This window comes from Gardnerella sp. c12Ub_1 (assembly GCF_055804375.1).
Window position 1 is genome coordinate 692,056 of record NZ_JANUZC010000001.1, and the last position, 57,671, is coordinate 749,726.

Sequence of the window (57,671 nt, forward strand, 5' to 3'; positions counted from 1 at the left end):
AATCTAGATTTTAACCGCCTTACACCTTTTGCAACAGCTCGAACCTTGCCATGCTTTTTAGTGAGCATAACAATAACTCGATCAGCTTCCCCAAGAGGAAAAGTCTTAAGAACAACAGCTTCATCGTTATATAACGGCATTAATCAATAACTCTTAGCTTATATAATCCCTAAATCTAAGTGAAAAATAGATTATTAATTATGATTTGGGTTTACAAATCCGCCAAAATTAGATTCGCCAGTATCGTCAAAATCATCTGAATCATTATTTGCTTCGCGAGAAGAATCTTCAACCGAAGTGTCAAAATGGTTCATAACAGGGAACGAAAGATCTGGAATATCTAAATTAAGACTTTGCGAAGGCTCGAACTTAGGCGAAGCAAGAAGTGAAAGATTCAAATCTCCAATGGATTTAGAATCATTTGCATTGTTCACATTCGCACTGTTAGCACTTACATTATTTGCATTTGCATTATTCGCGCTAACATTATTCGCAGCATTCGCGTTGTTTTCTGCAACTTTTTCTTTGCCAAAATCATTATTGTTAGCATCAGAATTATTGGAAGCAGCATTAGGAGCATAAGACGGAGGGAATGCTGGAGGCATAACAGTAGACGCTTGCGACATTTCGTCGTCTGTATCGTCACTAGCTTCAACACTCGCAGAGTGAGGAGTAAAAATCGCCTTCTGTGCATGATGCTCAACAGGAATAGATGGAGGAATTGCTGGAGGCATTAATGGAGAGGGAGCTGGAGATGCCTTAGGTTCAACAGCACTAGGCGCAACAACACTAGGTTCAACAACACTAGGCGCAGAAGATGTTTTAGAAACAACATTTTCTTGTAAATCATTATTAGACTTAGCAGAAACGCCAAAATTAGCAGAATCAACAGAATCACTAGGATCAAAGTCTGTATACTTGGCAACTCGATCATAAGACTCAAGTCTGCTTAATAAGCGAACGCAAGCATTTAGATAATAATCCACCTGACGCTCGTCATATCCCCGTTTTCCAGAACGTTGAGTAAACAGAACATTAGAAACAAACATTGCGTCAATTTTGTCTAAATCACTTAAACTGCTTCCCCAAACTGGATTATATCCAAGAAGAACAGCAATCTTATCTAGCGACTTATTTACAACATTGTCTACTTGTTTTTTATCGTAAGAAGGCTTACGCGATTGCGCGGAATCAAAGCGCATTTTATAATCGCGCTGGGAATGAGAAAGCAAAACTCTATATTCTTCGTCTGCTTGCGCCTTCCAAACAACCTTGCCGCGATTAGAAATCTCGTACTGCGTAGTCTTATCTACAACTGCACGCTCTAATCTAGAAAGAGCAGCATCTACTTGAGGAATAGCATATCCTTCATCTTCTAGATCGAAAGATACGTCTTGAATATCTTTTTGAGTAAGACTAATGTCGCTAGATTCATACAAAGAATGAGCACGCTCAAGAAAATCATTAACTTGCTCTACGCTGTAACCCTTCTTGCGCTTACCTACACGCTCAATACCTGAAGAATTACGCGCGGTATCAGGTTTACTCGCCATAAACAATAGACCTCCTGAACAGATTCGTATTCATTACACTTTACGCGATTGTTAAGACGCATAAACAAAACACACGCAAACACGCAAATGATATATGCGCAAAACACGCCTAAAACACAAATCAACGTTCTAGTACACACCATACTGTATCTTGTTTCAAGCGGGCGATTAGCTCAGCTGGCTAGAGCGCCACCTTTACACGGTGGATGTCGGGGGTTCGAGTCCCTCATCGCCCACTTTCCGCTTTACAAGTTCTTAAAGAATCTAGATTCTTCCCAGCCTTTATTTTTACTAACGCTTTGTATGCGTCATCCAATGTTTTTACGCTTACAACTTTTAAGCCTTGCGGAATATTCCCAACAACTTCATTGCAATTGCTGTTTGGCGATAAGAACCATTTAGCTCCGTCTCTTTTTGCAGATATCATCTTTAATCGAATACCGCCGATTGCCCCAACTTTCCCAGAGTTATCAATGGTTCCCGTTCCAGCGATTATTTTTCCACCAGTCAAATCTGTGTTTGTAAGCTTGTTCAAAATACCCAAAGCGTACATCATGCCTGCAGAAGGTCCACCAATATCGTCTATATGCAACTTAATTTTTACGTTTTTTACATTCACATTAAGATGCTTCTTCGCATAATCCAAAGCCGCCACTTGCGCAGAAGATTGCGAAGAAGTCATTTGCTTATTTGTTTCTTTTTTATAATCACTTGCGTTTTGATTTACTGGAACAAGAACTTCTCTAGGTAAAACTTGCTTTTTAGAATCAAACCAAGATGCAATCGCATATATATTTGGAATCTCGTAACCTGGTATTCCAGACGTATTTACTGTTACTAAAAGAAGCTTTCCACTTTTTGACGAAGATTTATAGTCAGTATTCTTAACAGCGCTATTTTTAACATTAATCACATATTTTCCAAAAGACTTTCCTAGAACATCTTGAGTTGGCCCAGGTTCTTCAACAACATACGCACTTGGTAGAAAAAGCGCGATAATCGACATAACTACAATAAATAACCCAACAAAATACCTAAATGACTTAGCGGAAAAATATTCAATAAGATCCCCAACAGTATTTTTAAGAGTAGCGAATATATTTCTATTGATTTTATTAAACACGTACGTAATCTTATTAGGCATCTTATTAGGCATAAAATTAATAGTATATGTAAATGTGCATAACCTACACTCTAAAAACCCTCACAAGATGCGGTTTTTGAAAAAATTTGAAAAAGTTATACACATTATTAATTTATTAGCAAAAATCACCATGTATCGAGTAGAATCTTTTATACGTGGTTAAAACTGTATAGTTAAAAACTATGTAAACAAACATAAAATATACGCAAATATATTTAACTTAGGTACAAACTTCATAAGGATTGAATATGAGCGAAGAAGAAATTCACCAATGGCTTGTTAGCTGCTTTGGCCCCGAAGAAGGAGAAAGAGCTTGGTCTAACTTTGAAAATCTTCCTTTTGAAGTTCGCGATGACATTCTTACAAGATGTTCAAACGGAGGCCTTCCATCTCCAGAAGAAGTTCATTCGTTAATGAGTGCCTTTGCCAATGGCGGCTTAAACACGCCTTTTGAGATGACGGAAACACTTAAAGAAGGTCCAATCAATAAAAGACTTGCTCAATTGCTTGCTTGCCAAAAAGCAACTGGAGATGGCGGTACAGTAAACGCACAAGTTGCAGATGCAACAAGAAGAGCGCTAAGTGAAGCAAACTTATGGCTAGACGCTAATTGCAATCTAAATCCAGTATCTGGAACCCCCGATGTTCTTTCAAGAGAAGACTGGGTTAATGGAACTATAGATTCGTGGATTAAGTTTGCAAACCCTGTTGCCAAATCGGTTAGTAACGCTTTTTCGGATGTTATTGCCGAAAAATTTGGAGAAGACCAAGACTTAGAAGTAGAAGGATTATACGACGGCGTTATGCCAATACCTATGCCAGATGGCGTAAAAAAGCCAGAACAAATGATGAGCCTTCTTGCTAACACGTCTTTTGCAATGCAATTAGGATATGCTGCTGGAAATTTATCTCACGAGATTCGCGGAAGCTTTGATCAAGGTATTTCACTTCTTAAAAACCCTGCAGGCGGTCTTGTTCCTTACAATTGCATAGATTACGCAAAAAAGTGGGGATTAGACATTAACGAAGTTATGAATTATCTAGCATTGCGAGAGCTTGCTCACGCACGATTGTTTGCATCTGCACCTTGGCTTATGCCTCGTTTTGAAGCACTAATAATAAAGTATGCAGCTGGAATTTCGATTGACTTAAGCGCTATGGAAGAACAGCTTAGAGATATTGAAGGAATGAGCCCAGAGTCTATTTCGGGAGCTGTTGACTTATGTAATATTGCTCGAAACGATACAGAAGGTCAAAAACAAGCATTAAAAGGATTAGAAACACTTCTTGCGCTTAGCGAAGGATGGGTTGATTGCGTTATTTGGCGTGCTGGAATGGCACACATTCCACACATTGAGCAGCTTAGAGAGATGACAAGGAGAGAACGCGCTGCAGGCGGCCCTTCCGAAATGACTTTCCAAGCTTTAACTGGATTAAAGTTGCGTCCTAGAGCAATGCGCGAAGCTGCTGCAATGTGGGATGCGATTACAAACGAAAAAGGCATTGAGGAACGCGATGCTATGTGGAACCACCCAGATCTTTTGCCAGAATTACCAGATTTTAGCGAAGATAAAGAAGATACTAAGGATAATAAAGATAAAGAAGATAATAAAGACGATACTAATAAAGTAAATAAAAATAACGAAAACAATAAAAACAACGAAAATAACGAAAACAACACTAATAGTCAAAACAATACGAATAGTCAAAATAGCGATAACACAACTAAAAAAGAATCTGAACAAACAGATAGCAATAATTTAGCAAACATTAATCTAGAAGAATTAAGCAAGAATATGCTTGATTTAGAAGATTTTAAGAACAGTGACGATTTAGAGCAAAAACTTAAAGACGTTAATTGGGACGACGAATTAAGTAAATTATTGGCATCTAGCGATAGCGAAAACAACGATCAAAACTCAAACCAAGATTCTAATGCGGACTCTGAAGAAGATTCTGACAAGGACTCTGACACAGATTTTGGAGCAGATTCTGACGAAGACTCTAATCAGCAAAAAAGCGACGAATAAAGTTACAAACTGATTCGCAACTGATTTATAAGTGACTTGTATTAGAACAATTGCATAAATACATTTATTATGAAGATGCATTTATTCTAAAAAGTGGCTTACAGACCTTTGCATTCCGTTGCCGTAGTCTTTGCAAATTGCATAAGATATGTGCAATGTTGCTTCCGCGCGCGTTATTGCAACATACATAAGCCTGCGCTCTTCTTCGTTTGCATCTTGAGTTCTATTAACGCTTCCAAATGGAAGTAGACCTTCGCTGCAGCCGATTAAAAACACGTGCTTAAATTCCAAGCCTTTAGATGCGTGAATCGTAGAAATCGTTACAGGAAGTAAAGATTTTTTGATTAAATCTACTTTTTCACGCTCACTGCCGCCATCTTTTGCAAAGTCAATGTCTTTTGCATCGCCACTTTCAACGTATTTTTTTGAATCACTCAAATCGCTAGCGTTTGAATCTTCAAAATTGTTTTCTAAAACATCAATTTGCAAGCCAGCGTCTTTTCTAACAGAAAAATGTATTCCTAAATCACCCAAAGTTTTGCAAAATATATTCTGTTGAGCATTAGTACGAGTTAGAATAGCAAAATCCGTAGGAAGCGCTTTTCCTGATTTAACAGCATTATAAATTCGTTGAGCAACATCAACAGCTTCGTCGTAATCCGTGTTGTAAACAGTTTTAGTAACGCGAGCGCCACCCTTATTTTTTGACATGAGTCTTAAATAATCACATCTAAAAGCAGACTTAGAAAGAACCCGATTAGCAAGTCCTACAATACGTTCCGTAGATCTGTAATCCGTATTTAGATTAATGTCTGCACAAAGCGGCGCAAACTCGTTAGGAAATTCAAGTAAATCGTAGCTGCTTGCTCCTGCAAAAGAATAAATCGTTTGCGCAGGATCTCCAACAACGCAAATATTTCGATTATTACCAAGCCAGCATTTAAGAAGTTCATGTTGAAGAGGAGAAACATCCTGATATTCGTCAACAGTAATCCAGCCGATTTTGCTACGTATTTTCTCACATGCTTTAGGAAAAGCGCGCAGAACATGGCATGCAAGAAGCAGCAAATCGTTAAAATCAATAAGATTCCTTGTGTTTTTTTCTAACTCGTAAGCTTTATATGCTTCAACAAATTGATTAACGTCTAGAGCTGCAGGAAGATCTCGACTAACGCAAGAATATGCGCGCGCGTAATCATCTGGCGCAATAAGACTAACTTTTGCCCAGTTGATTTCTGCAACAATATCTCTTATTTGCGCAGAAGTCATATCTGCAAAATCCGTGTAATGACTTAATGCTTGCTCAGTAACACTTTTTGGATCATCCATTATATTTGGAAAAGGAGCTTCGCAAACGTCATTCCAAACTCGTCTTAAATGCTGTAAAGCTGCAGAATGAAAAGTTGCAACAGTTGCATTATTTACGCCTAATTTTTTAAGGCGATTTTGCATTTCTTTAGCAGCTTTTACAGAAAAAGTAACAGCTAAAACGCGATTTTCGTCCCACTCTCCTTTTGCACACGCGTACGCGATTCTTCGTGTAATAGTGCGAGTCTTACCTGCTCCAGCGCATGCAGTAATGCGCACTGGACCTTGTAACGCCATTGCTGCTTTGCGTTGAGAATCATCTAAACCTTCTAGCAAAGACTGTGCGTAATCTTTACCATGATTTTTGTTAGATTCGCGCTTCTTGCTTTCTAAAGACTCTTGAGTAGAAATCATAATTCTATTGTTACAACAAATAAAGAAAAAATAAAAGCATAAAACGCTAATGTGGTTAAAGGCTATTTAGCTATATCTCGTTGCTTTGTATTAATGTTGAACTGTGACACAGATAAGCAGATTCAAGTTGGTAGCGCTGGCCTCATCGGTCATGCCAGAAGTACAATTCGCCGGAACGCGCCAAAGCGAGCAGGCAAACGCCACCGATGCCGCTGCTGGCATATCTCACGCTGTTATTCAAGACGTTTCGGGCAGACTTTACGACATTTTTGTTAGCTCTAACGCTAAAGGTCAAAAACGTTTGCACGATAGAGCGCGAGCAGCATGGGTATTGCAAAAAACTAAGGGTCTTGCAGCTCTTGGATTTGCTCACGAAGAAATGCTTAAGTTTGTTCCTGGGTCGCTTTCAAATAAGGCAAATCAAACTAATCATGCAAACCAAGCAAATCAACAAGATTCCACTAACAGTCAAAATCAAAACGAATTACATTTTGACTCAATAGGAGAAGCTGATTTTAACAATCCAACAGTGCTTATTTGTAATCATCTAAACGGAAATGCAAGAGAACTAAGCCTTCTTACAACAGATGATTGTGTAAACGCTGGAACTGCAATAGGCGCGATTCATAGACTAAGTCCGTCGTTTTTAACTAAAAGCGATTATCCTTCTTTTACTACTGGTCAAATTCGCACGCAATTAACGTCTTGGATTAAAAGATTGCGCCAAGCAGGCCATATTCCTACAGAAATAACAGATAATTGGTCTAGAGTTTTAGAAACTGATGGATTGTGGTCATTCGACACTTGCCCAGTTCACGGCGGATTCAAAGATGGTGATTTTCTATTTTCTGGGTCTACTATTACAGCTATAACCAATTGGCAAAGCATGCAAATCAACGATCCTGCTCGCGATTTAGCGTGGATTTTTGCAAAGCTTAACGAGCAGCATAGAAACGCTTTGCTAAGTGCATATGGAAGAATACTTGGGTCTAGATTAGACAGCATGATTATGCTTCGAGCAAATCTTTGGTTGCAAATGGAGCAAGTTGGAGACTTTATTCAAGCTTTGCAACGCGCAGATACAACTGGAATAATGAGATTTAAAGCGCAAGTGGAACGTCTTGCTCACGAGCTTACTCGCATAAATAATTCTAGAGCAGCAAGCGCAAATCAAAACAATAATAGCGCAAACCCAGCGTCTTCTCTTACTGTAGGAGATATTGTTAAAGACGATATTGTTAAAGATAATTCTATTAAAGATAATGCCGTTAAAGACGATACTATATCTTCGGACGCTACTAACGAAAAAACTGTTGTAACGCTCAAGCAAGAAGATCAAAAAGACTATAAAGATAATACATACGAACAAACTATAACTATAAACGACAACACTAACGCCACTGAAACTGCCACTAAAACCGCCACTATTGCAGACGGCTTGGAAACGCAAGTTATAAGCAGCGTTAACAAAACTAACGATGTGAATAACAATGCAACGAACGAAGTTAGCAACAGCAATAATGATTTCGTAGATAAAGCTGATGCAAATAGTAATGTAGAACGTATCGAAAGCGGCGAAGGTGTAGACAGTAACAATAGTGTTGAAAACGTCAATACAAATAGCAACGATGGTAATGGCAATAATAGTAATGGCAATAATGGCAATAAAAATGAAGATTTAGATAAGCCAGCAACTATTATTATTCCAATGCTAAAAGATGCAGAACTTGCTATTAAAGACGCAAAAAGCAAACTAGAAAGCACAAGAACAAGCGCAAATACAGGTGAAAGCACAAACGCCCAAAACTAATACATAAGCGCATAAAACACTAAATAACAATAATTAATCTAAACAATTAAGGAATAAAAATGAAGGTAACAATTGGCGTTAAGCACGTAAAAGACACTATTAGCTTTGAAAGCGATCAAAGCGAGCAAGATATACAAAACATTATTGAAAGCGCTATTAAAGACGAAAAGGCGATTAATCTTACAGATAAAAACAATCGAAAAATTTTTATTATGGCAGACTCTTTTGCATATGCGATTATAGGAGATACGCCAACTCACACCGTTGGTTTTAACGCGTTTTAACGCTACTAGAACACTGCTAGAACACTACTAGAACACTTAACACGTTTATAACGTTTTAACAGCGCAATTTTAATTCATCTAGTAATTTAGGATTTTAGAAACAACATTGCAACTTGTTGTTTCTTCTCCGATTTTATTTGGCTTGCCACTGCCATGCCAATCGGATCCACCAGTAACAAGCAAATTCAAGTCTTTTGCTAACTCCAATAGTCTTTGTCTTTGCGTTAAAGAGTTGCCACGATGATATACTTCTAAACCGTTAAGACCAACGCTTGCATAGTGTTCTATTTGAGAATCCGAAAGAATAACAAGATTCCTACTATAATCCGCAGGATGCGCAATAACGCTTACTCCCCCAGCGTGTTTAATAACTTTAATAACCTCATCAACGCTTGGAGATGGCGTTGGAATGCAGTATGGGCCATGTGGAGCAACAGGGCCTGCAAAAGCTTGTGACCTTGTTTCAAAAACGCCTGCAGCAACAAGAGCGTCTGCAATATGCGGACGGCCAATCGTAGTTAGCGCACCTTGCCCTGCTTGTGCAAGAACATCTTGCCAAGTAATCGGAAAATCATGAGACATAAGATCAACCATTTTGCGCGTGCGTTCCAATCTGCGTTTTCTTGTAGTTGCAAACATTTCATTAATGCACTCGTCGTTTGGATTGTAGTTATAAGCAAGCACGTGAACCGATATGTTTCCTTCTACAGCAGTTATCTCCGATCCAAAAATAACTGGAAAATCAGCGTTTTTAGCAGCTTCTTCAAAATCATGCCAGCCAGCAGTAGTGTCGTGATCGCTAATAGCTACTCCACTAAGTCCAAGATTTTTAGCTTCATCTACTAATTCTTTTGGAGATTTAGTGCCATCCGAATATAAAGTATGACAATGCAAATCCCACCCTAAATCTTGCGATTTAGAATCCAAACTAAAGTCGTTATTCGCACTACTACCTATTACAGTCATATAATTATCGTAAACTGTGGCATGTAACGGTTTTAAGTCTAAACAATATCTAAATACATTAGCGCTTTGAGGAGTGTTTATGGGTAACCACAATAATCGCATGAATTCTTGGCGACATTCTGCCGCTTGGGTTTACATGATTATGCTTATTTCATCCGCAATTGCACTTTTAACATCGCTAATACTTTCTTCCGAAACTTTAGCTCTTGCACGCGCACCGCATAAAGCGCTTGGATGCGACGTAAACACCGTTGTTTCGTGCTCTAAAGTGGCTCAATCTTGGCAAGCGGAATTCATAAGATTTGGCGAACTAAGCTTCCCTAATGCTTTCTTTGGAATTGCAGCAGAAAGCGTTTTCGTAACGCTTGCTGTAGTTGGAATAGCAAAAGTAAAACTTCCAAAATGGCTAGCAACTTTTAGCTGGATTGGTGGATTATGCGCACTCTTGTACGCTTATTGGCTGTTTACGCAATCTATGTTTGTTATACAAATTCTTTGCCCATGGTGCCTTGTTTTAATGTTTTGCACAACTTTGCAATTTATGTCACTTACACACGCAACATTTAGTGTGCAAGAGATTGGATCCAAAAATAAGATTTTAAGCGCTTACTACCGACTAAATTACGATTTAATCGTGGATTTGCTTTGGATTTTTGCTCTTGTATTGCTTATTTTAAGCAAATACGGCAATGCTATATTTTCATAAGTCGCAAGTAAAATCGCAAGTAAAATCGCATTAGATAAGACGCAATTTAAGCTACAATCAGAAATCACCATTAAGTAGCGATTGTGCTAGCTTAGCAATACGATTACTTGAATCGGAGTTAGTAAGCACAACGCTTCCACTATTTTCGCTTGGCGCAAGCAAATCCTTAGACTCTAAAACGCTTTTAAGATGGTGAATAGTGCCATCATTACCGTCTACAATATTCACGCAATCAGGCAAAAACTCACGGAAGTAGCTTTTATAAAACACAAAATGAGTGCATCCCAAAACAACTGAATCAATATTCGTTAAATCGTAAGAATCAAAATACTTGTGCAAAGCGCTCATAACAATATTTTTATTGCCTAAATCGCCATTTTCCACAATTTCTACCAAATCTGGGCAAGGTTTAGAAAAAATCTTGTGATTTTGCGTAAAACGATTCATAAGTTCTGCAAACTTGCGCTCTCTAAGCGTTAAAGGCGTAGCTGCAACGATTACGCACTGAGGCTTGCCGCCACCCAAATCGCAAGCAAGCTTAAGAGCAGGCTCCATGCCAATAATCGGCATATTGTAATGCGCGCGCAAATCTTTAACAGCAGCAGAAGTGGCAGTATTGCAAGCAATTACAACAGCTTTAACATTAAGACTTGCAAAATGCTCAACAATCTTAAAACTAAGATCTCGAACTTCTTGAGGAGTTTTTATGCCATAAGGCGCGTTTGCAGAGTCGCCAAAATAAACAATGCGCTCGTTAGGCATAGCTGCGCTAAGTTGACGAACTACAGAAATGCCACCAAGCCCTGAGTCAAACACACCAATTGGAGCGCATGAAGTCATAAAAACCTCCTAATAGACTCTTATTATGTTACTTTTTAGCACAAACATAAGCGTTACAAAACAGCATCAATAAGGCTTTGCGTGTAGGAATTCTTAGGGAAACGCAATACATCTTTAACGCTTCCCTGCTCAACAATTCTTCCGCCTTTTATAACGCTAACTTGGCTAGCAATACGGCTTACTAAAGCCAAATCATGCGTTATAAACAAGCACGAAAAGTTGTACTGCTTTTGCAAGCTACTTAGAAGATTTAAGATTTTTAGGCAATGGTTTGCATCTAACGCCGAAGTTGGCTCATCTGCAATAATCAAAGAAGGACGATTTATTAACGCTCGCGCAATGCCAACTCGCTGTTTTTGGCCGCCAGAAAGCTCGTGCGGGAACCTGTTTATTAAGCTTAATGGCAAATGCACTTGATTAAGAACAAACTCCACGCGCTTTTTGCGCTCTTCTTCGCTAAGACTTTTATTGGCAAGAAGAGGCTCGGCAATGCTCCAGCCTACTGTTTTTAAAGGATTTAACGCCGAGCCAGAATCTTGGAAAATGAATCCAATATTGCTTAAAATCTTGCGATTCGCGTGCTTTTTGCAATCGGAGTATAAATTAAGGCCCTCTATGCTTATGCTGCCAGATTCTGGCTTAAGCTGGCCAGAAATAAGCTTTGCAATCGTTGTTTTTCCAGCACCAGATTCGCCAACCAGCGCATGCGTCTTCCCCTTTAAAATATTAAGGTTCAAATCACTTATTGCGGATTTGGAAGAGTTGAAAATTTTAGAAGACTTAGCATATTTGGCAGAAACATTTTGAATGTTTACGCAAAAATCGCCAGCATCCGAGCTAGTTGATTCGCTAGCTAAATTATTAATATCAAAATCAACAATAGAGTCTAAAAGAGAGCGCGTATAGCTGTTTTTAGGATTAGAAAACACATCTTTAACTAGTCCACTTTCAACAATACTGCCACTGTTCATAACATAAACTGTGTTTGCAACAGCCTTAACAACGCTCATATTATGCGTAATAATCAAAACCGCAATATTATGCTTTTTAGCTAAATCGCGCAAAAGCTGCAAAATCTTACGCTGAGTTGTAACATCTAAAGCTGTTGTAGGCTCGTCTGCAATAAGCAAAGAAGGTAGATTAATAATTGCCATTGCAATCATTGCGCGCTGAAGCTGCCCGCCAGAAAGTTCGTGCGGATAAGACCTATAAACGCGATTTACATCCTTTAGGCCAACCTCGCTAAGGGAATCAAGGACTCGCGATTTTCTAGCGCGAGCGCTCATCTTGCCAAACTTTTCGGGATGATATTTTAACGCCTCTTCAATTTGCTTGCCAAGACGCATAACGGGATTAAATGCAGTAGATGGCTCTTGGAACACCATTGAAATAAGCCCCGAACGAATATAAGAATACGGAGCATTATTGCTTAGCAAATCCAAACTGTCATTAGCGCTTGTATTAATAACCGCTTTGCCAGAAACACTAAAATCGCCTGAAAGAAGACCCATTAACGCCAACGAAGTTAATGACTTTCCCGAACCAGATTCGCCAACCAGCGCGCTAATTTTGCCCGCATATAAGTTTAAATATACGTTATGCGTAATCTGATTTTTGCCAATCGCAATAGACAAGTTGTTAACACTAAGCACTGGGTTTTCGCGATTTTCCAACATTTTATTAAATCCTTTTCTAGTTTCTAAGCGAAACTCGCGCATAGTTTGGATAAGCCGGGAAAGACCCAACGAAGAAGTTTTCCACATTGCTTCCGTGAATATAAGTGTTCTTAGAGTAAATAAGCGGAACAATTGGAGAATCGCGCATAATCTCTTTATCAACCTGCTGCCAAAGCAAATCTGCACGCGACTTATCTATAACGCCAACAGCTTGGCGAATCAAGGAATCCACTTTTGGATTCGAGTAGCGAGATATATTCCAATTGCCACCGCCTATTTGCGAAGAATCAAAAAGCGGACCAATATTTGCATACGCAGAAGGAAAATCAGGCTGCCATTTAGACAAAGCTAAATCATAATCGCCAGAATCGCCAGTAATCATATCTGTAAAAATCTGCGAATCCACAGTTCGTATAGAAACATCAATTCCAACGCGCTTTAAGCTTGCTTGAATAGAAGATGCCACTTGCGCCTGATCTGGGCGAGCAATAAGACTAAACTTTAGTTTAGATTTACCCGATTCCTTTAATAATTGTTTAGCCTTTTCTACGTCCCCACGCGGATTTGCAGAATATAGATTATAGACTTTGCGCTCGCTTACGCCTGGAGTAATAAGCGTTGTTGCAAAACCGCCAGCAACCGCACCGCCCTTTGCTCGCTGATACGACTGCTTATCTACAGCGTACTGAATTGCCTTGCGAATCTTAACATCTTTAATACGTCGATTGTTCATGGCCAAGTATTCCAACGCTCCGTCACCGCTTGTAATTAAAAGATTGCTTGACTTGTAGCTTGCTTTAGCTTGCGCGCGTTGAGCTGGAGGCACAAAATCTGCAAGAATAGCATTGTCTGCACCAGAATTGCCTTGAATCATAGATTGTGCAGCAACAGAAGGATCAACGCCAAGCTTCCAAATTATCTTGTCTGGGTAATTAGCTCGAATTGAATCCGCGCTGGAATCCCAATTAGTGTTTCTAACCATAACAATTTGCTTGCCAACTTCGTTTTCAACAATTTTGTACGGTCCAGAAGCAACTGGGCTTTTGCCATAATCCTGCGCATTACCAGAATTTAGTGGAACGGGAGCGAATGCAGCCAAAGACGCAACCCAAGGCCAATTAGCAAAAGCAGCATTTAGCTTAAAAAAGATTGTTTGATTGTCTGGAGTTTCAATCGAATCCAAAGATTTACCACTAAACGGACCGGCATAGTCTTTAGCACCTTGTAAAAGCGCTTTGTGGTAACCAAATCCGCCTGTAAGCGAGTTTGCAAAAGAACGCTCAAGACCATATTTAATATCTTTAGACGTTATTGGGCTTCCATCCTGGTATTTAATCCCTTTTTTAAGAGTGTACTTCCAAGTTTTTCCGCCGTCTAAAGCAGTTCCTGTATCTGTTGCTAAATCGGCAACAACACTCGTTTTGCCACTTGGCGTTACTTTCCACGTTGTTAAAGCGCGGAAAACTAGGCTATTAGAGGTTATTGGTAAACCCTGACTTCTTGCAGGATCAAAATCCATTTTTGATTCGGAGCTTAGAATCGTAAGCGTTCCGCCCTTTTTTGGATTGCTATTAAGCACAGAAGCATTAGGGAGTCTTTTTTGTAGATTTTGACCACTTTGCACAGCAGATTCGCAAGCAGAAAATGCATAAACCAGCGAAAACACTAGAATTACGGAAATTGCTCTTAATGTATTTAGAGCAAAACCACGATTAACTTTTTTGATGATTTGATAATAATTTTGCATATTTTGTGCATTTTGCATGATTTTTCCTTAATTTTTTATAAAGTTATAAAGTTATTAAAAATTTTTATTATTGTGATTTAAAGAAGACTTTAGTAGCGACTTTAGTTGCAACCTTAATGGCAATTATTCTGGCGATTTTAACGCTCACTAATCACCGCTTTAAAGGGCGACTTTAGCCGCTCTAGGATCAAGCAAACAATAACAGACGTCAACAATAAGATTTGCAATTATTACAAGAGCGGCCGAAAACAGCGTAACTCCAACCAAAACTTGCAAATCAAAAGTCTTAACAGCGTCTAAAAGAAGCGAACCCAACCCGTGCATAGAGAACACGCGCTCAGTTATAACCGCTCCACCAAGAAGACCGCCAAGATCTAAACCAAACATTGTAAATATTGGTAAAATCGCATTTCGCAAAGCATGATTTAGTACAACATGTGAATCGGGCATGCCCTTTGCTCTTGCAGTTCGCACATAATCTTTACCAAATTCCCTAAGCATTGTAGAACGAGTAATGCGCGCATAAAAAGCGCCATTTATCAACGCTAAAACAATCCAAGCGAGTAGCAGATGCCAAGCCCAGTTAAAAGGATTAGCAAAGAAGCTAACATATCCGCCCGTAGGAAAAACGGGAATGTAAACCGCAAAAGCAATAATCGCCAGCAAACCAATTAAGTAGGTAGGAGACGAAATACCAATCGAAGATAACGCTACGATTATGCGGTCAATCCACGAATCACGCTTAACAGCTTGCAAAACGCCTGCAAATACGCCAATTAGCATCCACAAAACAGCAGCGCCGATCGCGATTGATGCAGTAACTGGAAAACGACTAAAAATCAGACCAGTAACAGGCTCATTAAGAGCAAAAGACCATCCTAAGCAAGGAGCCGCGCAAACAATTGCGCTGGCAGATGCAGAATCGCCAAAAGTACGGCCAACAAAAATACCCTGCAAATAGTTAAAAAGCTGACTATACCAAGGCAAATCAGTTCCCATAAACGCAGAGACTTGGGCTAAACGTTCAGGCGTGCAAGGTTTGCCGCACATAAGCTGCGCAGGATTTGTTGGAGTCATAAAGAAAATCAAAAACATTGCCATTGCAATAACAGAAATAACAGCCAAAGCGCTTGCAACGCGCCTAATAATGTAAAGAAAAACGCTCATGCTGCTATCTCCATTTTTGAAGAAAGCCAATCGCCCATCATATTAAACCCGAGCGCAAGCAGGGACAAAGATAAACCTGGGAATATTAAATACCACGGGTCTACCAATGCCCACTGCACTGCGTCGGATATTGAGCGTCCCCACGAAGGCGAAGGCGGATTCATGCCAACGCCAAGAAATGAAAGTGCCGCTTCGAGTGCAATACGGCCTGGTATAGAAAGTGTTGTATTAACAATGATTATTGGAAGCATGTTTGGCAAAATCTGATTGCGCAAAACATGAAAAGCACTAGCGCCCATAACTCTGGAAGCCACAGCAAAATGACGATTTTTAAGGCTAAGTGTTTCGCCTCGTACCAATCGCGCCATACTAGGCCAACCAAAAAAGCCGATTACAAGAGTTAAAAGAAGCGGACGCGGGAAAGTTTGAGGAACAATCGCAGAAAGCGCAATCGCAAAGATTAGGAATGGGAACCCAAAGAACACGTCCATAATGCGAGAAATTGCAAAATCAACAAAACCACCAAAATAACCAGCAATAACGCCAATTACAACTCCTAAAACAACGGAGATTGCAGTAGAAGCTAAGCCAATTCCAAGAGAGATTCTTGCGCCGTGAGAGATGATTGCAAATAAGTCAATTCCGCGCAATGGTGTTACGCCAAACCAATGTTTTGAGCTTATTCCGCCTATGCCTGTAGGCAATGAAGAATCCGACAAAACATCGGGATTTTCGCTATATGGATCATTACCTGTAATAAAAGTAAAAAGGTCGGCAAAAATCGCCAATAAAACAAACAGTGATATTATTGCAATTCCAACAATTGCGGTAACACTTGATAAGTCGCGCTTACTACGCGAATAAAATACACCGCCCCTTTTCATCGCCACTCATTTCGTTACCTGCACTTTCATATTGCAATTTTTCTATAAAACTAACAAATACAAACATGAGTAAATTTGTACTGTTGTTATAACGAATCTATAGGAAGGTGTGGAAGTGTAGAAAATCGGAGTGTCGCATTGCTCAAACAAAACGTGCCGACGTATGAATCATACACGGCACGTTTTTTGTTTAGTTAGCTAAAATTTACGTAAGGCTTTAAACTACGCACGCTTAAGACTTACGCTAAGCTCGGTTGCGCTAGAATCAGCCTCTGTAACTTCAAAGCTTGTAGCCAAAGTCTCTTCCGCAATCAAATCACGGAACTGCTCAACTTTAGCAACATCCGAAGCAGGCACGCTCAAAGTCAAAGAGATTCGGTCGCTAATATCTAAACCTTTCTCCTTACGAGCATCTTGAACAGCGCGAATAGCATCGCGAGCATAACCTTCCGCAAGCAAATCGCTAGTCAAAGCAGTGTCAAGCATAACGAAACCGCCAGTTGGCATTGCAGCAGAAGCCGTATTTGCAGCCGCTTTAGCATCCGAAGACTCAACGCGATTCACAAGCTCATATTCGCCCTCAACAAGCGCAACTTCGCCGTTTGGAGTGTTAACAACAGGAGCGCCAGACTCGTCAACACGCCAATCGCCACTCTTAGAAGACTTAATAGCAAACTGCACTTGCTTACCCAAACGAGGACCAGCTGCGCGCGCATTCACCTTAAGCTCGTGAACAATCTTCAAACCATGGCTGCCAGCATCTTCCAAAGTGCAGAATGTAACATTCTTCACATTAAGCTCGCGCTCAAGCACCTGCTCATAAGGCTCTACAGCATCAGTATTTTCTGCAACAACCGTCAAATTTGCCAACGGCTGGCGCACACGCAACTGCTCCGCCTTACGCAACGAAAGCGTAGAAGACACGACCTCGCGAACCTTATCCATAGCAGCAACCAAAGCATCGTCGTGCGCAAGAACCGCTCCAAGCTCAGTCACTTCGCCAGCCTTAGGATTTGGCTCACCATCCGAAAGAGTCTCAGGCTCAACCAAATAAGGCCAATCAGCCAAATGCACGGATTCGCCGCCAGTAAGACCACGCCACACAGCCTCTGCCTCCATAGGAGCAAGAGGAGAAATCGTGCGCATGAACACTTCAAGAACAGTGTAAAGCGTGTTAAAAGCAGTCTCGTCTTCATTCCAGAAGCGGTCACGGCTGCCGCGAATATACCAATTTGTAAGCACGTCAATAAAATCGCTGACGGATGCGCAAGCATCGCTAATCGCAAACTCGTTCAAGCACTTTTCTACGCGCTCAACAAGCAAACGCGTGCGAGCAAGCAAGTAGCGATCCATGTTGCAAAGGCCTGCAACCTCGTCCGCGCGAAGCCTGCGAGCATCGTAGCCCTTGCCACCGTTTGCAGCATTCGCATACAAAGTGAAGAAGTAGTAAGAGCTCCAAACTGGAAGCATAACCTGACGAACAGTATCTCTAATGCCGTCTGCAGTCACAATCAAATTGCCACCACGCAAAATTGGCGAAGACATAAGGAACCAGCGCATAGCATCCGAGCCATACTCGTTGAAAACGCCATTAACATCTGGGTAATTGCGCAAATGCTTACTCATCTTCTGGCCGTCGGAACCAAGCACAATGCCGTGGCAAATCACGTTCTTAAAAGCTGGTCGGTCGAATAGAGCTGTAGCCATAATGTGAAGCGTGTAGAACCATCCACGAGTCTGGCCAATATATTCAACGATGTAATCGCATGGGAAGTGCTCTTCGAAGAAGTCCTTATTTTCAAACGGATAATGGAACTGTGCAAAAGGCATAGAACCAGACTCAAACCAGCAATCGAGAACATCCGTAATACGATGCATTTGAGACTTTCCAGTAGGATCGTCTGGGTTTGGTCGAGTAAGGCGATCGATATACGGGCGATGCATATTCACATTGCCATCGTCGTCGCGAGGATAGTCGCCAAAATCAGCCTTAAGCTCATCCAACGAGCCGTAAACGTCTACGCGAGGATACTTTGGATCATCGCTCACCCACACTGGAATTGGCGAGCCCCAGAAGCGATTACGGCTAATCGACCAATCGCGAGCGTTAGAAAGCCACTTACCGAACTGGCCGTCTTTAACGTTTCCAGGAATCCAATTAATCTGTTGATTAAGCTCAAGCAAACGCTTCTTAATCTTTGTAACAGACACAAACCAGCTAGAAACAGGCTTATAAATAAGCGGAGTTGCGCAACGCCAGCAATGAGGATAGCTGTGCACGTAGCTTTTTTCTTGGAATAGCAACGCGCGCTGGTCTTCTGGCATTTGAGCAAGCGGGCCGTCTCCTGCACGCAAGTTGCGCAAAATTGGCAAATTCGCGTCGAAAACGTACAAGCCTTCGTAATCTGGGCAGTCGCTTGTAAACTTGCAGCCTGCGTCGAGCACGTCAACGCTGCGAATTTCGTGCGCGTTAAGCGTGTTCATATCGTCCTCGCCGTAAGGAGCCTGGTGAACAAGACCAGTACCTTCTGCAGTGTCAACATAATCTGCTGTGAAAATCGTAAAAGCGTTAGGACCAGGAGTGCCACCCTCAGCGAGCGCAGAATCGCTTGCAAAGTATGGGAACACTGGGTAGTAGCGCCAGCCAGCCATCTCAGCGCCCTTAAGTTCGCGCACAACTTCGTAATTTTCGCCAAGTTCCTTAGTGTAGGAACCAAGCAAAGGCTTACCAATGTAGAACTTTTTGCCAGCAAACTTGCCTTCAGTTGGACGAACTTCCACGTAGTCGATGTCTGCGCCGACTACGATTGCAAAGTTTGTTGGAACTGTCCAAGGAGTGGTTGTCCAGAATACTGCGTAAGCGTCGTCTTCGTCGCGAAGCTTAACGGCCACAGAAACAGTGGTATCCTGGCGATTCTGGTACACATCAGCATCCATGCGAAGCTCGTGCGCACTAAGTGGAGTCTGGTCCTTTGGGCAGTACGGAAGCACGCGGTAACCCTTATAAGCCAATCCCTTATCGTAAAGCTGCTTAAATGCCCACATTACGGATTCCATGTATGGAATGTTCAGAGTTTTGTAGCCGCGCTCAAAATCAACCCAGCGAGCCTGACGATGCACGTAATTTTGCCACTCGTTTGTGTACTTCAAAACGCTGGCGCGGCAAGCATCGTTGAACTTTGCGATGCCCATTTTTTCGATTTGATCAACAGACTCGATGCCGAGTTCCTTCTGCGCTTCCAACTCTGCAGGAAGACCGTGAGTATCCCAGCCAAAAACGCGGTTTACTTTGCGACCGCGCATAGTCTGATAACGCGGAACCACGTCTTTTGCGTAGCCTGTGAGCAAGTGGCCATAGTGAGGAAGACCGTTTGCAAATGGAGGGCCATCAAAGAACACGAACTCGTTTTGGCTACCCTTGCCAGACGGGCGATATTCGATTGACTTGCGGAAAGTGTTATTTGCATCCCAGTATTGAAGAACGGACTCTTCAAGCTTTGGGAAGGAAGGATTTGGTGCAACTTGCGCGGCGGCGTTTTCTTGCGCTGATGCTGAAACACTTACCTTTGGGTATACGTTATTTGCGCATGACTTTTCGGACGCGTTTGCTGCTGGATTAGTGGATTCGCTCACTGTGCTCTCCTCGCTCAACAGGGTGAATATTTCCCTGCGAGGACGACAGTTATTGCCGCGGTACCACCTCGCTTGCTGCAAAATGCTTATGCAACGTTTGCAGCCTCTCGTGTTTGGCTATACGGGCCAACCCCGTCGGTTCTAATAAGCGAGGACCTTACGAATCCTCGCCGTTCTTCCGAAAACTCCCCGCCGATAACGGATCATCGCTTAAGTTAGAAACAATCTAACACTATCCCCTAACATTGGGAAGGATTTCGCGACTCGCGAATAATTTTCATGACATTTTCATGACATATTATCCAAAAATGCTTTAGCTTCATTAGCATTGCTAAAAACAATGCCGTCTTCAGAAATTTTGCCATCTATAATTTGATTAGCGTGATTCATGGCTTTAAGAGTTGCTTCGTTGGGAACAGACAAGTTACTATTCAAGGTAATATTTTCTTTAATTTTATTTTTCCAATCATAAAATTCATTAATACTAGACATTCCAATGCATTCAATAACATTTTTGGAACAACTTGGCACTTCAACGCAAAGCGCACTTAGTAATTTCTCAATCTTCTCTAAAAACTCTAGATAATAGTTAGTGTCTAAGAATAAGTCGAAATCTTTAATAAGCTGAAAAACTGTTGCATTGAAACTATGTGGTCTAGCACAATACAAACGTTCATCATGCGCACAAATATTTCTGAACTCTTTAATTCTTCTATAAGTAGAATCAATTTTTATTGACGTAATATCTTTTTGAGAACAGTGTGAAGAATTATAAAGTTCAGTATATTCCCTAGCAACCAAACCTCTCATGCATCTAGTTTGAACTTTGTAAAACCAGAATATCTGTCCGAAAGTTAGGTCATTAGATAAAACCCATAATGGAACCTGACCATCGTGATTATTGATACAATGCCGTATGTATTCTTTCCCTAGATTTAATTTTTTATTATTTGACGTATTATTTTCTATAATTCGATTAAATGCTCTAACTAAACCGCGCGATTCCTTTGGATCTTCATAATTAGCTTCATTAAGGTAAGCATTGACTTCATTATCGTGAATCTGGCTAAAACAATATGAACATGATGACCTTAACAATGCTTCTGTTCTAGTTGTAGCCGCAAAAATAATACCACGAAGTTCGCGATCAAATTTAAAAAGATAATAAATGTGTTCAAACTTTGTTCCTTGAACATATTTATTCGAATTTTTTGATTCAAGAAATGGATTTTTATACCCATTCACAACGCTATAGTAACCTTCTCTTTCAAGTATTTCCATAGCTTTAAGCTCATCAGAAAACACTACTCCTCTAGACTTAAGCAATTTTATTTGTTGCTTGATAGTAGTAAAAGGCTTATAAATCACCATCATTCCCACCAAATCCCCCGCCATTAGATGCACGAAGAGCCAATCAATCACTTGATTGGCTCTTCGCGAACCAGACACAGCCTGGCTTCACCACGTATCTATTCTACAAAAGAAACTAATATTTGTCAAAAAATAAACAAACTATATATAGCACACAACTAAATATAGCTATACACAAAAAGTGCCCCGAATCAGAATCGAACTGACGACACCCACTTTAGGAGAGTGGTGCTCTATCCACTGAGCTACCGAGGCAGTTTAGTTGATTGCAGCGCGCAACACGCAAAACGAAACATGCGCACGCTTCTTGCAAAGCAACAAATGGCAATTATACACCATGGCGTGGTTTACGCGCTATAACGCGCTCAAGATTCACGATTCAAGATTCGACTGTGTTCCAGCCGTCGCAGCTGTAGCTGACTGCTCTACCTGAGCCGCATCAAGCTTAGCGCGAACCGATGCAAGTAAGCCCTGCGCACGCTTTGCTAGCGCTTCTCCAAGTTCCCATTGATGCATAGACTGATCTAAAGTCAAACCGCCAGCCTCAAGAGCTTTAACAGCTTGCACAAGCTTTTCGCGCGCTTCTTCGTAAGGCATTGCGTTAATCGCAGCTCGCTCTTCGCTGCTAAGCGTGCTAATCGCGTCAGCTTTTGCACTTGCGTCTTTTATTTCGTCACTCATAATCATCCTTTTCTAATATTTTATTTAAGATTTTTATTTAAGATTTTGCGTTTTTAGTTTTATAATTTTATAACTTTATAACTTTACGACTTTTCTACAGAAGTAACATTAGCTGTAATCAAGCCACTTTTAAGAGTAACTGTTATATCATCGCCAGTTTTTACACGACTAGAATCGTCAAGTACTTTCCCGCCGCTAATTTGCACAACCGCGTAACCGCGATTAAGCGTTGATTGCGGACTGAGAGCCGTAATACTGGCATGCGCCTTTTCAACAGTCAAACTAGCGTCGTCCAGAAGCCGCACCAAACCATGCCTCATGCGTTCAACCGCCTGCTGCACAAACAACTCATGCGGCTCCAGCATAGTGGTTGGCTGAGTAATACTTGGCCTATTTGCGTATCCCTCAATAAGCTGAATCTCGTTGCTAACTCGCGCAGAAATCCTCATGCGCGCGTGTTGCAAAGCGTTATCAATCAACTGCCATTGCTCGTTAACATCTGGAACAACGCGCTTTGCTACATCTGTAGGCGTAGAAGCTCGCATATCTGCCGCCAAATCAATAAGCGTCCAATCATCTTCGTGACCAATCGCAGAAACAATCGGAGTTACGCAAGCAGCCGTAGCGCGAACCACGCCTTCGTCCGAAAATCCAATCAAATCCTCAAAGCTGCCGCCACCGCGCGCAACAATAATCACATCAACCTCTGGGTCTGCGTCTAACTGCTTAATGGCCGCAATTACGTCTGATGGACATTGCACACCCTGAACATGCGCGTGAACCACCTTAAAACGCGTTACAGGCCAGCGCAAATTGACGTTTGTAATAACATCTCCCTCGGCTCGAGCTTGAGGCGCACACACCAGTCCAATGCACTTTGGAAACTCGGGCAGCGGCACCTTATTTTCCGCGTCGAACAAGCCTTCGCCTTTAAGCTTTTTGCGCAACTCATCTATTTGCGCTTTTAAGTCGCCAGCACCAACACGCCTAATTTCGTCGGCAACAAAGCTCAATCGTGTTGCTTTTACCCAAATATCTGCCTTGCCGTGAACAACTACCCTATCGCCTTGATGCAAATCTTTAGCTTGCTGAACAAACTTACTAAAGCCCATTATGGAGATTGAAACGTCTTCATTGCTGTCTCTAAGCGTTATGTAGCCAGATGTAGACCTTCGCATGTTGATTTCAACAATCTGACCTTCTACCCAAGCCGCAGGCCACTTTTCTACAGCACCATGGAACTTTTGGCTTATAACACTTACTGGCCAAGGATTTTCAGCACTTGTTTCACTTGCGCGTAAAGGTAGCGTGCGCTGTGTAGTACTGCTTTGGCTGTCGTAAACATTTTGACTAGCATTATTCTGGCTAACTTCATTTTGATTAACGTTGTTATTTTTAGAATCGCCAGAATCGTGGTTAAAAAGCGTCATATTTAGCAAAGGCATATACCAAGTTTCTTTTAGAAGATGGACAACAAGAGTTTAAAAGATTCGCAACAAGCACCTAAAGCACACAAAACACGACACGCCGTAACTTGCAAATAAAGCGATTCTGAGTATAGTTATTACTCGGCTCAAGAAAACGCCAACGCCCCTTTAGCTCAGTTGGCTAGAGCAGCTGACTCTTAATCAGCGTGTCCAGGGTTCGAATCCCTGAGGGGGCACAAACAAAACCCAAGCTTTGCGGCTTGGGTTTTTTCGTATTTATATTTTTAATTACACAAATATGATTCATATATGATTTCTTCCTGTATTCCAACAAAAATCTGAATATTAGAGGCGCTTTCTTCATTTGCACAATAACGCTTAAAACACAAAAGTAAACATTTTGCGATGATTATAAAAAGATAAAAATTCAAAGAACACAAAACTACACACAAAACTACACACAAAACTACACACAAAACTACACACAAAACGACACACAAAACGACACACAACGAGCTATGTGCAATTCTTCAATAGAAAATACAAAAGACCCCACGAGTTTCCTCATGGGGTCTTTTCTAAGCCTTAGCTAATATCTTCAGATTAGAAAATCAGAAAATACTAGGCAAGAATCTTGGTCACACGACCAGAACCAACGGTACGGCCACCTTCACGAACTGCAAAGGTCAAGCCCTCTTCCATTGCGATAGCCTGGATCAACTCAACAGTGAAGGTTGCGTGATCGCCTGGCTGAACCATTTCGATGCCGTCTGGCAAGGTGATAACGCCAGTAACATCGGTGGTACGGAAGTAGAACTGTGGACGGTAGTTGGAGAAGAATGGCGAGTGACGGCCACCTTCGTCCTTGGTCAAGACGTAAACTTCGCCTTCGAACTTGGTGTGTGGAGTCACAGAACCTGGAGCAGCCACAACCTGACCACGCTCAACATCGGTACGGTTGATACCACGGAGAAGAAGACCAGTGTTATCGCCAGCCTCGGCCTCATCCATCTGCTTGTGGAAGGTCTCGATAGAGGTGACGGTGGTGGTCTGGGTATCGCGCAAACCAACAATCTCAACTGGGGTGTTGATTGGGAGCTTACCACGCTCAACACGACCGGTGACAACGGTACCACGACCGGAGATGGTGAACACATCTTCGATTGGCATCAAGAATGGCTTGTCAAGATCGTGAGTTGGGGTTGGGATGTACTCGTCAACAGCCTTCATGAGTTCCTTGACGGTCTCTACCCACTTGTCGTGGTCTGGAGCGTCATCATGCAAAGCGCCGTAAGCGGAAGTACGGATGACTGGGCAATCGCGATCGAAGCCGTTTTCTTCGAGGAGGTCACGAACCTCTTCTTCAACGAGGTCGATAAGCTCTTCGTCGTCAACCATATCGCACTTGTTCAAAGCAACAAGAATTTTTGGAACGCCGACCTGCTTAGCAAGCAAGACGTGTTCACGGGTCTGAGCCATTGGGCCGTCGGTAGCAGCAACCACGAGGATTGCGCCATCCATCTGAGCAGCACCAGTGATCATGTTCTTAACGTAATCAGCGTGGCCTGGGGCGTCCACGTGAGCATAGTGGCGTGCATCCGTCTGATACTCGATGTGGGCGATGTTAATGGTAATGCCGCGCTCCTTCTCTTCTGGAGCAGCATCGATCTGATCGAAGTCATACTGAGGGTTCAGATCTGGATATTCGCCATGAAGCACCTTAGAAATAGCCGCGGTCAAGGTAGTCTTACCGTGATCAACGTGACCAATGGTACCAATGTTAACATGCGGCTTAGTACGCTCGTACTTTTCCTTTGCCATGTGTTTGTCCTCCTGGACGTCTCGTAGTTTGCTTCACAATCTTATGTGAAGCCTCTAGCTACATATTTACTGGGTTTCTGGGTTAGGTGCCACTTCGGTGCCAGAACCCAGTCAACGTACGAAATTTTAGCGTTGACTAGGGACACAAAACACCGAAGTAGCGTGCGCTTTTACTCGCCGCGCTGGGCTTTAATAATCTCGTCCGAAACGGCCTTTGGAACTTCCGCGTAAGAGTCCATTTGCATGGTGAACATTGCACGTCCCTGAGTCTTGGAACGAAGATCACCAATGTAACCGAACATCTCACTCAGTGGAACCTTAGCGTCAATAACCTTAACGCCAGTAGCGTCGGTCATAGACTGAATATTTCCACGACGGGAGTTCAAATCGCCCATAACGTCGCCCATGTACTCTTCTGGAGTACGAACTTCCACAGCCATAATTGGCTCGAGGATTACTGGGTGAGCCTTAGGAGCAGCTTCCTTGAAGCACATGGAACCTGCAATCTTGAAGGCCATTTCCGAAGAATCAACGTCGTGAGTCTGACCGTCGGTAACGGTTGCCTTAACGCCAACCACTGGGAAGCCTGCCAAAACGCCAGATTCCATAGCTTCCTGCACACCTGCGTCGATGGAAGGAATGAATTCCTTAGTAATGTGGCCACCAGTGACCTCGTTAACAAACTGATAGACTTCGCCAGATTCTGGATCGATTGGCTCGAAGTTCATCAAAACCTTTGCGAACTGACCAGAACCACCGGTCTGCTTCTTGTGGGTGTATTCCTGGTTCATAACAGCCTTGCGAATGGTTTCGCGATAAGCAACCTGTGGCTTACCAACATTCGCTTCAACCTTGAACTCGCGGCGCATACGATCCACAATAATGTCGAGCTGAAGCTCGCCCATACCAGAAATCAAAGTCTGACCAGATTCTTCGTCGGTCTTAACCTGGAAGGTAGGATCTTCGTCGGAAAGCTTAGCCAAAGCCAAGCTCATCTTTTCCTGATCTGCCTTCGTCTTTGGCTCCACAGCAACCTCGATAACAGGATCTGGGAATGTCATGGATTCCAAGGAAATTGGGCTCTTTTCGTCGCACAAGGTGTCACCCGTGCTAACGTTCTTCAAACCAACGAAGGTGTAAATGTTTCCAGCTTCTGCAGAATCTACAGGATTTTCCTTATCTGCGTGCATCTGGAAGATCTTACCAACGCGTTCCTTCTTGGACTTAGTGGAATCGTACACGGAGTCGCCTGGCTTAACTTCGCCAGAGTACACGCGCACGAACACAAGCTTGCCGTAGAACGGATGAGTGGAAATCTTAAAGACCAATGCAGCAAATGGATCTGTATTTACTGGCTTACGATCAATCTCAACGGATTCGTCGCTTGGATCAAAGCCCTTAATAGATGGAACATCTTCTGGGCTTGGAAGGAAGTCAACAACAGCATCCAGCATTGGCTGAACGCCCTTATCCTTAAATGCAGAACCGCAAGTTACTGGGAAGGCTTCGCGAGCAATAGTAAGCTTGCGAATACCCATGCGAATCTCTTCTTCGGAAAGCTCTCCCGATTCAAGATACTTCTCAAGCAACTCTTCGTCGGCTTCTGCAACCTGATCCATAAGCTCGGCACGATATTCTTCTGCACGCTCTTGCAAGTCGGCAGGAATGTCAACGGTGTCGTAATGAGCACCCATATCGTCCTTAACGTCATTCCAAACGTAAGCCTTCATACGAATCAAGTCAACAACACCAAGGAAGTCGTTTTCAGCGCCGATTGGAAGCTGAATAACGAGTGGCTTAGCGCCAAGCTTTTCCTTAATTGTCTTAACAGAATAGTAGAAGTCTGCGCCCAACTTATCCATCTTGTTGATGAAGCAAATACGTGGAACGCTATACTTATCTGCCTGACGCCAAACGGTTTCAGACTGAGGCTCCACGCCTTCCTTACCGTCGAACACTGCAACAGCACCGTCGAGAACACGCAAAGAACGCTCTACCTCGGCGGTAAAGTCAACGTGTCCTGGTGTATCGATGATGTTGATTTGATAGCGGTCATCTGTGTCATGGGTTTGACGCTGCCAGAAGCAAGTGGTTGCAGCAGACTGAATAGTAATACCGCGTTCCTGCTCCTGCGCCATAAAGTCCATGGTAGAAGCGCCATCGTGAGTTTCACCAATCTTGTAATTCTTACCAGTGTAGTAAAGAATACGCTCGGTGGTAGTAGTCTTACCAGCATCGATGTGCGCCATGATGCCGATGTTACGAACCATATTAAGGTCGTTAAGCACATCTTGTGCCATATTATTATCCTTAGCTCTTTAAGATACCGATTATCTTGTGGATTACCAGCGATAGTGAGCAAAAGCCTTGTTTGCTTCTGCCATCTTGTGGGTATCCTCGCGGCGCTTTACAGAAGCACCCAAGCCATTGGAGGCATCGAGAATTTCGTTAGCCAAACGCTCAGCCATAGTCTTCTCACGACGAACGCGAGAGAAGTCGGTAAGCCAGCGCAACGACAAGGTGTTTGCACGAGCAGGCTTAACTTCGACTGGAACCTGGTAGGTTGCGCCACCAACGCGGCGGGAACGAACCTCGAGGCTTGGACGAATGTTATCGAGAGCGCGCTTCAAAACAGAAACTGGCTCCTGCTCGGTCTTTGCCTTCACCTGCTCAAGAGCGGTGTAGACGATGTTTTCTGCGATGGACTTCTTGCCATCGAGAAGAATTTTGTTAATCAACTGAGCCACGACGGTCGAGCCGTAGATTGGATCAGGAAGCAGCTGATGCTTTTTTGCAGGTCCTTTACGTGACATGTTTTACTTCGCCTTCTTTGCTCCATACAGGGAACGACCCTGCTTGCGGTCCTTAACACCCTGGGTATCGAGAGCGCCACGCACGATGTGGTAACGCACACCTGGGAGATCCTTCACACGGCCACCGCGCACAAGCACAATGGAGTGCTCCTGCAAGTTGTGACCTTCGCCTGGAATATAGGCGGTTACTTCAATACCCGAGCTGAGGCGCACACGAGCAACCTTACGAAGCGCAGAGTTTGGCTTCTTAGGAGTGGTTGTGTACACACGAGTGCACACGCCACGACGCAACGGGCTACCTTTCAAGGCCAAAGTCTTTGACTTCTTAGGCTTGGCCTGACGTCCCTTACGGACGAGTTGTTCAATCGTAGGCAACTTAAGTTCTCCGATTCATTAATGTCTTCTATTTGGTGAAACCGCAGCACTGCAGCACACCTTAAACCTGAATCGGTTAAAGAGAAAAGCCACAGTCCACCGGCCCGATGGCCCTTGCGCCTCCAGACGCACATTACTGCGCGCTATCTTTGGCACTTGGGATATCCCAACCAGCACGCCTATTACATAAGGCACGCCGTTGGCACACACAAAGTACTATTATACACATTTGCTTGACAATTAAAAACCATTTAAGCAACTATGCACTGGAGCTACTCAAGCAAACTACTTAAGAATCGGCCTTGCAGGAGCAGAAACATCCAAAAGCTGACGATTGCCGATTTTACTTGGATCGCTAATAATCGTTTCCACAATCGCCTTTTTAAGCTCCAAATCCGAAGAATCGCCCCAAACAACAATCCTATGAACTTCTCCGCTTGGGCCAGGGTAAGAAACTTCTGTTTCAACAGAATCCTGCGTTTTTGCACTAACACGGATAACGTGAGACCTAAAATCTTGAGAAAGCGAGCTTACAATTTTCAACGCTTCCTTAACAGCCCTGCTGTTTAGACTTTTACTAACGTCGCTAACTTCTATAACTGGTATTCCGCTCGTAGAAACGTTTTGAACAGCGTTTAAGACTCTACCCTTAACATCTACAGCAGTAAGTTTTTCGCCATCTTTTGCTTTAAGCATTGCAGCAGGTTTTTGCGCACGAACAGTTATTTGCAAACCGTGCGGGAATTGCTTTACAACCTTTGTTTCTGTTACGCCAGGTATGTTGTTTAATTGCTCAATTATTTGCTGAGAAGAAACCAAAAACAGCGACTTATCTACTTGATTAGACGCAATTGACGCGATTTTCTGTTCGCTCACCCATTCGTTAGATCCAAAAATGTGTATATTTTTAGAATCAAGACGGAAGAATGGAGATAAAAATAGCATCCAGCAAAGCAAAGCGATTAACGCAAACGCAAGAAAAGCGTAGGCAAATCGCAGCAAAATGGTACGTATTTTAGCAAAATTCTTTTCTTTTTCGCGAGCGCTAAAATCTATTACTTTAGGTCTAGATGTAATTCCAAGAGGACCAGAACTAGACTTTAACGTTTGCTTTACAAAATCAACTACGGAAAGTCTTCTTGCATCTACAAAAGCATTTTTAGAAGATTGATTTTCTAACGAGCTACTCGTAGTCGCTTTTTTGCTATTAGATAAATCACTTTTAGCTAATCTTGTAGAATCTTGTGAGTTTAGATTGGATTGAATTGACCTTCTATGCGCATCAAGATTAGTAGACTTAGAAAAATTAGAAGACTTAGGGAAATTATCAGTCGTAGCAAAAGTGGATGTAATAGACCTAGTATGCTTAATAGAGCTAGCAGATTCATTAGGATTATTAGGCTCATTGGATTCATCATTGCTGGAAGACTTGCCAAAAATCATTCGACCCATAGCTATCACTCACCTACTTCCACTTGCATCTATACGCGACTTTATTTGCGACTTTATTTGCGACTTTACAGATTGCTTATTATCGCTTGTTTGCCGACTATTATTGCCCATTTAGCTTATTGCTTTAAGCGTAACTCTTCTAGCATAACAGACGTCATAGTGGTAATGCTTCCAGCACCAACCGTAAAAAGTACATCTCCACTATTAGCTCGGCGAGCAAGAAGCAAAGCACCATCCTTCATGTCTTCTACAGCTTCAATATTGCAATTAAGCGCACATTCTTTAGCTGCGTTAACAATAGTCGAAGCGTGAATATTTGGAAAATCTTCCTGCTTTTCTCGAGCTGGGAAAATGCCTGTTACGATTACGTCATCTGCAAGAGATAAAGCAGAAGCAAATTCGCGCGCAAAAGAGCGCGTTCTAGAAAACAGATGTGGCTGGAAAAGCACGCGAATCGTAGAATCTGGATACCTTCTTCTTGCAGCGCGCAAAAGAGCGTCGATTTCTGTAGGATGATGCGCGTAATCGTCTACAACCGTTACTCCGCCAACGCATCCGCGAATGTCAAATCTTCTAGAAGCACCAAGGAAGCTCGAAGCTCCATCTGCTGCATCTTTAGGATTCATGCCCAAAAGTGTTGCTGCAATAATCGCAGCACACGCGTTTCTAGCATTATGTAAGCCTGGAATCATAAGATTAACGCTTATAGAATCGCCGTTAAAGTCAATAGCAAACGACTCACTGCCACTACCCGTCTGTTCGCTTTCGTGATTAATAAACGCAAACTTTACAAGGCTTTTTACTCTATTACTTAAGCAAGAAACACTATTCTTACTACTTGCGTAGGCGATTGTTTTTTTAAGAGAATCATCGCTTAAATCCTCTAAAACAGCGCGAGCGCCATCATCATCTGCACAAATCACAACAAATCCTAGAGCATGGCTTAAATGCTCAACAAACGCTGCGCGATAATTTTGCGCATTTCCATAATGGTCTAGGTGGTCCGCTTCTACGTTTGTAACAATTGCAATATATGGATTGTATTTTTCAAAGCTGCCGTCTGATTCGTCCGCCTCCGCAACCATAACACTTCCGCAACCAGCATGACCTCCGTCAACTTCGCCGCCGCCCTGCGCTTGAATCGAACCGCCAATCGCATAACTCGGGTCTGCTAAATCGCCTTTACCACAAACTTTCAAAATATGAGCCAAAAGAGAGCTTGTTGTAGTCTTACCATGCGCTCCCGCAACAGTCACACCTTTTTTAGAGCTTAAAAGTAAAGATAAAATGTCACTTCTGTGAACAAGTTTTACGCCATTTTGCGCAGCCGCCACTACTTCTGGATTATTTGGCTTAATCGCGCTAGAGTACACAAGAATATCTGCATTTTTTACATGGCTTGCACTTTGACCAATTTGCACATTTATGCCGAGTTCTTCTAAGCGACTTGTGTGGTCGCTTTCTTTACTATCGCATCCGCTTACACTAACGCCTTCTTCGTGCAACATCTCTGCTAAAACGCTCATTCCAGCGCCGCCAATGCCAATAAAATGCACAGAACCTAAAGAATTTACAGTTTGATCTTTACTAAAAGCAGCACAAATAGGATTCATATTAATTTCCATGATTATTTTTTGCTTTCTTTTGCAATCTTAAGAATATGCTCTGCCATTACTCTTGCAGCATTACGAATGCCGTATTTCCAAGCCTTTTCGCGCATCTTGCAAAGCTCGTCTGGGTTATTAAGCAATTTCAACACGTTTGCGCGAATCCAATCATCGCTAAAATCGCAATCGTTTACAATAATCGCCCCCCCTGCGTTTGCAACAGGTTGTGCGTTAAATCGCTGCTCACCGTTTCCAATTGGAAGCGGCACGTAGATTGCAGGAACGCCAATCGCAGAAACTTCTGCAACAGTTCCAGCGCCCGATCGGCAAATAACCAAGTCCGCGCAAGCAAAAGCCCAATCAATTCGCTCTAAATATTCACAAATATGGTAATCACCAAGGCCTGCATGCTCTGGCTTAATGTCGTTTATTTGATTAAGACCAGCCGAACGCTCAACATTATCTTTAACTTCTTTAGATTTTCCGCTACCTGTAAGATGAATGATTTGCGCGCATTTTAGTAAATCGCCAGCAGCAATAGAAACAGCTTCATTAATGCTTTTAGCACCCAAAGACCCGCCAGTTACAAGAATAATCGGCCTGCTAGGGTCTAGTCCAAGATTTTTAGCGCCTTCAAATCTAGCTAAATCAATGTCTTGAGTAATCTTTGCGCATAAATCGGATATGGATTTTCTAAGAGGAAGACCAACTCTTATAGCTTTGCTATTCGACGCCGCCTTTGCGACTAAACCAGTGCCATCGTAAACGCACCCAATCATGCTTGCCCAACGCGCGCCAAGCTTATTTGCCATTCCAGCGCGCGCATTTTGCTCATGAATCACAATAGGCAAATGCATTTTATGCGCTTGTGCATAAACTGGAGCAGACGCGTAACCGCCAAATCCAACAACAATATTCGCATGCCTTTGCTCAAGAATCTTAGCAACCTTGCGCGTTTCGCGAATCCACTTAAAAGGAAACTTAAGCATGTACAAATTAGGTTTTCTAGGGAATGGAACTTTTTCAATAACGTCTAATGGCAGACCAGACTTAGGAACTAGCGTTTTTTCTAAACCAGCATTAGTGCCAATAACACTGATTTCTACCGACTCATCTAAATCTTTTAATGCATGCGCTACAGAAAGAAGAGGATTAACGTGACCAGCAGTGCCCCCGCCTGCTAGAACAACATGCAAAGAATTGCTATCTTTATATTGATCTTGCGCCAATTCGCCACCTACAATCTGCTTATTTAATAATCCCAATCAGAAATCCCAATCAGAACTAATCTACTTAAAACTTTAATATATGACTTAACAATTAAATATAAATTAAACAAAATTTTTACGAAAAGCGGATTTTATAATTTTATAATACTTTCCCAATTTTGATTAACACTTGTTTTTGATTAACACTTGTTTATTATTGAGCTGATTAATCACCACTTTGCTGCCGCGATTTTGCACGCTTTAATGACCATTTATTCCCAAATTTTATGTTCGGATTGCTCTTAATAAAACTATCCGCAACACCCATCGCAAGAAGACACATAACAAGAGAAGATCCACCTGCGGAAACAAATGGCATAGGAACGCCCATAACTGGCAAAATCTGAACAACAACCAAAATGTTTATTAGTCCTTGGCCAACAATCCAAGTAGCAATGCTAATAAGAGATATTGAAACAAGCTTATTTGTTGATTGCAAGGCAGAAGTTAGCAAGCACCATCCAATTACAATGTAAAGAAGGATTACGCAAGAAGCAACAATAAAGCCCATCTCTTCGCCAATGATTGCAAAAATAAAATCGTTGTGAGCATACGGCAAATAATTCCACTTTTCTCTAGAATTACCTATGCCAACTCCCATTATTCCACCAGACGCCATTGCGTATTGCGCATGAATCGACTGAAAACAAACGCCTCTAATTGACTTTGCATCGCATCCATGAATCGTAGCAAGAATACGACGCATACGATTTTGGCTAGTTACAACAAGCAATAAAACCGCTGCACAAGCCGTTATAAGGGCCACAACAAGCCATTTTGTAGGGAATCCTCCCACATAAAATGCCACAACAGCAATAAGCAAAATAATAAGAGCTGTACCAAGATCCTTGCCTGCAACAACTAAAAGAACCGAAACACCCAAAGCTGCAACTGTTGGAATATATGCGCGCATAGCAACACGCTTATAAGCCTTTTTTGCAAGAATAAGTGCCATTGGTAGCCAAATGCATATAGCAAGTTTGGTGATTTCTGCTGGTTGCATTGTAAGCGGGCCTATTTTAATCCAGCTAGCATTACCATTAACCTCGTGCCTAATACCTGGAACAAAAGTCAAAAATTGCATAAAAACCGATATTGCGTAAATGGTAATAATCCTGCTTTTATAAAAATCAACAGGAAGATGCGAAAAAATCAAATATCCAGCAAGACCAATAACGCAATAAAACAGTTGGCTCATTCCAGAACCCCAAGGGCCAGCTCCGTAAGTAATCATCGTTACCGACGAGCTTGAAAACACCATAAATAAGCCAAAAACGGTTAATATTACAACAGATATTCTTAGTCCAAAAAGACACCACAATGGGTTAAAAATACTGCGAATACCAACGTATTGCTTAAAAGCCTTTGTATTATCACTAAATGTTTCTTTAACGCCAAAAGCATTATTTGAAGACTCCACTTTACTGCCAAAAATGCCAAAACCGCGTTTTTTAAGCTTTTTAGGGCTTCTAGAACTTGATGAGCTAGCTTTTTTATTGTTCTCATTCATGGCTCTTAACCCATCGCTCAGATTCTTTAGCAAAACGATTGCCACGATCTGCGTAAGAAACAAATTGATCCATAGAAGCGCATGCTGGTGCCAGAAGAACAACATCTCCAGGCTGCGCGTACCTTCCAGCAGCTTGAACAGCTGTAGAAATAACTTTTTGACCCAAAGTAGAATCCGCGCTAAGAACTGGCGAGTTCTCAACCTCTTTAAGAACGCGATCATCTACAGAATCAAAAGATTCGAAACCTTCGCCATTCGCAGAAACTATTGTTACAGGAATACCCTGGCCTTTAGAATTAAGCGCTTCTACAATCGGCTTTTGATCTAGTCCAATAACAACAACAGCCTTAATAATACTACGATTTTGATTAACTAAATCTTCAAAATGACCGCCTTTTGCAAGGCCTCCAGCAATCAAAATTACGGATTTTTTGCCAAAACTAGAAATAGAAGCGGCAGCAGCGTGAGCGTTAGTAGCTTTTGAATCGTCCACAAAACGAATCGAGTGTTCTGGAAGACTATCTTTAGCTTTTAGAGTTGCAACAGTTTGAATCCTATGCCCTCCTGGAGCAAAGTTGCACAATGCTTTAACTGCATTTTCAACGTCTTGTTTTAAGCCAAGAGTTAAAGATAGTGCAGTTAGTGCGTCTGCAAGAAGATGAGGATACACGCTTCCATCTGGCTCGCATAAATGTTTTAGTTCTTTTAGCGCTACTATTTTAACTGGCTCGCCAATTTTTGCGCCAGCAACGCCACTTTTGTCTACAATCCAGCCATTTTCAACGCCTATTTCTCCGCATTTTGGAGCGCTGAGCGTAAAACCGATTTTTTTACAACCATCTTTGACTTGTGCATTTTTTGCTAATTCGCTAACTCGTGAATCTTGAGCATTGTACACAAGCGCTTTTTTAACACCATTAAAAACTTTCGACTTATCTTTTGCATAAGCTCCAATGCCGCCGTGCCAATCCAAATGGTCAGCCGCAATATTAGTAATCGCAGCGCAATCCAACTCTAAGGAATTAGTAAAATGAAGTTGGAAAGAGCTTAATTCAACACATAACGCGTCGTGTTCTTTTTCTAGCGCAGCGTAAGAAACAGACTTGCCAATGTTGCCAACTGCAGGAGCATCTAGACCGCAAGCTGTAAGCATATCGGAAGTCATCTCTGTTGTAGATGTTTTGCCATTCGTTCCCGTAATTCCAATCCATGCAGCTGGAAGACTTGTTTTAAGCGACTTTACGCGCACAAGCCACGCAAGCTCCACTTCGCTGATAACTGGAATATTGCGCTTTTGAGCCTCTAGAATAAAAGGCGTTCTAGGGTTAAAAACTGGCGATGTTACAACGGCATCAATCGCGTTCCAATCGATTTTAGAAAAATCGTGGATTTGTGCTTCCTCTTTGCGTTCGTCTGCGCTAGTCGCATTAGCGCCAACAGTTTTAAGCACTTCCATAGCTCCTATGCCAGAAACACCTAATCCTGCTACAAGAACGTTATGGAACGGGAACTCATTGTGTAAAGAGAACTCCTTGCACAAATCATTTGCAACATTGCTCATATAATCACCCTAAATCAACAATCCAGAACGGCCTGCCCAATCCGCATAGAACGTCATCAATGCAGACAGAACAAACATAAGCTCAATCATCCAAAAACGAACAACAACTTTGCCTTCTGCCCATCCAACAAGCTCAAAATGATGATGAATTGGCGCCATTTTGAACACGCGCTTATGCGTCAACTTAAAGCAACCAACCTGAATCACATCGCTGCAAGTTTCTGCAACAAAAAGTCCGCCTAAAATAACAGCCAAAAACTCTGTGTGAGTAGCAATGGAGAGCGCAGCAAAAAGGCCACCTAAAGCCAAGGAACCAGTGTCTCCCATAAACACTTGAGCAGGATTTGAGTTGTACCACAAGAATCCAAAGCAAGCAACAGCAGCACAAACAGAAATAATTGTTAAATCAAGCGGATCCGATACAGCATAAGAGAATCCAAAATGACCGCCGCCTTTAACGTGGTAGCTTTCCCAAAAAGCAATAAGCGCATATCCTGCAAAAGCAATCATAGAAGATCCAGCAGCAAGCCCGTCTAATCCATCTGTAAGATTTACAGCATTAGACCATGCAGCCATCAAAAAGTTTACCCAAACAATAAAAATTACAATTCCTATTGCTTTGCCAAACATAGAAAAATCAAAGAATGGCTTTTCTATAAAACTCATGCCAGGCTGCGCGCTTGCAATGCCCGACTGAGTTGGAAGCATAAGAGCCAAAAGCGCATAAATGCTTGCAAAAATAATCTGACCGAATAACTTTGCTCGCACAGAAAGGCCAAGATTCTGCTTTTTTCTAACCTTTGCAAAATCATCAACAAAACCTAAAAAGCCCATTGAAAGCATTGCAAAAAGAACAAGAACTGCAGACCAAGAAGGCGTTCTGCCAACAGAAAAATACCTGTATAAAGCAGATGCAGCCCAGCCAACTACAACAGCAAGATTAATAACAACACCGCCCATTGTAGGAGTGCCACGCTTAACTAAATGGGATTGCGGGCCGTCTTGGCGAATGTATTGTCCGTAATTTAATCGGTGTACTAAGCGGATTAAAAGCGGCGTGCCAACAATAGTTACTATTAGCGAAACCACTATTCCCACAATAAGCGCAATCACAGGTTAACCTCCGTATGTTTGTTAAGGCTAGCGTTAAGACTCTTACTAAGTTTAGCCCAGCTTTCAGCCAAAACACTCAGCCCCGAAGCATGAGACCCCTTTAACAACACAACAGTACTAGAATGCTCACCCACAAGACTCCAAACAATATTATTCGCCTCAATACAATCATGCACAAAGTACACGTTGTTTTTAGAATCAACATTGTTATTTTGATACTTATTTACAATGTTATTTCTGTTATTTCTGTTATTTTGCCAATTATCTCTAGCACCTTTAGCTATGCAAGAAGCTAATTCATCTAATTTTTCACTCGTGGAAGATCCAACGGAAATTATTGCGTCAATATTCTTTTGTGCAACATATTTTCCTATAGACTCATGCATGTTATATTCGTCTTTTCCAAGTTCCAACATTGAGCCTAAAACAGCGATTCTAAAAAGTTTAGTGGATGAAGACTTGGCAGAATCGGCAGAATTTGCAGAATCTGCAGAATCGTCGGAGTTAGAAGAGTTAGCGGAATTAGAAGAATCATTTGACTCATAAGAGCATAATCCGTCAATTCCTGCTTTCATAGAGTCTGGATTTGCATTAAATGAATCGTCAATAAGTGTAAACTTTTTATCATCTTTGCAAATAACAGAAATTTGCATGCGATGCGGACTAATATGCGAAACTTTATTCAAAACTAGAGCAATGTTTTTAAGACTCATTCCAAAATATCGTGCAACATTTGATGCAGCAAGAGCATTCATAACATTGTGCGCGCCAGGAAGCGCAAGATGTAGTGTTGCACTATTTTCGCTAGTCGCGATGTTTACACTATCTGCACTATTTTCGCTAGTCGCACTATTTTCGCTTTCGATAATCGTAAATTTTGCACAACCACTTTCGTCTAAAGAAATATCTTGCGCGCGCAATTGATAATTGCCATTATTCGACGCATCAAAATTGCCATTATTATCAACATTTAAGCCAAACCAGCGAACTTTATCTTGATCAGCCAGCTTGCTCATAGACGCAACGCGAAAATCATCTGCATTCAAAATCGCAACACCATGAGGCAAAAGTCCCCTAACAATCTCACTCTTAGCTTGCGCAATTTTTTCTACAGATCCAAATTCGCCCAAATGAGCAACACCAACTTTTAATACGACCGATAAATCAGGAGGCGCAATAGTTGTGAGCATTGCAATTTCTCCAACATGATTTGCACCCATCTCCGCAATAAGGAATCGCGTATTCTCGTTTACACGCAAAGACGTTAATGGCAATCCAATCTCGTTATTAAAAGACCCAACGGGCGCAACTGTATTGCCAAGCGTTGAAAGCAAAGCATTAAGCATATCTTTTGTGGTAGTTTTTCCAACGGAACCAGTTATGCCAATAATACTAAATGGCGTATTTAACGCGCGGCGGCGAACTAAATTATGTTTTGCTAAAAGCCCAAGCGCTTCAACCGAATTTTTAACAACGATTTGAACAATCTTGTTTTGCACACTTTCATCTAGCAAAACAGCATGTTCCACAATCGCAGCTTTGGCTCCAAGTTGAGCTGCTTTTTGAACAAAATCGTGTCCGTCTACTCGCTCGCCCTTTATAGCAATAAATACCGCTCCGCAAGCAACGTTACGCGAATCACTTGTAGCGAAATTAACAATATCGGTGCCTTTTACATAATCGCAAGACGCCGAATCGCAAGATGCAGACGAACCACATAAAAGCTCGCTTGCGTTAACAGCATCTGCTACCTCTTTAATGCTCATAGGCATCATATGAGTGCTATCTTGCGTAAAAACAGTGTCTGTAATTTTATTTTGCTTGCTATTTTGCTTGCTATTTTGCTCTATTGAAAACATTTTCTGCTCTTAAATATTGGTTTCTATTTTAGTTCGTGAGATACTCGCAACGCGCTCTTAATTGTTCCTCTTCTAACACCAGCAGCAAGAACCATTGCGATTGAAAGAGAAAGATGTTTACTAACACTTTTGCCGCCGATTTGATCTGCTAATGCAGCTAACTCATCGGATTCCCTAGAACGCATTACACAATAAGATCTTTCGTGACTTATAAATCCATACCTTTGTTGCAAATTATAAAAACTCATTACAGGGCGCGCAGATTTTACGCTTGATTCGTCAATCTTGGAATCGTTCTTGTAATCAATCTTAGAATCATCTTTTTTATTACTATATATAAGTGATTCCGATGATTCTTTAGACTTAGACTCATGCGAATCTTGCGAATTTTGCGAATCTTCTGAATTAGCATCCACTTTAGATTTGGCTTCTAATGTGCCGCTTGCTTGCGACTTATCTTTTGAATTTGCCAAGCTTGAATCATATGCCAAATCGCCACCACTGTGTTCAATAGCTTGCGAACTGGAATCTGACTTATACAAATCAAGACTTCCTGCCATTGCGAGCGCATTATTGCTTTCAACTCCAAGAACATCAATGTTTACAGATTGCAAAGCGTCTTTTTTAAGAGTTGCAGAATTTAACGCTATAACAACAGCTGCAGCACCATCTTCTACACATACCGACAAATTGTGCTGAATATCCACTATTCCAAGCGGATATTCTAAATCCAGTTCTCGCTGAAGAGAATTAGACCCCGCAGCGCTTATAACACCAATTGGGTTGCCAAGCATATGAAGAAAATCTGCTAAACGTATAACATTTGCGTAGACTTCGTCATCATCATCGCCAGCAACCGCAAAAGTCGCTATAAAAGAAGATGGGTCATTATTAACATCGCAAGCAAGTTTGCCCAAAGTTACTGGATTGTTGGAAGAAACTAAAAGTGGAATACCAACGCTCATCGCTTCGGACCTAAACTCTGGAGTAACCATTGCTGCGTATGCTCCAGCATCTCTAGCAGCTTCCAATTGTCTTTTATCTACACGATTTGCAGGAATAAAAAGACACCCAGGCTTAACATTCCTAACATCACACGCTAAAGACGTAATTGTTATTCCAGAAGCAAAAGATGGTATTACTTCAAAACCGTATTGTTGTGCAGCAAAACCAAGAGTTACTCTTGTTCTAGAAAATTCATCAACAGCATTCATACTCGCACTCGCCCTCGTTCGCTATCTATTACCATTGTACAGCAATAGGATCGGTGCGAGGAGTCGATACTGGAACGTTGTACTTTTGCATTAGGAACTCGCCTATTGTTTTTATAATAGTCGCCGCAGTATAAACACCGAATGTACCTTCTGGATTGCTTAATGCTACAGTTATTGCAAAACGTGGATTATCTACAGGCAATATTGCTGCGCAATCTGCAACAATAGAGCTAAGAGCTCCGCCAAATCCAGCAACTTCTGCAGTACCACTCTTTGCAGCAATGCGATATCCATTAACAGATATGTAGCTACCGTAATATTCTGCAGCGGACTCCATAGCATTTAACATTTGATCAGCAACATGCTCATCCAACACCCTAGTGCCTTCTGGCCTCTTGCGCTCCGTAACTCTACCATGAGGGTCAATTACAGACTTTATAATCGATTGCTTAAGTCTTACGCCTTTATTTGCGATTGTTGATATAGCATTAGTTATTTGCAAAGCGTTTGTTGCATAACCCTGACCGAACAAAACAGTGTTTTGCTTACGACCATCCCACGATTGAACACTCGGAAACAAACCTTGGGATTCTCCTTGCAAGCCTAATCCAGTATATTGTCCAATTCCAAACTTAGACAAAAACTCATAACGCTTGTTATTTGGATATTTTTCGCCAGCCATAATCATGCCAACGTTAGAAGATTCCTTCAAAATGCCTGCCAAAGTGAGCCTCATAACACCATGATTATGAGCGTCGTGGAAAAGCTGACCCTGCTTTTCAATGCTTCCTGGAACAGCAAACTTATCTGATAACGAGCGCGCGCCCGTCTGAAGCATGCCTGCAACTGAGAAAACTTTACCAATGGAGCCTGGCTCAAACACTTGGCTAACAGCTTTAGAAACAGACGCTCTAGCTTCGGCAGAACCAGCTTTAATACTATCGCTATCTTCTAGAGCAACGATTTCTCCAGTGCGAATATCTTGAACAACAGCAACGCCCCATCCAGCTTTATACCTGTTAATGCCATCTAGAAGAACCTTCTTAACGTACCAATCTACATCGCTATCAATAGTTAGCTTTATGTCGTTACCGTTTACAGCATCTTTATATTCGCTTACCGTTCCAGGAATTTTCTCATTTCCAACGTTATTTCCCTGGTATTTTTGATATCCATCTTTACCAGTTAGAACCTTATCTTGAGAAAGCTCTAGTCCAGATTCGCCAATTTCTCCTCTTCTGCCCTTTGCTTCCTTGCGAGCGCTTTCTTCAGCGTCTTTAACGGAACCGATTAAAGCACCAAGAATAGGGCCACTCGAGTATACGCGTTCGCTACTGTTTTCTGCATAAACACAACCAGAAAGATTAAGCTTGTCTATTGCGCGCTTAACAGAAGGCTTAACATTTCTTTTAATAACAGCGTAACGTCCTACGCCTGCAATCTTGCCGCCTATTTCAACAGAACTCATATGCAAAATAGGAGCCAAAAGACGTGCTACAGCAACAGCGCCAGTTCCTTCAACATCTTTGCCATTAATTGCATGACAATTCCCAGCAGTTTGCTTTGTGCAAGGAGTTGGCTTAAAAGACTGAGCGTTCATAGGGTCTGCGATTATGTTGTATCTTTCAACGCTTTGAGCTAAAACGGTACCGTTTGCGTCTAAAATACGACCTCTACGAGCGAGTATTGGACGAGTTCTGCTACGTTCTGCCTGCGCCGCCTGAGCAGTAGAACGTGCATTGATTAACTGTATAAAGCTAAGCTTTACTATTGCTATAGACGCAATAAACGCGAATATCATTGCAACAGCAATACACTTTTTTGCAAAAACCGTGTTTCGTATAACGCTAGTTTGAGCGCCATAACGTGCATTAGCTCCAGAAGAAGCATAACCAGAACCAGAACGCGCGGCATTACTGCCGTATGATCTGTACAACTTACTCGTATTGAATCTGCTCTTGCTGATTTTGCTCACTCTGCTTGTAGTAGAGTGCAACTTTTTACCAGCAAGTTTGGCATAATACAATACTGTTTTCATTTTGCCTGAGTATTTGGCGAAACGTTGCTTGATTAGGCGGTTCATCAATGTTTCTCCTTATTTTTTTGTTCTGGCTGTTGTTTAGTTTGTTGTTTAGTTTTGTCTGATTTAGTTTTGTCTGGTTTAGTTTTATCTGGTTTAGTTTGTTGTTGTTTAAGTTTTTGCTTTGCTTGCTGCTGTTTAGCTTGCTCCTGTTTAGCTTTTTGAGCTTCAATAGCAGCTTGTTCTGCCTTCTTTTTATTGGCATAAGCACTTAAATCAACTGTTATTGCTCCCTGTTGTGGAATCATTCCCATATCTTGTGCTTTTGCTGGAAGATCCGCTTCTAGCGCATCTAACATTGTTTGCGCAGTTTCCACATCTTGACGAAGCCTAGAGATACTTGATTGAGTGGCAGCTTGTTCAAAAGATATCTCCGCCATTTTTGTTCGCAACAACAAAGACGTAGTAGGCGTAACAAAAAGGAAAATAACAACAATAATCAAGTTGAAAAGAGGAGCTTTACGAGTGTTACTCCACTCTATAACTCTATGTAAGTGATTCATTACTGTGTAAGACCTACGGTCAGAGGCACTAAACACTAATGGAATCGACTTTAAAACGCGATTTTGCCTTGAATTATTACCAGCTGCCTTCTCGTTTACTCGCCCAGCAGGAGCAGATGAATTTGCATAAGACGCAGCAATCCTAGAAGCACGGTTTTTACTTGGCTTATCCATTAGAACCTGCCTCCTTTGCTGTTATTTACACCATTCGCTTTAGAAGAAGAACGATGCAAAGATGAATCTTCTCCTTGAGCAATAGCTGTAAAGTCTTTAATCCACCTATCTGGAATATCTCTAATAAGCTCCACTGCGCGTAAGCGAACAGAAGAAGACCTTGTATTATTTGCAATTTCTTCTTTAGATGCTTTAATAGCTCCGCGAGTTAAAGACTTAAAGAAAGGTTTTGCACTTTGCGGAATAATTGGCATATTTGCTGGAACATCTACTTCTAAGCCTTTATTCATAAAACGCTTAACCGTAATATCTTCCAAAGAATGATAAGACTCAACAACAATTCTGCCACCGTTATTTAAGCGCAAAGCAAGCTTTGGCAGAGTCCTAGAAAGCTTATCTAGCTCTCCATTAACTTCGATTCTAAGAGCCTGAAAAACTCGTTTAGCTGGATTTCCTGGAGCACGATGAGCACGCGGAATAACATGATCCACTAAATCAACAAGTTGACCAGACGTTTTTATTGGATTCTCTTGTCTAACTTGCACTATTTTTCTTGCGATTGGCCCAGAAAAACGTTCTTGACCATACTCACGGAATATTTGAGCAAGACTGGATGCACTATAAGTAGCAAGAATGGTTTCAGCAGTAACACTTTGAGTTGTATCCATACGCATATCTAAGGCTGTGTTATGAGAATAAGAAAATCCTCTATCTTCCTCGTCTATTTGCAAACTAGAAAGACCCAAGTCCATAAACGCTGCGTCAATCTTATCGATTTCTAAATCTTCAAGAACTTTGTCAACTTCATCAAATGCAGCATGCACTGGAATAAAACGAGTCTCTAAGCCTTCGTCGCGCATTCTTTTTGTCGCTAAGCCAAGAGCTTCACTATCTCTATCTATTCCAATAAGAGTTGCAAGTGGAGCAGCTTTAAGAAAAGCTGTTGCGTGACCCGCAAGTCCAAGAGTGCAATCAACAACAATAGAATCTTTGTGATCTAATGCTGGAGAAACAAGATCTACGCAGTCTTCCAACAACACTGGCGCATGAATTGTAGATAAATCTTTCATTGTGCCACCGCCGGAAGAACATCATTTGCAATATCTGCATAATCTTGCTCTTTATCTGCAAGATAATTGTTCCAAGCAGATTTGTTCCATATTTCTGCGCGAGTTCCAACACCAATTACAACAATCTCATCTCCAAGATTTGCATAATCCCTTAGCATTGGAGGCACCACTATACGTCCTTGCTTATCTGGCTCCTGATCAACAGCGCCAGAAAGGAAGACTCTAAGGTAGTCTCTTGCAGACTTATTACTCATAGATGTGAGCTGAATCTGAGTTGTAATACGCTCAAACTCTTGCATTGGAAGAACATAAACGCATCGCTCTTGTCCGCGAGCCATAACAAAACCATCACCCAACTGGGATCTGAATTTTGCAGGTAAAGCCACACGTCCCTTTGCATCTATTTTTGGAGAATAAGTTCCAAGAAGTATCGGATTCTTTACGTGATTATTAGCCTGACTTTGCAAATTATTAGCACCAAAAACCGCGTCTTGAGGCAAAGGAGTGGATGTAAAAGCCGAAGACATAGGTTGAGGTTGCATAACAGGCTGCATAACAGGCATTTGAGGCATTTGCTGCGCTTGATACATTGGCGGCATTTGCGGCATCACATAATAAGGCTGAGCGTACGCTTGAGAATTTTGCATTGGCATATGCGCATCTTGAGCATTAGCTTGAGCCGTATTTTGAGAATCATAACCAGATGGATTTTGAGCATGCTTAAAGGAGGAATTGGCTTTATCTTGCGCATTTGCGCCAGCTTTATTACTAGCCATAAATCCATCTCCTTTTCAACATGCAATATGCCACTTGCACATCATTCACCATTTTACCCCATTTCTCACCAAAAATCCCCACTTTTTTGTAAAAAAATAATATTTTTTTAACTCAGATTGGAAACATGCAACGTGTATTAGCCTCGAGGTATACTTAAACGCCTAGTTTTAGCCCAACTTTTAAGAAGAACGGACACAAATGTCTACGTACTCCTCACAACTCAGCGAAGAACAACAAGCAGTTAATTGCGCTTACAGTCGATTAGATAACTTGCGTTCAACAATCCGAGCAAGGCTTGATTCTGTACGCGCTGCAGGCTCGCATGGCTCACCAACTCAGCGAACAGAACGAGATTCTTTTGCAACAATGTACGAAGATCGTTTAACGCAACTTAGAGCTGTAGAAGATAGACTCGTGTTCGGCAGACTAGACAGCCTAGAAGGCATAAGACGTTACATTGGAAGAATCGGTTTACTAAGCGAAAATCACGACCCAATCTTAACTGATTGGAGAGCAGAAGCAGCCAGACCATTCTACGAAGCAACTCCTTCAAATCATGGAGACATTGTTATGCGTAGGCACATAACTCTTAAATTCCGAGAAGTTGTAGGAGTTGAAGACGAGATTCTAGATATTCATTCAGACGAAGTAAACAAAGCATCTAAGCAAGGAACACTTACTGGCGAAGGTGCATTGCTTGCTTCTCTAGGTTCTCGTAGAACTGGAAAAATGACGGATATTGTTGCAACCATTCAGGCAGAACAAGACCGCATTATTCGCGCTCCTCTTGACCGTACAATTGTTGTTCAAGGTGGACCCGGTACAGGCAAAACTGCAGTAGCTTTGCACAGAGCAGCATACTTGCTCTACACGCATCGCAGAAAGCTTGAAAGATCAGGCGTTTTGATTGTAGGACCAAGCTCCGCATTCTTAAGATACATAGATCAAGTTTTGCCATCTTTGGGTGAAACTGGTGTTGTTAGCAGAACTATAGCGGATTTAATCCCAAACATTCATGCAACAGTGCAAGACACTCCTCATGCAGCAAAACTTAAGGGAATGTACCGCATGAAAAACGTTATTCAAAACGCTATTTGCGCAAGAATACGTATTCCTAAAGATTTGCCAACACTACGCATAAATGGTTTTGCTGTGCAATTAAAGAAGGAAGATATAGAGCTTGCGCAATTAGACGCTCAGCGCACACACCAGCCTCATAACCAGGCGCGTAAAACATTTGTAAAGTCAGTTATAAGTTCGCTTAGAAACAGGTATCTAGAACAACTTGATTATGTTCCTTCCCAAGCGGAGATATCCGACATTACTTCGCAACTTAGAATGGAAAATAAGCTCAAGATTACATTAAATCTTGCTTGGCTACCTATGAATGCTAATTGGCTTATAGACCAACTCTTTTCTAAACCTGAACAACTTCGCATATATGCTCCTTGGTTAAGTGAAAATGATATTCGTGCATTGATTAGACCAAAAGGAAGTCCTTTAACTCAGTCCGACATCCCACTTCTTGACGAAGCTATGGAGCTACTAGGCCCAGATCCAAAGATTGAAGCACAAAACGCTGCTCTCGCTCGTAAAAAACTCGAAGAACAGCAATATGCTTCCGATACTCTTGCACAAAATGGCATAGGGAATGGCATTATTACCGCCGATATGCTTATTGAGAATATTCAAGGTAACGATGCAAGTATGGTTGCAAATCTTGCCGCGTCTGATAGAGAGTGGACTTATGGCCATGTTGTTGTAGATGAAGCGCAAGAGCTTACTGCAATGGATTGGCGTATGCTAATACGCAGGTGCCCTTCACGCTCATTTACAATTGTTGGCGATGTTGCACAAACCTCCTCTTTAGGCGGTACACATAGTTGGCAAAAAAACATGAGCTCATTGTTTGGAAACGAAAACTGGGATCTTTATGAACTAACAATTAATTACCGTAATCCTAAAGAAGTTTCTGAAGCTGCAGGAAAAGTTGCAAATAATTCTGGCTTATATATATCAACAGTTAATGCAGTTAGATCTGTTCCAGATTCGCTTGTTACACATACGGTTCAGAATCAAAATGAGCTTAATAATATGCTTTCTAAATATTGCATTGACTTATTTAACGAATTTGTTTCCGAAGACGGAAGCGGACGCGTAGCAATTATTGTTCCTCAAGAACTAATAGAGCATGCAAACAAAATCGTTAAAAATACTCTTAGCAAGAATCTTTCGACTAAGAAATATGCACGCATAATTCAGCAAAACTTTGACGATAGTCAAATTAGCGTTTGCAATGCGGAAGATGTTAAGGGATTGGAATACGATGCGGTAATTCTAATGCAACCTTCTGCCATCGAGCAGGAAGCAGCATCCAGACTTAGCGCAGCGGCAAATCTATACGTTGCAATGACAAGACCAACACAGCGTCTTGTTGTCTTGCGCACACAAGACGACGCCAATTTTTCAAAGTAATAATCACGAAGTAAAAGTACTGAGTAAACCCAACTATTAACAACCTTGTTATTTGTTTGACCCTTTAATTGGGTCAAACAAATCAGGTTATCCCTCACACTATAACCATATTTATTCTAAGACTCAACGATTCGCTAACAAACAGCAAATCAACATTCACACAAACTCAAATACTCAAACCTATGCTTATTCAGCAACATTCACAAAGTGTTCACTCAATGTAAAACATTGCACAATCACTTACTTTTCTTAAGATCATCTATTGCACGTTCAAAATCTTCCAAACCAGTAAAATTCTGATATACGCTAGCAAAACGAAGATACGCCACCTCGTCTAGTTCACGCAACGGCTTTAATATTGCTTTTCCAACATCTTCGGATGTGATTTGAGCTAATCCACGAGCACGTAAATCAGCTTCAACTTCCATTCCAAGAGTCTTTAGCTCCTCAGAATCTATTGGTCTACCCTGGCAAGCTTTTCCAACACCAGCAACCACTTTTGCCCTATCAAAAGGTTCCACAGAACCAGAACGCTTCATAACAAGCAATTGCGTAGTTTCTACTGTTGTAAAACGATTACCACACATCTGACACTCGCGCCTACGACGGATTGAATATCCATCCTCGCTGATTCTAGTGTCAATAACCTTAGTATCGGAATTCTTACAAAAAGGACAATGCATATATACAGCATACTAAAAATTAATTAAATATGTTATATATATTTCAATGTTTTATATAAATAAATCGATTTTTTCATATTTTTCCTCGTATATTTTATAAAATTTATCGCAAAACACTCGAATAGATGGATATATAGATACATCCATAACAACAAGTTGTTCAACAATTGGTTTAACGCTTAAATCATGACAACTACAGCATGCAGAATCATCGCAATAATATAATGTAAACAAATCATATGAATCTGACGAATTATATTCATAATCTGTACTCATGAATACTCCATTCTAATAATATTTGTAATAATAAAATTAGTTGTCAATAAAAGGTACGCGTATAGACTGCCCTACTTCTAAATCTGGAGAATCAAGATTATTTAATTGCATAAGGTAATCAACAGAATCAGAAATATTGCCATTTTTATCTGTTATGGATTTTGCATAACTCCACAATGTATCTCCAGGGCGAACAGTATACGTTATAAAGGATTTTGATACGGCTGAAACAGCTGGCTTTGGCATAAAAATAATCCAAGCAAAGCAAACTAACGCAGAAAAAACTATAAAACGCATAAATAATTTATTTTTGCGTTTTTTGTAACTCTTATTAGTCAAAACAGCACGATTTGGTGTTGAATAATTAACGCCATCAAAAGAGTTCAACTTCTTATACATAACTATCCTTTCTTACGTTTTAATTGACATGAACATTTGTTCTATCGAACAAGTGTATTAATCTTGACACATTTGTTCTAAAGATGCAACGGCGTGTCGAACATATGTTTGATTTTTTTAGAAAAGTGTATTAGAATGTAAAACAACGAAAGGAGACACCATGAATACCACCCAAAACGAGCTTAGTGATTCTGCGGCGCACAACGCTGAGCCACTAACAGATCGCCAGAGAAAAATCATGGATGCTATACAGCAATGCCTCGAAGAACATGGATTCCCTCCATCATTTAGAGAAATAGGTGAAGCTGTAGGCTTAAGAAGTCCTTCTTCCGTAAAACATCAATTACGAGCACTCGAGATGAAAGGATTAATACGAATAAGTGCAAATAAAGGTAGAGCAATTGAAGTTATTGGAGATTTTATACAAAAGAATAAAGAAAAAGCCCATGCATTGCTTGAAAAACAATCAGCTATCGATGTGAGCATGTATAACAGTGAGTCTTTGATAAACTCTCACGATGTTCCTCTTGTTGGAAGAATCGCTGCAGGAACACCTATAACAGCTGAACAACATGTTGAAGATGTTATGCGTTTGCCAGAAAGACTTACTGGAAGCGGAAATCTGTTCATGCTAGAAGTGCATGGAGATTCAATGATTGACGCAGCAATTTGCGACGGTGATTATGTTGTTGTGCGAGAACAGAACGAAGCAACAAATGGAGATATTGTTGCTGCACTGCTAGATAACGAAGCAACTGTAAAGACGTTTAGAAAAGAAAATGGTCACGTTTGGCTTATGCCTCACAATCCAGCGTACTCCCCTATAGATGGATCTCACGCAAAGATAATGGGCAAAGTTGTTACCATTTTAAGAAAAATTTAATGATTTAAGAGATTTACAAGATTTACGAGATTAAAACAACTAAAGAACGATACTGTTAAACGGATACAAATAAGCATATAAATAAAATCGCTGTGACCTATAAATCATATAGATTCTAAATCACAGCGATTAGAGAAAATAGATGGATAACAAGTATGTGCTCGCTTATTAAAACAAATTCATTGTTTAAGCGAGTGGATGAGAATCCTTAATGGTTACAGAAATTTGGCGACCATTTGGAGCAGAGTAGCTAACAGTATCACCCGCTTTAGCGCCAATAATTGCAGCACCAATCGGAGATTCTGGACTAATAACATCGTAATCGGTAGCAACAGCAATATCACGAGAGCCAAGAACATAAGTCATCTCTCGACCAGCAAGATCTAAAGTAACAACAGAGCCATTGCCAACAAGGCCTTCCGCTGGAGCCTCAAGAATCTTTGCGTTGCGTAGCTTAACAATAAGCTCGTTAATACGACCTTCGTTCTTGCCCTGCTCTTCGCGAGCAGCCTGATAGCCACCGTTTTCAGACAAATCGCCTTCGGCGCGAGCAGCAGCAATACGCTCGGTGATTTCATCACGATATTCACCTTCGCGATGAGCTAATTCTTCCTTAAGCTTATCGTAGGCTTCTTTAGTCAATAGAATTACTTTTTCTTCAGCCATTTTGCAATCTCCTTAACAAAGAATAAAGAATAAAAGCAACAAAACAATCACTCGCGTTTAGCGAGTAGAAATAATATCAATCACAAAAACGAGGGTGTCCGAACCACCAATTCCAGCCTGCGGAACACCTCGTGAACCATAACCATACTCAGGCGGAATAGAAACAAGTAAGCGAGAACCAACATTATGTCCTGGAACAGTACGATCCCATCCCTGAATAACCTGTCCAACACCAATACCAAAGCTGGCAGGAGTATGACGAGCAAAACTAGAGTCAAAAGGCTCACTTGCCCCCCAAACAACACCGTGGTAATTAACGGTAACAGTATCTCCAGCACGAACCAAAGGCCCATTGCCTTCTACCAATTCAACAACCTTAAGCCCTGCTGGCGGCTCAAGCGCTGGGAACGTCACCGTTGGCGTAGTACCAAATTCCGCAACTACTTCTGGCATATCCTGTGCCATTTTGCCTCCTTTATAACCTCTTATAATCCCTTACAAACATGTGTAAATGCTTGCAAAAAGCCACTAACACTTACAAACTATTCATTAAAAACTTTGAATATTATAACAGTTTTGCAATTTTATAGCGTGTTTTAGATTAGCACTCAACCGCTACCTATGCCAATACGTATGTAACTTGCATAACAATATAGCAACACAATGCAAGCAAATATGCAAAACATTCTTAAGGAAAATGCAATAAAATAGCTATAAATGCAATGACTATAACTAGCACTCAACTACGTTCACAGCTAAGCCACCCTTAGATGTTTCGCGATATTTAGACATCATGTCTTGGCCAGTTTCCTTCATAGTTTTAATAGCACTATCCAAGCTAACAATATGAGAGCCATCACCTAGAAGAGCCATTCTAACAGCGTTAATAGCAGTGTTGGCAGCCATAGCATTGCGCTCGATACAAGGAATCTGAACCAAGCCACCAACCGGATCACAAGTGAGACCAAGATGATGCTCAATACCAATTTCGGCAGCATTTTCAACCTGCTGCGGAGTTCCGCCAAGAACTTCGCACAGGCCTGCAGCAGCCATAGAACACGCAGAACCAACTTCTCCCTGGCACCCAACTTCTGCACCAGAAATAGAAGCATTGCGCTTAAACAAATAGCCAACAGCTCCAGAAGCAAGAAGGAACTTTATTATTCCCTCCTCGCTAGAACTGTCTACAAAACGCCAATAGTATTGCAAAACAGCCGGAATAATACCAGCGGATCCATTAGTCGGAGCTGTAACAATACGACCACCTCCAGCGTTTTCTTCACTTACTGCAAGAGCAAAAAGATTTACCCATGCAGAGTCAGAAGCTTCCAGAGCGCAATCAGCTCGCCTACGATTTTGCTTAAGCATATCGGAATTTGCAGCAAGACGAGCATACATACGCGGAGCACGCCTATGAACCTCAAGTCCGCCTGGAAGAATCTGCTGCTTAGAGTTACATCCATGTTCAACACACTCTTCCATAACTTCCCAAACATGCAACAAATAGGAACGAACATATTCGGAATTACCGTTATGCAAAGCAAGTTCGTTTTGCCAAACAATGTCACTTATGCTCTTATGCTCTTTTTTGCAAATCGAGATAAGTTCTTTGCACGTTGTAAAAGGATATGGAACAGGAGAGTCTTCATGCGAATCACTAGAAGATTCAGAATCTTTAGGATTAGAATCTTTAGGGCTATATTCACTTCCTTCCACATTTTCATCAACGCGGTCATGCAAGCCAATCATCTTATCGTTTGCATTGCCTTTGCGAATAAATCCGCCACCAATCGAATACCAAACTTGTTCGTCAACAGTATTACCAAAGGAGTCCAAAGCAACAAACCGCATGCCATTAGGATGCGCAGCCATGCGCCGCCACTTTTCAAAAACAACGTCGGAATCGTAGTCAAATTCGATAGTATGACTATGTGCAAGCGTTAAAGTTCCGCTTTTCTTACAATCTTCTCGAATAGTCATCATGTGTTCTGTATCAACATCGTCTGGAAGGTTACCTTCAAGACCAGCAACCGATGCACGATCCGTACCATGCCCCAATCCAGTAAGAGACAAGGAACCATACAGTGTGACTCGCACATGCGAAACGTCTTTAAGCTTTCCATTCTTTTGAAGAGAAGTCACAAAAGCATTCGCTGCGCGCATAGGACCAACAGTGTGTGAAGAACTAGGACCTACACCAACCGAGAACATTTCTAAAATACTGAACACATATCTATTGTAAGCACAATTATTAGTAGGCACGACACGCTACATCAACGGTCACTATCATAAGAGTGCAAAACACTACCATCGTTTACATTATCAATCCAGTTTTCAATCAAGTGACTAACAAGATGCAAAACTAACCAGATAACAAAGGCAAAAATTACAGCACAAATCATAACAAACATTGCATTTCCACTCACAGGAACATGCAAATCAAAGAAATGCGCAACAAACGGTATAAATGCACCAATAACTCCAGCCGCAGCAAAGAATAAGACCATGATTCCACGCCAAGAAATAAGCGGCTTAGAAACTGTAGCCAAAACTGCAACACCGAGCACAAAAATAGTAACAGCACAAATAGTGCGAGTTACACCAACAGCGTGCACGGATTCAACAATAAGCCTAGAAGCGTTAGCGTTAGAAGAATCAAGACCACGCGCAAGCATTAAAGGAGAAAGAATGGACACAACCAAAACAGACACAGCAACAGCTATACCATTTGGTAAAGCAAAACGAACAACACGATGCAAGAATCCAGGAACGTAGCGCCTTGTATTAGGAGCCAAAGCTAGCAAAAATGCTGGAATACCAATGGTTAACGAACCGATATAGGTTATGTGACGAGGCAAATATGGGAAATTAAGACCGAGCAAAACCACACCTGCAGAAATTAGTGCAGAATACACGGTTTTAACAAGGAACAGTCCTGCAACACGTTCCATGTTTGCCATTACTTGACGACCCTTAGCAACAACATCTGGAAGATGCGAGAAGCGTGAGTCAACAAGCACAACTTGCGCAACAGCTTTAGCAGCTGGAGCAGCGTTACCCATTGCAACGCCTAAGTCTGCCTCTTTGAGCGCAAGCGTGTCGTTCACACCGTCGCCAGTCATAGCTACAACATGGCCTTTAGAGTGCAAAGCTTGAACAATCGCCTTTTTTTGATCTGGCAAAACGCGACCAAGAACATCAACGTTTTCAAGAACCTCGGCAAGTTGATTTATATCTTTAGGCAACTGCCTTGCGTCCATCGAAACAGGCTTTGAGTCACCAGTTAGACCAACTTTTTCGGCAACAGATGCAACGGTTGTTGGATTATCGCCAGAAATAACGCGACACCTAACACCTTGCTGTCTAAACCAAGCAAGAGTTTGACGAGCATCATCACGTATTTTCTCTGAGCATCGAACTAAAGCAACAGGGCGAGCGCTTGTGGACACTACTGGAGAACTGGAGAACGTTGCGTTATTAGAATCGCCAGAATCACTATAAGCAACAGCTAGAAGAAGAACACGATTACCCTGCTGAGCGTATTCGTTTACACGATTCAAAATTTGCTTAAACGAATCCGTTAAATGGTAATTATCGAGAGGAGAATCGCCAGCAACCGCAGAATCGCTGATTCCGCCTTCTGCAACCGCTGGAGCAATAGAACCGTGCAAATCGCCAGAAGCAACGCTAGATTTGCGTGCACAAATCGCAGTTGCTAAAACCTCTGGAGCACCCATATACCACGTTTCAAATCTACCGTCTTTTAGCGCGTAGCGTATTGCGCTCCACTTTCTTGCAGACGAAAATGGCAAGCGAGCGCTAACACTAGAAGCAGAGGAAACACCTTGATTTTTAAGACCTTCCATAATGGCAGAACCTGTAGCATTTGGATTTTCTTCGTTAGACAAGTCAAACAAAGCTTGATTCACCAAACGATTCGAGCCATCACCAATCAAGTCAACACCAACAAACGCGATTCCACCATCCGTAATCGTGCCAGTTTTGTCTAGATTAAGGCAATCCACTCGAGCCAAAGTTTCAACAGATTCAAGCTCCTGAACCAACGTTTTTTTACGCGCAAGACGCATTGCAGCAACAGCAAAGTTAAGCGAAGTTAAAAGAACAAGCCCTTCTGGAATCATACCAACAACGCCAGCAACAGCAGAAACAACAGCGCTCTTCCACTGCCCCGTCTGTAAAGCTACAGCAAATCCGCCAACCTTATTGATTTGCGACCAAACAAGCAAAACGCAAAGAGGAACAACAACAATCGTCATCCACTTTAGAATCGTGTTAATTCCACGACTCAAATCGGAGATTGTTTTTGTATAGACCTTTGCTTGTGCAGCAAGCTTAGACGCATAGCTGTTATCTCCTACAGCTGTAACGCGCATTAAAGCAACGCCAGAAACCGCAGTAGACCCAGAATAAACAAAGTCGTCCGCAGCCTTACGAACGGTCACAGATTCGCCCGTAAGCATGGACTCGTCCATTTCTAAGCCCCAAGATTTAACAACATTTGCATCTGCAGGAACCTGGTCGCCAGAACGAACCCACAACAAATCACCAAGCACAATATCGCTATGATCAACATAAACATTTTTGCCTTCTCGCCGAACAATCGATTTGGAAGCAACAAGAATCGAAAGACGGTCGAGCGTACGCTTTGCGCGCAACTCCGTAACAACACCAATACCCGTGTTAATAAGAATCACAAAGCCAAAAACAGCGTCTTTCCAAGAACCAGTGACAAGCACAACAACCATTGCTGCAAAAATGATTGCGTTAAAAAGAGTAAACACGTTTGCGCGCACAATAGAAAGAACGGACCTAGATGTGCGATTATTTGTAACATTTACAAATCCGCGATTTACAGCATCAAAAACTTCGCTTTGCGTTAAACCTTGTTCGCTGACATCTGGCAAATCAGGGAAATCGGAGATATTCACAGAATCTGTAGAATCTGTAGAGCTTTGCGAATCATGCATTTTTTGCAAACTCGTAACGTTAGCGCTAATCTTTGTCATTTATAACCACATCCCTACTGTGAGGCGTATTGTCAATCACAGATTGAACGATTTTTAGAAGACTAGAATGTTGGATTTTACCGAAACTCTTAATTAGATTTGCGTCAAACAAATTCTCGCCATCTAAATCCTTAAGAATATAAAGCTTTGCTGCATACAAAGTGCGGTCCTTAGGTGGATTTTGTGGATTAACAAGCACAACAGGAATCCCAGCAGAGCGCACATATTCAAGCGCATTAGTCCAAGCTTTGCGAGCCTTTAGATCAACATGCGCACCACCAGCATTGCTTTTAACGCTATAATCAACGCGATCTAATCTATCAACATTAATATTGTTTATCAAAATAATAGACACAGGCTGATTTGAAGCATCTGTAATTGCCTCTTGCGAAGCAAAATTAGCATTTTTGACGTCTGCAATCGAAGTATATGATGCATGCAAACCAGATTTCTCACACATATGCAAAAGCTTAGAATCAAGAGCCGCCTGCCTGGATCCAACTACAAACAACTTTATGTCTTCTACATCAATACCATCATGAACAATGTCATCCAAATGCCCGCTATCGCCAACAGCGTGGCCCTGAGGAGTGCAAGCACTTAGAGACGCAAATAAGAAAATCACCAATGCGGACGCAAAAGCCGAAACAACATAACTACGTTTGCACAAAACAGCACGAATCGCACGCATAAGAACGTGTTTTGTTTTGCGCATAAAGACCATAAGACTTTTATAGCACAAATTAGGAACGAAGCATATTGAGAACAGCGCAAGAGTTCGTGGTAAGCGGCAAACATCGTAGATAACAAAAACGCCGCTAAAACTAGCGGCGCAAAATTTGTACCCCCTAAGAGAGTCGAACTCTTGTTGTCAGATTGAAAGTCTGGTGTCCTAACCGTTAGACGAAGGGGGCTTTTAACCAAACCATATGATATTAACACTCATGCGCAGTTCTTGCAAATTACGGCGTGTTGAAGGAAGATAACGCGATTCTAACAAAGCACACCACACAAGCACGCGCTACGCATTACGCACTGCATCACAATCAAATACACAACTCACTTTTTAACAACATATGTCAAATCGTGAATCACGCGACCAGCATCTAATCCCTTGCGCTCAAAATTCGTCAAAACACGCCCATCAAAGCGACGCGACTCAACAAAATCCGCATGAGGCAAATCGCCAGCATCTTGTGCATTCCCCTTGCCAACATGCTCCGTAGGCAAACTCACGCGCAAATCTCCAGCGTTTTCAAAGCACGCCAAAGAATCCATAACCTCGTGAACATGCAACGCGTAATCCTCAATATCTGTAGCAATTCGCCAAACTCCGCCCACAACAAGCGCATTATGCACAGACTTAGCCAAAGATGGCTGAACAATTCGGCGCTTGTGATGACGCATTTTAGGCCAAGGGTCTGGGAAAAATGTCCAAACTTCTGCCAAAACACCACTTTTGCACGCTGCAAGAAAATCAGGAGCGTTAACTTGAGCAATTCGCAAATTATGCAAATCCTGCTTTCCAGCCAAAAGCATAGTGTGCGCTACGCCTGGGTCGTAAACTTCTAGCGCAAGAAAATTCGTATTCGGATTTGCTGCAGCAGCCGCAACAATGTTCTCGCCCTGACCCGAGCCGATTTCTACAATCAACGGATTAGCATTGCCCCAATTGGCCTCAATCCATTGCGAATCAACACATAAATCGCTTTTTACGCGCAAAGACCCATCGCCATCTGCAATGCATAGCAAATAAGTACCAGAGTAGCGTTGCTTGGCTTTTTCCAAGCGCGCGTCGAGCCTAGCAGACCTTCGCACAAACGAAAGAATAGCCCTAGCAGATGCGTGCGTTTGTTTAGGCTTGGAAGAGTCGCCAGAAACCGCGCGACCATCCTCGCGACCAGTCAAATCGCTAAAAGAGTGGCCACTATGCAAATCGTCACTTGCACTATCTACATTAAAATCGTTCATTTTTAGCCAATCTTCCTTATTTTCTTGCATACGCGACTTAATCACAACTCATCGAATAATATCAAACGCGCAAAACACTGGCACAAATACCAACACAATCACAAACAATCACAAACACTGGAACAAATACAAACAATGCCAAAAACACAATATGATTCAAGCGCTATAATTTCACTATAACATTATGCAAAACAGCATATGTAAGAAAGGAAAACGGTAAACAATGACTATTCTAGTTACAGGCGGATGCGGCTACATTGGCGCACACGTTGTACACGCTCTTCACCAAGCAAAGCAAAACGTTGTAGTTGTAGACGATTTGAGCTACGGAAAGCCTACAAGAATTGAAGGCGCGCGACTTTACGGAATGGACATTGCTTCCCCAGACGCTGGAGCGCGACTTGCGCAAATAATGGAGGAAAATAACGTTGACTCTGTGATTCACTTTGCTGC

At 41.8% G+C, this 57,671-nt stretch carries 45 protein-coding genes and 4 tRNA genes (2 of these 49 only partly in view); 9 read left to right on the forward strand and 40 right to left on the reverse strand.

Features of this window, described 5'->3' with window-relative positions:
- Together recO and NYP65_RS02785 are read right to left on the reverse strand one after the other, a co-directional pair.
- On the reverse strand, window positions 1–140 hold the 5' portion of the coding sequence (gene recO / locus NYP65_RS02780) for a DNA repair protein RecO (protein ID WP_115793815.1). The gene continues 613 nt to the left of window position 1, outside the view; the window shows 140 of its 753 coding nt (coding positions 1–140); it begins with the start codon at window positions 138–140; its stop codon lies off the left edge, out of view.
- Between the two features lie 54 nt (window positions 141–194).
- A complete protein-coding gene (locus tag NYP65_RS02785; RefSeq protein ID WP_101889664.1) occupies window positions 195–1,553 on the reverse strand; it encodes a DivIVA domain-containing protein in 1,359 nt (452 codons plus the stop codon).
- A gap of 162 nt (window positions 1,554–1,715) precedes the next feature.
- On the opposite strand from NYP65_RS02785, the gene NYP65_RS02790 reads away from it, so the two are divergent.
- A tRNA-Val gene (locus tag NYP65_RS02790) sits at window positions 1,716–1,789 on the forward strand.
- Here NYP65_RS02790 and NYP65_RS02795 read toward each other — a convergent pair.
- Window positions 1,780–2,697 (reverse strand): YlbL family protein, encoded by a 918-nt coding sequence (locus tag NYP65_RS02795; RefSeq protein WP_414101435.1) that lies wholly within the window; start codon window positions 2,695–2,697, stop codon window positions 1,780–1,782. The two genes, NYP65_RS02790 and NYP65_RS02795, sit on opposite strands and share 10 nt — an antisense overlap.
- Window positions 2,698–2,945: 248 nt before the next feature.
- On the opposite strand from NYP65_RS02795, the gene NYP65_RS02800 reads away from it, so the two are divergent.
- A complete protein-coding gene (locus NYP65_RS02800) occupies window positions 2,946–4,727 on the forward strand; it encodes a zinc-dependent metalloprotease (protein ID WP_473410577.1) in 1,782 nt (593 codons plus the stop codon).
- An 81-nt stretch (window positions 4,728–4,808) separates the two neighbouring features.
- On the opposite strand, the gene NYP65_RS02805 is transcribed toward NYP65_RS02800, so the two are convergent.
- A complete protein-coding gene (locus NYP65_RS02805) occupies window positions 4,809–6,449 on the reverse strand; it encodes an ATP-dependent helicase (RefSeq protein ID WP_473410578.1) in 1,641 nt (546 codons plus the stop codon).
- Between the two features lie 151 nt (window positions 6,450–6,600).
- On the opposite strand from NYP65_RS02805, the gene NYP65_RS02810 reads away from it, so the two are divergent.
- Together NYP65_RS02810 and NYP65_RS02815 are read left to right on the forward strand one after the other, a co-directional pair.
- A complete protein-coding gene (locus tag NYP65_RS02810; protein ID WP_473410579.1) occupies window positions 6,601–8,259 on the forward strand; it encodes a phosphotransferase in 1,659 nt (552 codons plus the stop codon).
- 59 nt (window positions 8,260–8,318) lie between these two features.
- Entirely contained in the window at window positions 8,319–8,543 is a 225-nt protein-coding gene (locus NYP65_RS02815; RefSeq protein WP_004130375.1) for a DUF3107 domain-containing protein, read from the forward strand.
- Window positions 8,544–8,621: 78 nt separating this feature from the next.
- Here the strand turns inward: NYP65_RS02815 and NYP65_RS02820 are convergent, their stop codons facing one another.
- The gene (locus tag NYP65_RS02820; protein ID WP_473410580.1) at window positions 8,622–9,509 is read right to left on the reverse strand and encodes a PHP domain-containing protein; all 888 of its coding nucleotides are present in this window, start codon (window positions 9,507–9,509) and stop codon (window positions 8,622–8,624) included.
- Window positions 9,510–9,588: 79 nt separating this feature from the next.
- On the opposite strand from NYP65_RS02820, the gene NYP65_RS02825 reads away from it, so the two are divergent.
- Window positions 9,589–10,215 carry a vitamin K epoxide reductase family protein gene (locus tag NYP65_RS02825; protein WP_473410581.1) on the forward strand — a complete coding sequence of 209 codons (627 nt, stop codon included), beginning with the start codon at window positions 9,589–9,591 and terminating at the stop codon, window positions 10,213–10,215.
- A gap of 57 nt (window positions 10,216–10,272) precedes the next feature.
- Here NYP65_RS02825 and murI read toward each other — a convergent pair whose 3' ends face one another.
- The 10 genes from murI to xseA form a co-directional block, all read right to left on the reverse strand.
- Window positions 10,273–11,055: a glutamate racemase gene (murI, locus tag NYP65_RS02830; protein ID WP_004132627.1), complete on the reverse strand. Its 783-nt coding sequence runs from the start codon at window positions 11,053–11,055 to the stop codon at window positions 10,273–10,275.
- 53 nt (window positions 11,056–11,108) lie between these two features.
- Window positions 11,109–12,731 carry an ATP-binding cassette domain-containing protein gene (locus tag NYP65_RS02835; RefSeq protein ID WP_060785570.1) on the reverse strand — a complete coding sequence of 541 codons (1,623 nt, stop codon included), beginning with the start codon at window positions 12,729–12,731 and terminating at the stop codon, window positions 11,109–11,111.
- A gap of 16 nt (window positions 12,732–12,747) precedes the next feature.
- Window positions 12,748–14,496 carry an ABC transporter substrate-binding protein gene (locus NYP65_RS02840; protein ID WP_473410582.1) on the reverse strand — a complete coding sequence of 583 codons (1,749 nt, stop codon included), beginning with the start codon at window positions 14,494–14,496 and terminating at the stop codon, window positions 12,748–12,750.
- Between the two features lie 141 nt (window positions 14,497–14,637).
- Window positions 14,638–15,645 (reverse strand): ABC transporter permease, encoded by a 1,008-nt coding sequence (locus tag NYP65_RS02845; protein ID WP_473410583.1) that lies wholly within the window; start codon window positions 15,643–15,645, stop codon window positions 14,638–14,640.
- Window positions 15,642–16,529, reverse strand: coding sequence for an ABC transporter permease (locus NYP65_RS02850; protein ID WP_004130389.1), 888 nt, complete (start codon window positions 16,527–16,529; stop codon window positions 15,642–15,644). The genes NYP65_RS02845 and NYP65_RS02850 overlap by 4 nt, the downstream gene beginning before the upstream one ends.
- A gap of 222 nt (window positions 16,530–16,751) precedes the next feature.
- Window positions 16,752–20,162, reverse strand: coding sequence for a mupirocin-resistant isoleucine--tRNA ligase (gene ileS / locus NYP65_RS02855; RefSeq protein WP_415680730.1), 3,411 nt, complete (start codon window positions 20,160–20,162; stop codon window positions 16,752–16,754).
- 288 nt (window positions 20,163–20,450) lie between these two features.
- The gene (locus NYP65_RS02860; protein ID WP_473410777.1) at window positions 20,451–21,536 is read right to left on the reverse strand and encodes an Abi family protein; all 1,086 of its coding nucleotides are present in this window, start codon (window positions 21,534–21,536) and stop codon (window positions 20,451–20,453) included.
- Between the two features lie 179 nt (window positions 21,537–21,715).
- Window positions 21,716–21,788: transfer RNA gene (locus NYP65_RS02865), tRNA-Arg, on the reverse strand.
- Between the two features lie 117 nt (window positions 21,789–21,905).
- A complete protein-coding gene (locus NYP65_RS02870) occupies window positions 21,906–22,214 on the reverse strand; it encodes an exodeoxyribonuclease VII small subunit (protein ID WP_473410584.1) in 309 nt (102 codons plus the stop codon).
- A gap of 83 nt (window positions 22,215–22,297) precedes the next feature.
- A complete protein-coding gene (gene xseA / locus NYP65_RS02875) occupies window positions 22,298–23,659 on the reverse strand; it encodes an exodeoxyribonuclease VII large subunit (RefSeq protein WP_473410585.1) in 1,362 nt (453 codons plus the stop codon).
- 144 nt (window positions 23,660–23,803) lie between these two features.
- On the opposite strand from xseA, the gene NYP65_RS02880 reads away from it, so the two are divergent.
- Window positions 23,804–23,877, forward strand: a tRNA-Lys gene (locus NYP65_RS02880).
- Between the two features lie 385 nt (window positions 23,878–24,262).
- On the opposite strand, the gene tuf is transcribed toward NYP65_RS02880, so the two are convergent.
- The 16 genes from tuf to mraZ all read right to left on the reverse strand — a co-directional run bounded on the left by tuf (window position 24,263) and on the right by mraZ (window position 44,837).
- Window positions 24,263–25,462, reverse strand: coding sequence for an elongation factor Tu (gene tuf / locus NYP65_RS02885; protein ID WP_065189551.1), 1,200 nt, complete (start codon window positions 25,460–25,462; stop codon window positions 24,263–24,265).
- A gap of 170 nt (window positions 25,463–25,632) precedes the next feature.
- Window positions 25,633–27,762: an elongation factor G gene (fusA, locus tag NYP65_RS02890; RefSeq protein WP_004130136.1), complete on the reverse strand. Its 2,130-nt coding sequence runs from the start codon at window positions 27,760–27,762 to the stop codon at window positions 25,633–25,635.
- 42 nt (window positions 27,763–27,804) lie between these two features.
- Window positions 27,805–28,275 carry a 30S ribosomal protein S7 gene (rpsG, locus tag NYP65_RS02895; protein WP_004127577.1) on the reverse strand — a complete coding sequence of 157 codons (471 nt, stop codon included), beginning with the start codon at window positions 28,273–28,275 and terminating at the stop codon, window positions 27,805–27,807.
- Window positions 28,276–28,278: 3 nt separating this feature from the next.
- Window positions 28,279–28,650, reverse strand: coding sequence for a 30S ribosomal protein S12 (rpsL, locus tag NYP65_RS02900; RefSeq protein WP_003813881.1), 372 nt, complete (start codon window positions 28,648–28,650; stop codon window positions 28,279–28,281).
- A gap of 285 nt (window positions 28,651–28,935) precedes the next feature.
- The gene (locus NYP65_RS02905) at window positions 28,936–30,102 is read right to left on the reverse strand and encodes a cell division protein FtsQ/DivIB (RefSeq protein ID WP_473410778.1); all 1,167 of its coding nucleotides are present in this window, start codon (window positions 30,100–30,102) and stop codon (window positions 28,936–28,938) included.
- Window positions 30,103–30,218: 116 nt separating this feature from the next.
- Complete coding sequence (gene murC / locus NYP65_RS02910) at window positions 30,219–31,727, reverse strand: UDP-N-acetylmuramate--L-alanine ligase (RefSeq protein WP_473410586.1); 1,509 nt, start codon at window positions 31,725–31,727, stop codon at window positions 30,219–30,221.
- A 2-nt stretch (window positions 31,728–31,729) separates the two neighbouring features.
- A complete protein-coding gene (locus NYP65_RS02915; protein ID WP_032843026.1) occupies window positions 31,730–32,938 on the reverse strand; it encodes a UDP-N-acetylglucosamine--N-acetylmuramyl-(pentapeptide) pyrophosphoryl-undecaprenol N-acetylglucosamine transferase in 1,209 nt (402 codons plus the stop codon).
- Between the two features lie 205 nt (window positions 32,939–33,143).
- A complete protein-coding gene (locus NYP65_RS02920) occupies window positions 33,144–34,487 on the reverse strand; it encodes an FtsW/RodA/SpoVE family cell cycle protein (RefSeq protein ID WP_473410587.1) in 1,344 nt (447 codons plus the stop codon).
- Window positions 34,480–36,048 (reverse strand): UDP-N-acetylmuramoyl-L-alanine--D-glutamate ligase, encoded by a 1,569-nt coding sequence (gene murD / locus NYP65_RS02925; RefSeq protein WP_473410588.1) that lies wholly within the window; start codon window positions 36,046–36,048, stop codon window positions 34,480–34,482. Before murD ends, NYP65_RS02920 begins: the two co-directional genes overlap by 8 nt.
- A 9-nt stretch (window positions 36,049–36,057) precedes the next feature.
- Window positions 36,058–37,161, reverse strand: coding sequence for a phospho-N-acetylmuramoyl-pentapeptide-transferase (mraY, locus tag NYP65_RS02930; RefSeq protein WP_018619883.1), 1,104 nt, complete (start codon window positions 37,159–37,161; stop codon window positions 36,058–36,060).
- Window positions 37,158–39,020, reverse strand: coding sequence for a UDP-N-acetylmuramoyl-tripeptide--D-alanyl-D-alanine ligase (locus NYP65_RS02935; protein WP_115761769.1), 1,863 nt, complete (start codon window positions 39,018–39,020; stop codon window positions 37,158–37,160). The genes mraY and NYP65_RS02935 overlap by 4 nt, the downstream gene beginning before the upstream one ends.
- Before the next feature lie 23 nt (window positions 39,021–39,043).
- A complete protein-coding gene (locus NYP65_RS02940) occupies window positions 39,044–40,234 on the reverse strand; it encodes a UDP-N-acetylmuramyl peptide synthase (RefSeq protein WP_115761768.1) in 1,191 nt (396 codons plus the stop codon).
- A gap of 28 nt (window positions 40,235–40,262) precedes the next feature.
- Window positions 40,263–42,317 carry a peptidoglycan D,D-transpeptidase FtsI family protein gene (locus tag NYP65_RS02945; protein WP_115761767.1) on the reverse strand — a complete coding sequence of 685 codons (2,055 nt, stop codon included), beginning with the start codon at window positions 42,315–42,317 and terminating at the stop codon, window positions 40,263–40,265.
- Window positions 42,317–42,991: a hypothetical protein gene (locus NYP65_RS02950; RefSeq protein WP_473410589.1), complete on the reverse strand. Its 675-nt coding sequence runs from the start codon at window positions 42,989–42,991 to the stop codon at window positions 42,317–42,319. The genes NYP65_RS02945 and NYP65_RS02950 overlap by 1 nt, the downstream gene beginning before the upstream one ends.
- Window positions 42,991–44,061, reverse strand: a complete 1,071-nt coding sequence (rsmH, locus tag NYP65_RS02955) for a 16S rRNA (cytosine(1402)-N(4))-methyltransferase RsmH (protein WP_115761765.1) — start codon at window positions 44,059–44,061, stop codon at window positions 42,991–42,993. Before rsmH ends, NYP65_RS02950 begins: the two co-directional genes overlap by 1 nt.
- The gene (gene mraZ / locus NYP65_RS02960) at window positions 44,058–44,837 is read right to left on the reverse strand and encodes a division/cell wall cluster transcriptional repressor MraZ (protein ID WP_115761764.1); all 780 of its coding nucleotides are present in this window, start codon (window positions 44,835–44,837) and stop codon (window positions 44,058–44,060) included. Before mraZ ends, rsmH begins: the two co-directional genes overlap by 4 nt.
- A gap of 199 nt (window positions 44,838–45,036) precedes the next feature.
- Here mraZ and NYP65_RS02965 point away from each other — a divergent pair, with 199 nt between their 5' ends.
- Window positions 45,037–47,313: a HelD family protein gene (locus tag NYP65_RS02965; protein ID WP_473410590.1), complete on the forward strand. Its 2,277-nt coding sequence runs from the start codon at window positions 45,037–45,039 to the stop codon at window positions 47,311–47,313.
- Window positions 47,314–47,549: 236 nt separating this feature from the next.
- Here the strand turns inward: NYP65_RS02965 and nrdR are convergent, their stop codons facing one another.
- A complete protein-coding gene (gene nrdR / locus NYP65_RS02970) occupies window positions 47,550–47,996 on the reverse strand; it encodes a transcriptional regulator NrdR (RefSeq protein WP_032812895.1) in 447 nt (148 codons plus the stop codon).
- 312 nt (window positions 47,997–48,308) lie between these two features.
- Window positions 48,309–48,671, reverse strand: coding sequence for a LysM peptidoglycan-binding domain-containing protein (locus NYP65_RS02975; protein ID WP_004130081.1), 363 nt, complete (start codon window positions 48,669–48,671; stop codon window positions 48,309–48,311).
- Between the two features lie 160 nt (window positions 48,672–48,831).
- Here NYP65_RS02975 and lexA point away from each other — a divergent pair, with 160 nt between their 5' ends.
- A complete protein-coding gene (gene lexA, locus NYP65_RS02980; protein ID WP_004130078.1) occupies window positions 48,832–49,554 on the forward strand; it encodes a transcriptional repressor LexA in 723 nt (240 codons plus the stop codon).
- Between the two features lie 186 nt (window positions 49,555–49,740).
- On the opposite strand, the gene NYP65_RS02985 is transcribed toward lexA, so the two are convergent.
- The 7 genes from NYP65_RS02985 to trmB all read right to left on the reverse strand — a co-directional run bounded on the left by NYP65_RS02985 (window position 49,741) and on the right by trmB (window position 57,248).
- A complete protein-coding gene (locus NYP65_RS02985; protein ID WP_004130077.1) occupies window positions 49,741–50,220 on the reverse strand; it encodes a GreA/GreB family elongation factor in 480 nt (159 codons plus the stop codon).
- 57 nt (window positions 50,221–50,277) lie between these two features.
- Window positions 50,278–50,685 carry an FKBP-type peptidyl-prolyl cis-trans isomerase gene (locus NYP65_RS02990; protein WP_004130076.1) on the reverse strand — a complete coding sequence of 136 codons (408 nt, stop codon included), beginning with the start codon at window positions 50,683–50,685 and terminating at the stop codon, window positions 50,278–50,280.
- Between the two features lie 267 nt (window positions 50,686–50,952).
- Window positions 50,953–52,431, reverse strand: a complete 1,479-nt coding sequence (locus tag NYP65_RS02995; RefSeq protein ID WP_473410779.1) for an L-serine ammonia-lyase — start codon at window positions 52,429–52,431, stop codon at window positions 50,953–50,955.
- A gap of 62 nt (window positions 52,432–52,493) precedes the next feature.
- Window positions 52,494–55,208 carry an HAD-IC family P-type ATPase gene (locus NYP65_RS03000; protein ID WP_473410780.1) on the reverse strand — a complete coding sequence of 905 codons (2,715 nt, stop codon included), beginning with the start codon at window positions 55,206–55,208 and terminating at the stop codon, window positions 52,494–52,496.
- A gap of 25 nt (window positions 55,209–55,233) precedes the next feature.
- The gene (locus tag NYP65_RS03005) at window positions 55,234–55,971 is read right to left on the reverse strand and encodes a hypothetical protein (protein WP_018619866.1); all 738 of its coding nucleotides are present in this window, start codon (window positions 55,969–55,971) and stop codon (window positions 55,234–55,236) included.
- Window positions 55,972–56,089: 118 nt separating this feature from the next.
- Window positions 56,090–56,161 (reverse strand) — tRNA-Glu (locus NYP65_RS03010).
- Between the two features lie 145 nt (window positions 56,162–56,306).
- Window positions 56,307–57,248 (reverse strand): tRNA (guanosine(46)-N7)-methyltransferase TrmB, encoded by a 942-nt coding sequence (gene trmB / locus NYP65_RS03015; RefSeq protein ID WP_004130072.1) that lies wholly within the window; start codon window positions 57,246–57,248, stop codon window positions 56,307–56,309.
- A gap of 193 nt (window positions 57,249–57,441) precedes the next feature.
- Between trmB and galE the strand changes: the two genes are divergently transcribed.
- A protein-coding gene (galE, locus tag NYP65_RS03020; protein ID WP_415684916.1) for a UDP-glucose 4-epimerase GalE crosses the window boundary here: on the forward strand, window positions 57,442–57,671 show its beginning. Its footprint extends 781 nt past the window's final position; 230 of the gene's 1,011 nt are visible here — the first part of the coding sequence; its start codon is at window positions 57,442–57,444; its stop codon lies beyond the right edge, outside the window.

Bases quoted from the DNA above. Each gene is read 5' to 3' on its own strand.
- fusA (WP_004130136.1), bottom strand. From the start codon at position 27,762: ATGGCACAAGATGTGCTTAACGACCTTAATATGGTTCGTAACATCGGC.
- NYP65_RS02940 (WP_115761768.1), bottom strand. From the start codon at position 40,234: ATGAATGCTGTTGATGAATTTTCTAGAACAAGAGTAACTCTTGGTTTT.
- NYP65_RS02990 (WP_004130076.1), bottom strand. From the start codon at position 50,685: ATGGCACAGGATATGCCAGAAGTAGTTGCGGAATTTGGTACTACGCCA.
- NYP65_RS03005 (WP_018619866.1), bottom strand. From the start codon at position 55,971: ATGGTCTTTATGCGCAAAACAAAACACGTTCTTATGCGTGCGATTCGT.
- NYP65_RS02860 (WP_473410777.1), bottom strand. From the start codon at position 21,536: ATGATGGTGATTTATAAGCCTTTTACTACTATCAAGCAACAAATAAAA.
- NYP65_RS02920 (WP_473410587.1), bottom strand. From the start codon at position 34,487: ATGAATGAGAACAATAAAAAAGCTAGCTCATCAAGTTCTAGAAGCCCT.
- murC (WP_473410586.1), bottom strand. From the start codon at position 31,727: ATGGAAATTAATATGAATCCTATTTGTGCTGCTTTTAGTAAAGATCAA.
- NYP65_RS02995 (WP_473410779.1), bottom strand. From the start codon at position 52,431: ATGTTCTCGGTTGGTGTAGGTCCTAGTTCTTCACACACTGTTGGTCCT.
- NYP65_RS02815 (WP_004130375.1), top strand. From the start codon at position 8,319: ATGAAGGTAACAATTGGCGTTAAGCACGTAAAAGACACTATTAGCTTT.
- NYP65_RS02950 (WP_473410589.1), bottom strand. From the start codon at position 42,991: ATGGATAAGCCAAGTAAAAACCGTGCTTCTAGGATTGCTGCGTCTTAT.
- murD (WP_473410588.1), bottom strand. From the start codon at position 36,048: ATGAGCAATGTTGCAAATGATTTGTGCAAGGAGTTCTCTTTACACAAT.
- NYP65_RS02810 (WP_473410579.1), top strand. From the start codon at position 6,601: ATGCCAGAAGTACAATTCGCCGGAACGCGCCAAAGCGAGCAGGCAAAC.
- NYP65_RS02795 (WP_414101435.1), bottom strand. From the start codon at position 2,697: ATGCCTAATAAGATTACGTACGTGTTTAATAAAATCAATAGAAATATA.
- NYP65_RS02840 (WP_473410582.1), bottom strand. From the start codon at position 14,496: ATGCAAAATGCACAAAATATGCAAAATTATTATCAAATCATCAAAAAA.
- NYP65_RS02850 (WP_004130389.1), bottom strand. From the start codon at position 16,529: ATGAAAAGGGGCGGTGTATTTTATTCGCGTAGTAAGCGCGACTTATCA.
- NYP65_RS02905 (WP_473410778.1), bottom strand. From the start codon at position 30,102: ATGGGTCGAATGATTTTTGGCAAGTCTTCCAGCAATGATGAATCCAAT.
- lexA (WP_004130078.1), top strand. From the start codon at position 48,832: ATGAATACCACCCAAAACGAGCTTAGTGATTCTGCGGCGCACAACGCT.
- NYP65_RS02965 (WP_473410590.1), top strand. From the start codon at position 45,037: ATGTCTACGTACTCCTCACAACTCAGCGAAGAACAACAAGCAGTTAAT.
- NYP65_RS02800 (WP_473410577.1), top strand. From the start codon at position 2,946: ATGAGCGAAGAAGAAATTCACCAATGGCTTGTTAGCTGCTTTGGCCCC.
- trmB (WP_004130072.1), bottom strand. From the start codon at position 57,248: ATGCAAGAAAATAAGGAAGATTGGCTAAAAATGAACGATTTTAATGTA.
- NYP65_RS02785 (WP_101889664.1), bottom strand. From the start codon at position 1,553: ATGGCGAGTAAACCTGATACCGCGCGTAATTCTTCAGGTATTGAGCGT.
- NYP65_RS03000 (WP_473410780.1), bottom strand. From the start codon at position 55,208: ATGCATGATTCGCAAAGCTCTACAGATTCTACAGATTCTGTGAATATC.
- NYP65_RS02835 (WP_060785570.1), bottom strand. From the start codon at position 12,731: ATGTTGGAAAATCGCGAAAACCCAGTGCTTAGTGTTAACAACTTGTCT.
- rpsG (WP_004127577.1), bottom strand. From the start codon at position 28,275: ATGTCACGTAAAGGACCTGCAAAAAAGCATCAGCTGCTTCCTGATCCA.
- NYP65_RS02935 (WP_115761769.1), bottom strand. From the start codon at position 39,020: ATGTTTTCAATAGAGCAAAATAGCAAGCAAAATAGCAAGCAAAATAAA.
- NYP65_RS02870 (WP_473410584.1), bottom strand. From the start codon at position 22,214: ATGAGTGACGAAATAAAAGACGCAAGTGCAAAAGCTGACGCGATTAGC.
- nrdR (WP_032812895.1), bottom strand. From the start codon at position 47,996: ATGCATTGTCCTTTTTGTAAGAATTCCGATACTAAGGTTATTGACACT.
- tuf (WP_065189551.1), bottom strand. From the start codon at position 25,462: ATGGCAAAGGAAAAGTACGAGCGTACTAAGCCGCATGTTAACATTGGT.
- NYP65_RS02945 (WP_115761767.1), bottom strand. From the start codon at position 42,317: ATGAACCGCCTAATCAAGCAACGTTTCGCCAAATACTCAGGCAAAATG.
- rsmH (WP_115761765.1), bottom strand. From the start codon at position 44,061: ATGAAAGATTTATCTACAATTCATGCGCCAGTGTTGTTGGAAGACTGC.
- mraZ (WP_115761764.1), bottom strand. From the start codon at position 44,837: ATGGCTAGTAATAAAGCTGGCGCAAATGCGCAAGATAAAGCCAATTCC.
- NYP65_RS02825 (WP_473410581.1), top strand. From the start codon at position 9,589: ATGGGTAACCACAATAATCGCATGAATTCTTGGCGACATTCTGCCGCT.
- NYP65_RS02820 (WP_473410580.1), bottom strand. From the start codon at position 9,509: ATGACTGTAATAGGTAGTAGTGCGAATAACGACTTTAGTTTGGATTCT.
- NYP65_RS02975 (WP_004130081.1), bottom strand. From the start codon at position 48,671: ATGTATAAGAAGTTGAACTCTTTTGATGGCGTTAATTATTCAACACCA.
- xseA (WP_473410585.1), bottom strand. From the start codon at position 23,659: ATGCCTTTGCTAAATATGACGCTTTTTAACCACGATTCTGGCGATTCT.
- NYP65_RS02805 (WP_473410578.1), bottom strand. From the start codon at position 6,449: ATGATTTCTACTCAAGAGTCTTTAGAAAGCAAGAAGCGCGAATCTAAC.
- NYP65_RS02985 (WP_004130077.1), bottom strand. From the start codon at position 50,220: ATGGCTGAAGAAAAAGTAATTCTATTGACTAAAGAAGCCTACGATAAG.
- murI (WP_004132627.1), bottom strand. From the start codon at position 11,055: ATGACTTCATGCGCTCCAATTGGTGTGTTTGACTCAGGGCTTGGTGGC.
- NYP65_RS02845 (WP_473410583.1), bottom strand. From the start codon at position 15,645: ATGAGCGTTTTTCTTTACATTATTAGGCGCGTTGCAAGCGCTTTGGCT.